The organism is Streptomyces sp. NPDC059875 (assembly GCF_042731085.1).
Taxonomy (GTDB): Bacteria; Actinomycetota; Actinomycetes; order Streptomycetales; family Streptomycetaceae; genus Streptomyces.
Map to the genome: position 1 here is coordinate 1 of NZ_JBHWJZ010000033.1, position 54,369 is coordinate 54,369.

The window sequence follows — 54,369 nt, forward strand, 5'->3', positions numbered from 1 at the left end:
TTTAATTGTTTGTGTTCGGCCTTGCCCGTGCCAGTCCACCCCCCCAACTGGGGGGGGGGGGGGGGGGGGGGTGTGTCCCCGTCGGCCCGCCGAAGTCGCCGTTGGATCAGGCGTCGACCTTCTCCATGACCTCGTCGCTGACGTCGAAGTTGGCGAAGACGTTCTGCACGTCGTCGCTGTCCTCCAGCGCGTCGATCAGCTTGAAGATCTTGCGCGCGCCCTCTTCGTCCAGCTCGACCTGCATGGTCGGAACGAAGTTGGAGTCGGCGGAGTCGTAGTCGATACCGGCCTCCTGGAGGGCGGTGCGGACCGCGACCATGTCGGTGGCCTCGCTGATGACCTCGAAGCTCTCACCGAGGTCGTTGACCTCCTCGGCGCCCGCGTCGAGCACCGCGCCGAGGACGTCGTCCTCGGTCAGCTCGCCCTTGGGCAGCACGATGACGCCCTTGCGGTTGAACAGGTACGAGACCGAGCCGGGGTCGGCCATCGAACCGCCGTTGCGGGTCATGGCGACGCGGACGTCGGAGGCGGCACGGTTGCGGTTGTCGGTGAGGCACTCGATGAGCACCGCGACACCGTTCGGGCCGTAGCCCTCGTACATGATCGTCTCGTAGTCGACGCCGCCGGCCTCGAGGCCGCCGCCGCGCTTGATCGCCGAGTCGATGTTCTTGTTCGGGACCGAGCTCTTCTTCGCCTTCTGCACGGCGTCGAACAGCGTCGGGTTACCGTCCAGGTCGGCACCGCCGGTCCGGGCGGCGACCTCGATGTTCTTGATCAGCTTCGCGAAGAGCTTGCCGCGCTTGGCATCGATCACGGCCTTCTTGTGCTTCGTCGTAGCCCATTTAGAGTGGCCGGACATCTGCCTGTCTCCTTCGCGTAACCAATTTCTGAACGAACCCCAGAGATCCTACCGGGACCTCGTCACCGAGCTGCGCGCACCATGTCGACGAACAGGGCGTGGATGCGGTGATCTCCGGTGAGCTCGGGATGGAACGAGGTCGCCAGGGCCTGGCCCTGCCGTACGGCCACGATGTGGCCCTCGTGCTCGGCGAGAACCTCGACCTGGGCACCGACGGACTCGACCCACGGGGCGCGGATGAAGACGCCCTCGACGGGGCCGTCCGCTATCCCGGTCACCGTGACGCCGGCCTCGAAGGACTCGTTCTGCCGGCCGAAGGCGTTGCGGCGGACGATCATGTCGATGCCGCCGAAGGTCTCCTGGCCCGAGCGCGGGTCGAGGATCTTGTCGGCGAGCATGATCAGGCCGGCGCAGGTGCCGTACACCGGCATGCCGCCGGCGATCCGCTCGCGCAGCGGCTCCATGAGGCCGAAGAGCTCGGCCAGCTTGGAGATGGTGGTGGACTCGCCGCCGGGTATGACGAGGCCGTCGACCTCGGCGAGCTCCTCGGGGCGCCGGACCGGCCTGGCCACGGCGTCAGCCGCGGCCAGGGCGATCAGGTGCTCCCGTACGTCGCCCTGGAGTGCCAGGACACCGATCACGGGTGTGGTCATGAGTGATTACCAGCCGCGGTTGGCGTAGCGCTCGGACTCGGGGAGGGTGTCGCAGTTGATGCCGACCATGGCCTCGCCCAGGTTGCGGGAGGCGTCCGCGATGATCTTCGGGTCGTCGTAGAAGGTGGTGGCCTTCACGATGGCGGCGGCGCGCTTGGCCGGGTCGCCCGACTTGAAGATGCCGGAGCCGACGAAGACGCCCTCGGCGCCGAGCTGGCGCATCAGTGCGGCGTCGGCGGGGGTGGCGACACCACCGGCGGAGAACAGCACGACCGGCAGCTTGCCGAGCTCGGCGACCTCCTTGACGAGCTCGTACGGGGCACGCAGGTCCTTGGCGGCGGCGAACAGCTCGTTGTTGTCGAAGCCGCGCAGCCTGGCGATCTCGTTCTTGATCTGGCGCAGGTGACGGACGGCCTCGACGACGTTGCCGGTGCCGGCCTCGCCCTTGGAGCGGATCATGGCCGCGCCCTCGGCGATACGGCGCAGGGCCTCGCCCAGGTTGGTGGCGCCACAGACGAAGGGGGTGGTGAAGGCCCACTTGTCGGAGTGGTTGACCTCGTCGGCCGGGGTGAGGACCTCGGACTCGTCGATGTAGTCGACGCCGAGGGACTGCAGGACCTGGGCCTCGACGAAGTGGCCGATGCGGGACTTGGCCATGACCGGGATGGAGACCGCGCCGATGATCTCTTCGATCATGTTCGGGTCGGACATCCGCGCGACGCCGCCGTCCTTGCGGATGTCGGCGGGGACCCGCTCCAGGGCCATGACGGCCACGGCGCCCGCGTCCTCGGCGATCTTCGCCTGCTCGGCGTTGACCACGTCCATGATCACGCCGCCCTTGAGCTGCTCGGCCATGCCGCGCTTGACGCGCGCGGTGCCGGTCTCGGGAGACTGGGTGCTGTTGGGAAGCGTGGTGGACACAGGGACCTCACTCGGGAAAGCGGTGTTGAGACAAGAGTGAGGAAACAGGCCACCACCAGTCCACATCAAGGGCCAATGTGGAGCCTGTGGATCGTTTTCGTTGTTTTCGCAGGTGACGAGGGTCAGGTCGGGCGATCGGCAAGGGCGACCGGCGGTTCGTCGTCCATTTCGAAGGCAAGCGGGAAGGGGGCGTGCCCGGCGAGCCGGAACCAGCGCACCGTGCGGTGGCGGCGCAGGGCGCGGGCGGCGCGTACGGCGTCGTTGTGGAACCTGCGGGCCATCGGTACGCGACGGACGGCGGCCGCGAGCTCTCCGGCGGCCTCCTCGCCGCCGGGCGCTTCCCGTACGGCCTCGACCTGCTCGGGCTCCCCGAACACGGCGCGCAGCGCCTGGCTCAGCTCGCTCTCGGCGACCTCGCGCTGGTCCTCCTCGGCCTGCCGGGCGGCATGCGCGGCCTCGTAGAGCACGATCGAGGCGGCCGGGTCGAGGATCCCGGAGGTGGCCAGTTCCTGGGCGACCGAGGCCCGGCGGAGCAACTGGGCGTCGAGGGCGGCGCGGGCCGCGTCGATCCGTGCGTGCAGACGGTCGAGCCGGCCGGCGGTCCAGCTGAGGTACAGGCCGATCGCGATCAGCGCGACGACGGTCCAGATCAGGGTTTCGGTCACGGGCGCACAGGCTACCGTCGCGCCGGCAGCGCACCCTCCCAGAGGTCACGGTCGTGGGGGACCGGACGCAGGCGGTCCGCCCGCCGGCGAGGACGGGCTCCACGCGGTCGTGGGGCCCGTCCCACTCGTGTGCGGGGCGCACGATGCGACCAAGGTCCGGCGACTGAACGGTGTTCATCTGAAACGGCGCCGCCTCCGCTCACCCCGCCCCAGGGCTAGTCCCGTGACGCCAGGCCGAACCTCGCCCGGAGGCCCGTGCGTTCGTCCGTCGCCACCGAGGCCGCGCCGTCCGTCACCGTCTCGTAGACCGCGAGGATGTCCGCCCCCACCGTCGACCAGTCGAAGCGCCGCACGTGCGCGCTGCCGCGCTTGCGCAGCTCCTTGCGCCGCACCTCGTCCCCGAGGAGCCGGATCGCCGCGGCCGCCAGGTCGTCCGCGTCCTCGTTGGTGAAGAGTTCGCCCGCCGCTCCCTGGTCCAGAACCTGAGCGAAGGCGTCCAGGTCCGAGGCGAGGACCGGCGCGCCCGCCGACAGCGCCTCGACCAGGATGATGCCGAAGCTCTCGCCGCCCGTGTTCGGCGCCACGTAGACATCGACGCTGCGCAGCAGCCGCGCCTTGTCCTCGTCGCTGACCATCCCGAGGAACTCCACGCGCGAGCGCATCTCGCGCGGCAGCGAGGCCACCGCCTCCTCCTCGTCACCGCGCCCGGCGACGAGGAGCCGGGTCTCCGGCCGCTCGGCGAGGATCTTCGGCAGCGCCTTCATCAGGACCGGGAGGCCCTTCCTCGGCTCGTCGATCCGCCCGATGAAGCCGAGGGCCTGCCCCTGCCACTCCTTCTTCGGCTCCGCCCGCGCGAAGAAGTCGACGTCGACTCCGTTGGGGATGACGACCGCGTCGCCGCCCAGGTGCTCCACCAAGGTCCGCCGCGCGTACTCGCTCACCGCGATCCGGGCGCTGATCTTCTCCAGGGCCGGCTGCAGGATCGGGTACGCGGCGATCATCGCCCGCGAGCGCGGGTTCGACGTGTGGAAGGTCGCGACGATCGGCCCCTGCGCCGCCCAGCAGCTCAGCAGACCGAGCGAAGGCGAGGCCGGCTCGTGGATGTGGATGACGTCGAAGGTGCCGTCGTGCAGCCAGCGACGCACCCGCGCCGCCGACAGGAAGCCGAAGTTGAGCCGTGCCACGGAGCCGTTGTACGGCACCGGCACGGCGCGCCCCGCCGAGACGACGTACGGCGGCAGCGGCGTCTCGTCGTCGGCCGGCGCGAGCACGGACACCTCGTGGCCGAGCCGGATCAGATGCTCCGCCAGGTCACGGATGTGGAACTGGACGCCGCCCGGCACGTCCCAGGAGTACGGGCAGACGATGCCGATCTTCACGTCCGCACTTCCTCCCCGCGCTCCTCCAGATCGGCGAGCCAGAGTCGTTGCAGCATGTGCCAGTCCTCCGGGTGGTCCGCGATACCGCCGGCGAAGGCATCGGCCAGCGCCTGTGTCATCACAGACGTCTTCTCGGCCCGCGTACCTGTCTCGGGCACGTCGATGGGCGCGTGCACCCGCCCCTTCATGACCGGGCTGTCGTCGTACCAGAGGGTCACGGGCAGCAGCAGCGCACCCGTCTGCTGGGCGAGCATCGCCGGACCGGCCGGCATCCGCGCCGTCTCGCCGAAGAACTTCACCTCGATGCCGGAGGCGGACAGGTCGCGGTCGGCGACCAGACAGATCAGGCCGCCGGCCCGCAGCCGCCGCGCCAGCGTGCCGAAGGCGGAGCCGCCGGTGTGCGGCAGGACCTCCATGCCCAGCGACTCGCGGTAGGCGACGAAGCGGTCGTACAGCGTCTCCGGCTTGAGCCGCTCCGCGACCGTGGTGAAGGGCACGCCGAGCGAGCGGGTCACCCACACGCCCGCGAGATCCCAGTTGGCCAGGTGCGGAAGGGCGAGTATGACGCCGCGCCCCGAGGCGAGGCCGTCCTTCAGGTAGTGGACGTCCTTGATGTCGAAACCGCTGTCGACGCGTTCCTTGCTCCAGGTGGGCAGCCGGAAGGACTCCATCCAGTACCGCATGTACGAGCGCATCCCGGCCTTCGAGAGCTCGGCGAGCCGCTCGGGGGTGGCGTCGGGGACCACGCGCGCGAGGTTGGACTCCAGGCGCAGCACGCTCTTGCCGCGCCGCTTCCAGGCGAAGTCGGCGATCCGCCGACCGAGCCCGGCCGCCACGGGCTCCGGCAGTTTCTTCACCGTCGCCCAGCCGAGCCCGTACAGCCCGTCGGTCAGCCGGTCCTTCATGTCGCTCGCGCCACTCATGACGTCGCCTCGCTCCCCCGTGCGGCGGCCGCGTCCGCGTCCGCCTCGGCCGACTCCCGTCGTACCGTCACCACTCGCTGCCCCAGCGTCACCGCGGAGCCCACGGCGACGATCCACAGCGCGATCGGCAGCAGGACGTCGATCCCGGGCACGCCGAACGCGTGCAGTCCGGCGAGCCCTGCCGCGACCAGCGAGATCACCAGCCGCTCGGCCCGTTCCACCAGGCCGTTGACCGCGACCGGGAGGCCAATCGATTCACCACGCGCCTTTGTGTACGAGACGACCTGACCGCTGGCCAGGCAGAAGATGGCGACGGCGCACAGCACGTTGTCGTTGCCCGTACCCGCGTACCAGAGCGCGAAGCCACCGAAGATGGCGCCGTCGGCGACCCGGTCGAGGGTCGAGTCGAGGAACGCGCCCCAGCGGCTGGAGATCCCGGCCTGCCGTGCCATGTTGCCGTCGACGAGGTCGGAGAAGACGAAGAGGGTGATGACGATCGTGCCCCAGAAGAACTCTCCCCTGGGGAAGAAGACCAGTGCACCCGCCATCACTCCGGCCGTGCCGATGAGCGTGACCGCGTCGGGGCTCACGCCCCGGCGAAGCAGAAACGCGGCGAACGGTGTGAGGACACGCGTAAAAAATGCACGCGCGTACTTGTTCAGCATGGCCTTCCCGACGTTCGGTGGGCCGCGCGGCCCCTATGGCCACCGGCCTGCCCATCGTAGCCAGGACCACCCCGCCGTACCGTCGGCCACCCGCCCCGTCGCGTCGTGTACGACGTATGGACGCGCCCTGACGTCGGTGCAAAGCTCGAAGAACCACCGCGGGCATCGCCGGAGCTGCACGCGATCCCCTCCCGCGCCGACTCCCCCGCGCCCGCGCCCCGCCGCACCGTGCAGCGAGCGGTGCAAGCGATCGGGAGGAAGACCATGGGCGACAAGGCGAACGCACACTCCGGAGCCGCCGGCAGGGCTCCAACGGCCGACCGGCCCTCGGCCGTACGGAACGTGGTGCTGGTCGGCCACAGCGGATCGGGAAAGACGACGCTCGTCGAGGCGCTCGCGCTGACCGCGGGGGCGGTCAACCGGGCCGGACGCGTCGAGGACGGCGGAACGGTCTCCGACTACGACGAGATCGAGCACCGCCAGCAACGTTCCGTACAGCTCTCCCTCGTCCCCCTCGAATGGGACGGGTGCAAGATCAATCTCCTCGACACACCGGGATACGCCGACTTCGTCGGGGAACTGAGGGCCGGTCTGCGCGCGGCGGACGCGGCCCTTTTCGTCGTCTCGGCCGCCCAGGAGGCGGACGCGATCGCCGGGTCGACCCGCATGGTCTGGGAGGAGTGCGCCGCGGTCGGCATGCCCCGCGCCATCGTCGTCACCCACCTGGACACCGCCCGCACCGGTTTCGACGAGCTGACCTCCGTCTGCGCCTCGATCTTCGGCGGCGACGACCCCGACGCCGTACTCCCGCTCTATCTGCCCGTCCACGGCGCCGAGGCGCCGGACGGCCACGCCCCGGCCACCGGCCTGGTGGGACTGCTCTCGGAGCGGATCTTCGACTACTCCACGGGCGCGCGGCAGGAGAATCCGCCCGACGACGGCCAGCAGGCCCTCATCGCGGAGGCCCGCAACCGGCTGATCGAAGGGATCATCGCCGAGAGCGAGGACGAGACCCTCATGGACCGCTATCTCGGCGGCGAGGAGATCGACATCAAGTCGCTGATCGACGACCTGGAGAAGGCCGTCGCCCGTGGCACCTTCCATCCGGTGCTGGCCGCGGCGCCCGCCTCGGACGGCGGGAAGCAGGGGCTCGGCACCGTGGAGCTGCTCGAGCTGATCACCGGCGGCTTCCCCACCCCGCTGGAGCGCGAGGCCCCCGCCGTCACCACGCCCGACGGCGTCCCGCGGCCGCCGATCACCTGCGACCCCGACGGCCCGCTCGTCGCTGAGGTCGTGAAGACCGCCTCCGACCCCTATGTCGGCCGGATCTCGCTGGTCCGGGTCTTCTCCGGCACCCTGCGCCCCGACGAGACGGTCCATGTCTCCGGCCACGGGCTGACCGACCGGGGCCACGAGGACCACGATGTCGACGAGCGGGTCGGCGCGCTGACCTCGCCGTTCGGCAAGCAGCAGCGCACGCTCAACCGGGCCATCGCGGGCGACCTCGCCTGTGTCGCCAAGCTCGGCCGCGCGGAGACCGGCGACACCCTCTCCGCCAAGGACGACCCGCTCCTGATGGAGCCCTGGACGATGCCCGATCCGCTGCTCCCGCTCGCGATCGAGGCCCACAGCAAGGCGGACGAGGACCGGCTCTCTCAGGGCCTGGCCCGGCTCGTCGCCGAGGACCCGACCATGCGGCTGGAGCAGAACCAGGACACCCACCAGGTCGTGCTGTGGTGTCTCGGCGAGGCCCACATGGACGTGGCCCTGGAGCGGCTGCGGAACCGGTACGGGGTACAAGTCGACGCGGTCCCGCACAAGGTGTCGCTCCGTGAGACCTTCGGCGGCCCGTCGGCCGGGCGGGGCCGGCACGTCAAACAGTCCGGTGGCCACGGCCAGTACGCGATCTGCGAGATCGACGTCGAGCCGTTGCCCGCGGGCAGCGGCATCGAGTTCGTCGACAAGGTGGTGGGTGGGGCGGTTCCGCGCCAATTCATCCCCTCCGTCGAGAAGGGCGTGCGCGCCCAGGCCGCGCGCGGGGTCGCCGCCGGATATCCGCTGGTCGACGTGCGGATCACGCTGCGCGATGGCAAGGCCCACTCGGTCGACTCCTCCGACGCGGCCTTCCAGACGGCGGGCGCCCTCGCCCTGCGCGAGGCGGCCGCCGAGGCGAGCATCCAGCTCCTGGAGCCGGTCGCCGAGGTGCAGGTCCTCGTCCCGGACGAGTACGTGGGGCCGGTGATGAGCGATCTGTCGGGGCGGCGCGGCCGGGTCGTCGGCACCGAACAGGCCGGTCCCGGGCGGACGTTGGTCCGCGCCGAGGTGCCCGAGATCGAGATCGGCCGGTACGCGGTCGACCTCCGCTCGGTCTCGCACGGGACCGGTCGCTTCGACCGTACGTACGCCCGCCATGAGGCCATGCCACCCCACCTCGCGGACAAGATCCGCGAACAGGCGGAAAAGGGATCCTAGCCACCTCCCTTCCCGGAGTGGCCCGAAGCCCCCCCCCCCAAACCCCCCCCCGGGTGGAGGGGGGGGTGCGCCCCCCCCGCGCGGGGGGCCAACCACCCCCCCCACCCGCCCTACCGCTCCTCCCCCCCCCCCCCCTCCCGGGTGCCCCCACCCCCCCCCCACCACCCCCCCGCCGGCGGGCCCCCCCCCCCCGACTCGTGACGCATCCACCGGTACCCGGTTACGCTGTGGTGCCCAGCTCAGCAGGTGTGCGGGGCGCGGTAGTTGGGAACAGGCCGCAGAGGGATACGCGGTGAACCACGCGGGCACGCGGCGATGGGGGCATCAGTGACGATCGGCAGTTTCGGACCCGGGGCGCAGATTCCCCTCCAGGACTCGGACGGACAGACGGCGGCGACGCATGCCCTCGCCTCCGCCGCGTACCGGGACGGCGACGTCAAAGCGATCCTGGATGCCAACAACGACTGGCACAAATCCAAGGTCACGGAGGGCAAGTGGAACAAGCTCTTCCGTCCGGACCTCGGCGAGGCCTTCTCCCGGGCGGTGCAGGTACGGATGCTCGGCGGCGCCCGCAAGGCGCTCATCCAGTCCTTCGGCACCGAACCGCAGCCCGTCGTCGAGCACTGCCTGGCGGCCACCCGCATCCGCAAGCAGCGTGACACCAAGCTGACGCTGATCACCCTGGTCTTCGGCATCCTCTTCCTGCCGGGCCTGCTGCTCTGGCTCGGCGTCATCCAGTTGCGCCGCTTCGTCGCCGGCACGGAGAACAAGCGCACCAGCGCCATCGGCACGGCGCTTCTGGTCGGTGCCGGCCTGCTCGCCGTGCTCGTCCTGATCAAGCTTCCGATCGACGGCGTGCTGTCGATCTATCTCCGGGCCATGATCGTGGCCCCGGTCGCCGGCTGGTTCCTCGCCAAGCGGGCCTGCGAGTCCACGGCCAAGGATCTGCGCGAACGCTGGTCGTCCCTGCTCAGCGGCGGCGGCATCGGCGCCAAGATCCCCGAGGCCGTTCCCCAGGACCCGACCGAGAAGGCGGCCGAGGCCCTCCGCCAGAACCTGGAGAAGCTCACCGCCGAGCAGCAGTCCAACATCGTCTTCTACGCGGGCCCCAAGGGAATACTGGGCATGGGCACGCGCTGGGGCAGCTGGACGCTGGCCGAGGAGCTGGTTCCCAAGGAGGGCCGGGAGATCCACGACTTCCGCGCCTGGGACGTCGTACGGAAGATCCACGACCAGCTCGCGCTCCTGGAGCGCGGCTCCCTCAAGACCGGCTTCCCCAAGCCGACCGTCAAGCACTGGATCGTCTCCCCCGTCGGAGAGGGCGCCGACGAGGTCGCCCGCCCGGACGGCGAGAACATCGTCCACTTCCAGGTGAAGCCGCACGAGATACAGCGCATCTGCAACGACCAGCAGTTCGGCAGCGGCAACCGCCACTACCTGGGGGTGCAGTTCACCCTCTGGGACGGCCAGCTGGTCCTGACCATGATGATCACGGTCACCTCGCTGTTGCACACGCTGCGGGTCGAGGTCACCGGCCACGCCCTGGGGCCCGTCCACTCCCTCTTCACCACCAAGCCCAAGGCGAAGACCAAGGAGGTCTCCAAGACCGTCCGGTTCTGGGAGACCAGGGAGATCCAGCTGCCGCTCATCGACACCGACGAGGTGGTCCGCCTCGCGGTCCGCGCCCCGCTGACCTGGTTCCCGCCGATCCTGGACTTCCTCGGCGGCAAGCTCGTCCTGCCCGAGCCCTTCGGCCTGCGGCACGCCTGGGCCGCGCAGCCCTGGCGGCACCGCTTCATGGCCGACGACGCGATCCGCACGGCGACGCCGGTGATGCGCGCGGTCCACTCCGCGACCATCGCGGTGCTCGACGATCACGGCGTGGACACGGAGCGCTTCACCAACCGCTCGCTGATCCTGAGCGGAGCCATCCAGGACCCGGGCCCGAAGAAGGCCGACGTCTACGACGCGTAGGGACCCGCGTGAGGGCTATGCCAGCTCGGACGACGCCGGCCAGGCGGCGGCGAGCATGGTGCGGGTGTCGGCGAGGAGCTGCGGCAGCACCTTGGTGTGCCCGACGACCGGCATGAAGTTGGTGTCGCCGCCCCAGCGGGGCACCACGTGCTGGTGCAGATGGGCGGCGATGCCGGCGCCCGCGACCGAGCCCTGGTTCATGCCGATGTTGAAGCCGTGTGCGCCGGACGCCGTCCGCAGCGAGATCATCGCCCGCTTGGTGAACTCGCCCAGCTCGGCGGTCTCCGCCGCGTCCAGATCCGTGTAGTCGGCGACATGGCGGTACGGGACCACCATCAGGTGTCCGCCGTTGTACGGGTAGAGGTTGAGCACGGCGTACACCTTCTCGCCGCGCGCGATCACGAGCCCGTCCTCGTCCGACTTCGACGGAATCGAGCAGAAGGGACAGCCGTCCTCGGCCCCCGGCCCGGTCGGCTTGTTCTCGCCCTGGATGTACGCCATCCGGTGAGGCGTCCACAGGCGCTGGAACGCGTCCTGCGTCCCGACTCCGATCTGCTGCTCCGGCTCAATCGTCATGCTGTGCAGCATATTGCTTCGCCCGTTCGGAACGTGTCGCCGGGGCATTGTCACCCGGTCCCGGAGATGCTGATCCGATGAACGAGTCGCCGGAGAAGCAGGAGCGCTGGGACCGCCGCATGGAGACCCCGCTCGCGGTGGCGTCCCTGCTCTACCTCGCCGGGTACGCGGTGCAGGTCCTGGCCCCCGGCCTCCCCCAGGTCTGGCGGGACCTGTGTCTGTCGGTGACGCTCAGCGCCTGGGCCGTCTTCATCGTCGACTACGCGGTACGGCTCCGTCTCAGCGGCCTCGGTCCGCTGCGCTTCCTCCGCACTCATCTCCTGGCCACGGTCGTGGTGGTGCTGCCGCTGCTGCGGCCCCTGCAGATGGTGAGGATCTACGAGAAGATCCAGCGCCGCCACGACAGGCCGCGCCTCACCCTCTACGCCCGGGTCATGGCGTATTCCAGCATCACCGTCTCCCTGCTCGGTTTCGCGGGCGCACTCGCCGTCTACCAGCACGAGCGCGGAGCCCCGGGTGCCACGATCCGTACCTTCGGCGACGCGGTCTGGTGGGCCTGCGAGACGGTGACGACGGTGGGGTACGGGGATGTGACCCCTGTGACCACGATCGGGCGGGTGATCGCGGTGGGCATGATGGCGTGCGGGGTCGCGCTCATCGGGGCGGTGACGGGTTCGTTCTCGTCCTGGCTGATCCAGACGTTCACGCGGGAGGACGAGAGGAGGCCCCCGGGGGATTCCCCGGGGGCCTCCTGAGCCCGTGTCCTCGGTGGATCAGACCTGGACGCGGTCCTCGACGATCTTGGCGATCTTGGCGATCGCCTCGTCGGCCGGGATGCCGTTCTCCTGCGAACCGTCGCGGTAACGGAAGGAGACGGCACCGGCGGCCATGTCCTCGTCACCCGCAATGATCATGAACGGGACCTTCTGCTTCTGCGCGTTGCGGATCTTCTTCTGCATCCGGTCCGAGGAGGCGTCGACCTCGACCCGCAGCCCCTGCTTCTTCGCCTTGGCGGCGAACTCCTGCAGGTACGGGATGTGCGCGTCGCCGATCGGGATGCCGGTCGCCTGGACAGGGGCCAGCCACGGCGGCATGGCACCCGCGTAGTGCTCGAGCAGCACGGCGAAGAAGCGCTCGATGGAGCCGAACAGCGCGCGGTGGATCATGACCGGGCGCTGCTTGGTGCCGTCGGGGCCGGTGTACTCCAGGTCGAAGCGCTCCGGCAGGTTGAAGTCCAGCTGCACGGTCGACATCTGCCAGGTGCGGCCGATGGCGTCGCGCGCCTGCACGGAGATCTTCGGGCCGTAGAAGGCGGCGCCACCCGGGTCGGGGGTCAGCGGGAGGCCCTGCTTCTCGGCCACCTGCTGGAGGACCGCGGTGGCCTCCTCCCAGATCTCGTCCGAGCCGACGAACTTCTCCGGGTCCTTGGTGGACAGCTCCAGGTAGAAGTCGGTCAGACCGTAGTCGCGCAGCAGGTTCAGGACGAAGGTGAGGGTCTTGTCGAGCTCCTCCGCCATCTGCTCCTTGGTGCAGTAGATGTGCGCGTCGTCCTGGGTGAAGCCGCGGGCCCGGGTCAGGCCGTGCACGACGCCGGACTTCTCGTACCGGTACACGGTGCCGAACTCGAAGAGGCGCAGCGGCAGTTCACGGTAGGACCGCCCGCGCGCGTCGAAGATCAGGTTGTGCATCGGGCAGTTCATGGGCTTGAGGTAGTAGTCCACGCCCTCGTCGAGCTGCATGGGGGGGTACATGCCCTCGGCGTACCAGTCGAGGTGGCCCGACTTCTCGAACAGCTTGCCCTTGGTGGCGTGCGGCGAGTAGACGAACTCGTAGCCCTCCTCCTCGTGGCGCTTGCGCGAGTAGTCCTCCATGACCCGGCGGATGATGCCGCCCTTGGGGTGGAAGACGGCGAGGCCGGAGCCGATCTCGTCCGGGATGGAGAAGAGGTCGAGCTCGTTGCCGAGCTTGCGGTGGTCGCGCTTCTCCGCCTCGGCGAGGAAGTCGAGGTGCGCCTTCAGCTCGTCCTTCGACGGCCAGGCGGTGCCGTAGATGCGCTGGAGCATCGGGTTCTTCTCGCTGCCGCGCCAGTAGGCGGCGGCGTTGCGCATCAGCTTGAACGCCGGGATGTTCCGGGTGGTGGGCAGGTGCGGACCGCGGCAGAGGTCCTTCCAGCACAGGTCGCCGGTCTTGGCGTCGAGGTTGTCGTAGATGGTCAGCTCGCCGCCGCCCACCTCGACGTTCGCGCCGTCATCGGTGGAGGCGGAGCCCTTGATGCCGATGAGCTCCAGCTTGTACGGCTCGTCCGCGAGCTCCTCGCGGGCGGCCTCGTCGGTCACCACACGACGGGAGAAGCGCTGGCCGCGCTTCTGGATCTCCTGCATCTTCTTCTCGATGGCCTTGAGATCCTCGGGGGTGAACGGCTTCTCGACGTCGAAGTCGTAGTAGAAACCGTCCCGGACCGGCGGGCCGATGCCCAGCTTGGCCTCGGGGAAGAGCTCCTGCACGGCCTGGGCCATGACGTGCGCGGTGGAGTGGCGCAGGATGTCGAGGCCGTCCGGGGACGAGATCTCGACGGGCTCGACGACATCGCCCTCGGCGACGACGTAGGTGAGGTCCTTCAGCTCACCGCCGACGCGGGCGGCGATCACGGACCGGTCGTCGGCGAACAGCGCGCCGGCGGTGGTGCCCGCGCTCACCGCCCGATCCTCGGCTCCTGAGGCGGACTGGACGGTCACACGGACATCAGACACGGAAGCTCTTTCCATAAGGGCGCAGGCAGACACGAGGTGCCGGCGCCGGCGGTACGCGGCAGAGACGAGGTGCCGCGTCGCCTAAATCCTAAGGGCTCGGTGCGCCTGACCTCCGCCGGACGGCCCGGGGGGCGCCGTCACTCCCCCGGGCCGCACGCCTCCTCGAAGAAGTCGAGGTTCTCCTGGAGGGACTTCATCAACCGGTCCCGTTCCGCCTCGTCGACCTGCACCGGTACGACGCCGGAGGCGTCGGTCAGCCGGCGGAAGCCGCCCCGGCTCTCCAGCCGCCCCACCACCCGGATCGGCAGCCCCACGAGGTGGGCGTGGCCCGCCGTGCGGTACGACTCCTCGTCGAGCGTCACCCGGACATGCGGCACCTCCGCGCCGCCCAGGACCCTCAGCCGGACCGTGCCCTCGCCGCGCGGGCCGGAGCGGCGCATCCGGACGACGGCGCCGGTGATCCGCACCGGTACGGACGGCTCGTCGGTCAGATAGCGGGCGCCGGCCTCGCGCAGCGCCGGCAGGTCGCCCGCCGAGAACTCCACGGGTTCGGGCCGCGCCGCGCAGCCCGCCGGAGTCCCGGCCCCGGGGGCCCACTCCAGCGCGATCCGGGCGCCCTCCGTCCCCCGTACCAGCGCGACCAGGGCCTCGGTGAGCTCGCGGCTCACCCCGGCCTCCACCGCGGCGTCGAAGGCCTCCATGCCGCCCGTTGCCCGCTGGTAGTCGGCGGCTTCCCGGGCCGCGTAGAGCGCGTGGTAGAGCCGTACGGCGATCGCCCGGCCGGGGTCGACGGGGACGAACGCGGTCAGTCCGCGGCCGCCCGGCGCCGCCCCGACGACCACGGCCTCCAGGGACGCCTGCGCCTGGCGGCGGTGCCGGGCGCCGTAGTACCCGGCGCGGCCGCGGACGGCGAGCGCGCCGGCGAGCAGGAGCTGGCGTGCGGCCGACCTGAGCTGTTCCTGGACGGTCCAGGGGACGGTGCCCGCGGGTCCGGGCGGCACGTCGCGCCACCAGCGGATCTCGTCGCTGGGCACGGTCAGCCCGACCAGTACCTCCCGGGCGGACGGCGCCGCACTGTGCTGGAGCGCGGTGAGCGCCTCGCCGAGCAGGTCCTCGCAGTCGGGGAAGGCGCGGCTCTCGGGCACGAGAAGGCTCGTGCCGCCGGTCGAGCCGCCCGGCCCGGGAGGGGTCCAGCGGCTGTAGCGACCCGCGGCCCCGCCGCGCCGCTGCCAGCCGTGGCGGGCGAGGAGCGCGCCGAGGACGAGCGGGTCGACCCGTCCGGGATCCGGTGCGCCGCCGGTCTCGGCCCAGGGGCCGCCGGGGAGGTCGCCGGGCGTGGGGTGCGGGCGGAACGGTGGCAGCGCGGGCCCGTAACCGGACCCGCCTCCTGGTTCCTCGATCGGCCGGTGCATCAAGGTCTCCCTCCCACGCCGACACGGGTCATGATCTCGCAGAGCGCCCGGTCGTCGAAGATCCGTGCCGTCGGTATGCGCACGGTCGTCCGGCGCCGTCCCGTGACCGGGTGGCCGGCCAGGTTGATCCAGTAGCAGCAGTGCCGCAGGTCGAGCCGGTCGTGGCCGGCCCGCAGCCAGTCCTCCTGGGAGCGGGGCACGATCATCACGACCAGGATCTTGTGCACCGAGACGGGGGTCCGCGCCAGCTTCACCAGATGGTCGTTGTCGAGGGTGAAGGAGAACGCGGGCCCGGGCGGCCGCGGCGGTAGCTGGTAGGTGCACTTGAGCTGCACCTTGATGGTCACTTCGTCGTCGACGGTGTGGCCCGGAGCGCTGTGGCTCACGTGCCAGTCGATGCCGTTGTCCGGAAACGGCTGCGACAGCGAGCAGCCCGCCGCCGCCGCGACCGCGTGGAGATATCCGACCTGGAGCGTCTCCATGCAGGCGGTGGTGGCGAGTGAGCCGCGCAGCGGTGCTGCCCGCTGGGGCGGCAGCCCTCCCGATTCGGGCTGGGCGAGCGCCATGTCAATTCCCTTCCCCGTCATCTGTGTTGTCACCGGCCCGCGTACGGCGCAAACAGCCCGGGTATCACCGATTCGGGCAGGGGGACAGCCATCTGCCGCACAAGTGCGAGGAGTTCGGGGATGACGACGCACTGGTACGACGGGCCCCTGGCCGCATTCGACACGGAGACCACGGGAGTTGACGTCGAGGAGGACCGGATCGTCTCGGCCGCCCTCGTCGTACAGGACACGGCCGGCGGGCGCCCGCGGGTGACGCGCTGGCTGGTCAATCCCGGGGTTCCGGTGCCCGCTGCGGCCACGGCGGTCCACGGCCTGACGGATGAACATCTGCAGCGGCACGGGCGCTGGCCCGCGCCCGTGATGGAGGAGTTGGGGCGGGCGCTCGCCGAGCAGTGTGCGTCGGGCCGGCCGCTGGTGGTGATGAACGCGCCGTTCGATCTGACGATCCTGGACCGCGAGTTGCGGCGCCACCGCGCCTCCTCGCTGGGCCGCTATCTGGAGAACGCGTCGCTGTGCGTGCTGGATCCGAGGGTGCTCGACAAGCATCTGGACCGGTATCGCAAGGGCCGTCGGACGCTGACGGATCTGTGCGCGCAGTACGAGGTGGAGCTGGACGGCGCGCACGACGCGGCGGCGGACGCGACGGCGGCGATGGATGTCGTACGGGCGGTGGCGCGGCGTTTCGCGGCGCGGCTCGAGCGGCTGTCGCCGGCGGAGCTGCACACCCTGCAGGCGGTGTGGCACGCGGCACAGGCGCGCGGGCTGCAGGCGTGGTTCGCGCGGAACGGGACGCCGGAGGCGGTGGATCCGGCGTGGCCGCTCCGTCCGGAGCTGCGGACGGCGGCGTGAGGCGGAGCGCCGGAAGGCCCGGGAATGCGGAAGGCCGGTCCGTCTTTCGACGAACCGGCCTCTCCCGGTGGGCGATACTGGGATCGAACCAGTGACCCCTTCGGTGTGAACGAAGTGCTCTCCCGCTGAGCTAATCGCCCGGGAACGGGTTGAACCATACAGGCCTAGCCGGGCTTCCTTCAAACCGAATGCAGATGGGCCGCCAAGCCGCGTCGTCCCGCACGCATCATCAAGGCGTGGTTGGCCCGGAAGACGGGCCGGCCGGGGATCGCGAGCCGGCGCATGAGGGGACTGGTCACCTCGACCTCCTGCTCGTAGACCGCCCGCGTGCCGGAGCCGGTGACCCCGGTCAGGGTCCAGCGCGCCCAGCCCTCCAGATCACCGCGCAGCTCGACCTCCAGGACGCGGGCGACGGGGTCGCGGCGGCGGGCCTCCGCGGTGACCACGAGGTCGTACGGGAGCAGGGAGCGGAAGCGAGCCGTGCCGGTGAGCTCGTCGACGGGGACGACCTCGCGGACCTGGGGCCACCACCGGGGGTAGTCCTCGGCGCGTTCGAGCACGGCGAAGACCGCGTCGGGCGGGGCGGCCAACTGCCAGACGCTGCGGAAGCGGTAGCGGCACCAGTCCATGTACCCAGTGTGTACGTACTCAGGCCGGGATATGAGTACCCCGGCGCATGACCGGGCGTGTGTCCGGCGCCACACTCCCGGTATGGACAACGCGCTGCCGCCCGCGGACGAGCTCAGACTCGTCGACCGCGAGCTGGCCCAACTCGACGCTCGCCGGTCCCAGTTGCTGACCCGGCGTGCCTGGCTCCTCCAGGTGCTGCACACTCCCGTGGCGGTGCCCGGCCCGTCGCGGGCCACGACCGGACCGGTTGCGGACTCGACCCCGCGCAGTGCGCAGAACGTGCTGCTCACCCTGGGCGGGGTGCTGCTGACGATCGCGGCGCTCGCCTTCACGCTGGTGAGCTGGGGCTCGATGGGGATCGGCGGCCGTGCGGCCGTCCTCGGCGTGGTGACGTCGGCGGCGCTGGCCGTGCCGGTGGTGCTGCTGCGCCGGGGCCTGGGCTCCACGGCGGAGTCGGTGGCGGCGCTCGGCCTGGTGCTGATGGTGCTCGACGCGTACGCGCTGCACCGGGTGGCACTGCCGGACACGGACGGTCTCGGGTACGCGGCGGTGGCCTCGGCGGTGCTCGCCGGAGCGTGGACGGCGTACGGCTCGGTGCTGGGACGGCTGCGGATTCCGCTGCCGGTGGCGGTGGTGACGGCTCAACTGCCGTTGCCGCTGGGTGTGCTGGCGGCGGACGGCGGCGCGCTCGCGCTGGGCTGGGCGGCGCTCGCGACGGCGGTGGCGGATGTGGCCGTGGTGCTGTGGGCGAAGCCGGTGGCGGTACGGACCACGGCGGGCATCGGCGCCGGGGTGCTGGGCGGCTGGGCCCTGGCGACGGGCGGCATCCTGTCGCTGTCGTCGGCGATCGAGGCGGGTGCGCTGCTGCTGGCCTGCGCGGGGGTGGCGCTGTTCCTGGCGTGGAGGGTGGCACGGGCGGCGGTGGCCGCTTCCGTGGTGGCGGGGCTCGCGGTGGTCGCGGCGGCGGGCGGTGCGCTGCGTGTGGTGGTGCCGGGCGACTGGGAGGTGCCCGGGTACGTGCTGTGCGCGGTCGCCCTGGCGGCGGTCCTGCGGTCGTCGGCGCCGCGTGCGGTGCGTACGGGCGTCGCGGCCGCGGGCGCCGGGGTGCTGGCGCTGGGTGTGGTCTGGGCGCTGCCGCCGGTGGCGGCGGCCCTGCTCGCTCCCCTGGCGCGGACGACCCCGGTGTGGTCGGGCACGCACGCGGAGAGCGTCCTCACCTCGTACCCGGCGACGACCCCGCTGGTCCTGCTCGTCGCGGCGACGGCCCTGGCGGCCGTGCCGCGCCTCTGGTCCCGCTGCGCGGCCCTCGTCCTCGCGTGGTCGCTCCTTACGGCCCTCCCGCTCTCCCTGGACCTCGCCTTCGCACCGACGCTGACGCTCCAGCTCCTGACGACGGCGGCGGCCCTCTTCCTCGCGACGCGTCCCGGGGTGCTGACGCGGGGCATCCAGGCCGCCGCGGGGGTCCCGTCCGGCCCGGCACCGGCCGCACCACGGGTGGACGCGGGTGGGAACACCCCGGCCACCGAGAGCGGCGGCGAAGACGGCCACTCCGGCGACGACGGCGGTTCCCGCGGCGCCGAGCCCGGCGGGGCCGAGACCGGCGCCACCAGCGCGGAAGCGGGCGGGCCGGTCCCGGATACCTCCGGGACCGCCGCGCCCGGCGACGGGGCGACCTGGCCCGGGTGGGGGCCCAAGGCCGCCGCGGCTCCCGTCCCGGCGCCCGTCCCGCCGCGGGAGGTTCTGGGGTGGAGTGCGCTCGGGTGCGCGCTCGCGACGGCGGCGAGTGCCGTCGCGGCGGCCCTGGACACGCGAGCGGCGACGTTCACCGTGCTGGGCGTGCTGCTCGGACTCTTCGTCGCGGTCGCGTTCCTCACGGAGGGCGCGCGGCGCTCCGTGGCGGCCTGCGTCGCGGTCGTCACGGCGGCCGGGCTCGTCTCCGCCGGGGCGGCGGCCGCGGAGCTTCAGGACCAGCACACGGCCCTGGCCCTGCTCCTGATCCCGGCGACCACCGCGGTGGTCGGTGCGCGGCTGCGGCACCATCCCGTCGCCCTGCCCGTGGAGATCACCGGCGCGGCCGTGGGGGTGCTCGCGATCAGCACCGCGGTGTCCCGGCCGGCCGTGCTCGCCCTCGTCCTCGCCCTGAGCGGGGTGATCGCGGCGGCGACCGCCGTCCGCCCCGAGCGGCGCCCGTTCGCCTCCTGGACGGCCGCGGCGCTGTTCCTCCTCGCGACCTGGGTGCGGCTCGCCGTGTGGGAGGTGCAGACCCCGGAGGCGTACACGCTGCCGGTCACCGTGCCCGCGCTGGTGGTCGGCGTGCTGCGCCGGCGCCGCGACCCGGAGGCCTCCTCCTGGGCGGCGTACGGCCCCGGTCTCGCGGCGACGCTCGTGCCGAGCCTCTTCGCCGCCTGGGCCGACCCCGACTGGGTGCGCCCGCTGCTCCTCGGCCTCGCCGCGCTCGTGGTGACGCTGCTGGGCGCACGGTTCCGGCTGCAGGCGCTGCTCGTGCTCGGCGGCTCGGTGCTCGCCCTCGACGGGCTGCACGAGCTGGCCCCGTACGTGGTCCAGGCCGTCGGCGCCCTCCCCCGCTGGCTGCCCCCGGCGCTGGCCGGGCTGCTGCTCCTCGCGGTGGGGGCGACGTACGAGCAGCGGCTGCGGGACGCCCGCCGGCTCCGGGAGCGGCTCGGCCGTATGCGGTGACGCGACGCGGGAACGCCGAAGGCCCGGAGACTGGATCCAGTCTCCGGGCCTTCGGTCCGGGTGGTGGGCGATACTGGGTTCGAACCAGTGACCTCTTCGGTGTGAACGAAGCGCTCTCCCACTGAGCTAATCGCCCGGGCGCACCGCAAACATTACCCCATGTCAGAGGGGCGCCCGACCGCCCTCAGGTCAGTCGTTGATCTTCCAGGGCATGACGAAGCCGTACTTCCACAGATAGAAACCGAGCAGTACGGCGATGATCACCAGACCGATCGTGGTGAGGATGATGTTGCGGCGCCGGACCTTCGGGTCGAGCGCCCGCTGGGCCGCCTCGGTGACTTTCCGCTTCGTCCAGCGGAGCACGAGCTGCGCCCACACGAACTCGGTGGCCCAGATCGCCATACCACCGAAGATCACCAGCCAGCCGGGACCGGGCAGCGGCAGCATCACGATGCCGGCCCCCACCACCGCGAGCCCCACGATGAAGACGCCGACCTGCCAGCTCAGGTGCAGGGTCCGGCGGGCCTTGATGAACTCGGGGGCCCGGGATCCCAGCTCGGATTCCCCGTCGGCCGCGGACTCCCCGGTGCGCTCGTCACTCTCCGCATTCATGGTCTCCAACTTACCGGATTCGGCGCCGTCACCGGAATGGCGGTATTACCCCAAGTCACACACGCCCGAACGAGCTACCTGAACGATCACAAAACAGACAGAGGGGTTTACAACGGCACCGTAGGTGGCATGTCGATTTCGCCGACGTGCGAATCCCCGAGCGCACACTGAGCGAAAGGCCCTGGCGCTTATGAACACCACGGTCAGCTGCGAGCTGCACCTGCGCCTCGTTGTGTCGAGCGAGTCCTCACTGCCTGTACCCGCGGGCCTGCGGTATGACACGGCCGATCCGTATGCCGTGCACGCCACCTTCCACACCGGAGCCGAGGAGACGGTCGAGTGGGTCTTCGCCCGCGACCTTCTCGCCGAGGGGCTGCACCGGCCCACCGGCACCGGCGACGTCAGAGTCTGGCCGTCCCGCAGTCACGGTCAGGGCGTCGTCTGCATCGCGTTGAGCTCCCCCGAGGGCGAAGCCCTGCTCGAGGCCCCTGCGAGGGCCCTGGAGTCGTTCCTGAAGCGGACCGACGCCGCCGTGCCTCCCGGCACCGAGCACCGTCACTTCGACCTCGATACGGAGCTCTCCCACATCCTGGCTGACAGCTGAGCCAGGCCGAGAGCCGCACGGCGCCGTCCGACTCGGGGCGACGGCGCCGCGCGGACAATCCCATACGGCAGACATCGGCGTCCTCACCGCGCAGCCGGCGCGGAGGAGGGCGCCGATGCCCGTTACCGGGTCCCGGACGGCCGGTCGAGGCCTGGTTTCGGCCCTGTTCCGGACCGCTTTCGGACCGCCCCGGGCCGTGCGCGACGAAGCCGCTAGAGTCAGCGCAATTCCGCGGGCGCCCGCCCGCAGCCGGCCATGGAGCGAATCGTGCTGATCCCTCACGACACCCGGATCGCCCTCGACACCGTCGTCGATCTGATGAACACCGCCCCGCAGGGCGACCGTGACGACGAGCTCGCGGACCTCCAGTCGCTGCACACCTTCGTGCGGGCCCACGACATCAGCGACGTCGGCGAGCTCGACGAGAACGACCTGCGGGGCGTGCGCGAGGTCCGCGCCAGGTTCGCGGCCGTCTTCGCGGCGCCGGACGCCCGGATCGCGGCGACGCTGATCAACCAGCTGGTGGCGGCCGCGGGCACCACCCCGCAGCTCACCGACCACGACAACTACGACTGGCACGTGCACTACTTCGCGCCGGGCGCGTCGATCGCCGACCACCTCGGCGCGGACTGCGGCATGGCACTGGCGTTCATCGTGGTGGCGGGCGAGCAGGAGCGGCTCCGGCGCTGCGAGGCCCCGGACTGCGGCCGGGCCTTCGTCGACCTCTCCCGCAACCGTTCCCGCCGCTACTGCGACAGCCGCACCTGCGGTAACCGGCTCCACGTGGCCGCGTACCGGGCGCGCCGCAAGGAAGCCGCCGGCTGATCCGGCCCGCTCCGGCCCCTCACAGCAGGAAGAGGTCGTGCACGGCGGCCATCAGGAGCAGACAGCCGATGACCGCGAGGAAGATCATCAGCGGCGGCTGGGAGAGCGCGAACAGACAGCCGCGCGGCTCTTCGGTGGGGGCGGGGGCGTGATCCCGCGAGGTATCCAGCATCTCGGGGGCGATCATGGCGCAGCGGCGCCCGGGACGGCCCGCAACACGCCCCTCGGGGACGGCAGTTCATTCCATCCCGTGGATGTGCCGCCCGTCAGATCCCGTGCTTCTTCAGGATCGCCTCGATGTCACTGAAGTCCTCCCCGGCCGCCGTGGCCTGCGGCTTCGGGGTCGCACCACGCTGTCCCTGGCCCAGCGCGGGCGCCGACGCGGCCGGGGCGGCGGCATCCGGCCGGGCACCCTTGGCCGCCTCCTTGCGGGCCGGGCCCCTGCGCCGCTCGACCGCACGCGCGGACATGAAGAGCAGCCAGGCCACGCCCAGCACACCGAAGCCGGCCCAGGCGGTCGGGCTGAAGGCCGTGTCGAAGGCCCACTCCACCGCCCCGGTCATGACCAGACCGACGGGCACGAGCGAGTAGGCGGCGATCCGCGTCGCGGCGAGGAAACGCTTGCGGTACGCCGTGATCGCGGCGATACCGAGGCCCGCTGCTGACACCGCGGAAAAGATGGTCTCGGCGAGCATGCGATCCTCCTGGCACGGGGCGATACGTCCCTTCCATCCTGCACCGCTCGGGCCCCTCGCGGCCATGTTCCGGGCCGACCTCAGGGAGATCTCCGGGTCGCCCCGTACGGATCTCCTCCCCAGGTCCCGGTTGGGCCCTCTCCGCGGCGGCTGGAAGACTGCCCCCATGAGTGACTCCACCACCCCGTCCACCTCCCCCGTCGTCGTGGAGGCCTGGTTCGACCTCGAGTGCCCCGACTGCTTCCGCGCGCTCGACGACGTACGCGCGCTGCGCGAGAAGTACGGCGACCGGATCGACGTACAGCTGCGGCACTTCCCGCTGGAGAAGCACAAGCACGCCTACGCCGCCGCCCAGGCCGCGGAGGAGGCGGCCGAGCAGGGCAAGGGATGGCCCTACGTGGAGGCGCTACTGGCCAGGACGACCGAGCTGAGCGACCGGGGCGAGCCGGTGCTCCTCGAGATCGCGGGCGAACTGGGCCTGGACGCCGAGGAGTTCGACACCGCCCTGATCGACGGCCGGCACCTGCTGACCGTCGACGCCGACCAGGCCGAGGGCAAGGCCATCAAGGTCACCGGCACGCCGACCTATGTCGTCGACGGCGAGCGCATGGACGGCGGCAAGAGCCAGGACGGCCTGCGCGAGCGCATCGAGGCGATCGCCGACCGTCTGCTGGCCGCCGGCTAGAACAGGGCCTTCCAGCTGTTGACGTGGGTCGTCCGGTAGCCGAGCGACTCGTAGAGGCGGATCGCCGGGGTGTTGCCCGCGAAGACATGGAGTCCGAGCAGGCGCTCCCCGGCGGCGAGCGCGGCCCGCTCGGCGAGCAGCATCAGGGCGCGGCCGTAGCCGCGGCCGCGCTGCGCCTCGGCGACCTCGATGTCGTAGACGTAGCTCCCGTGGACCCCCGGCTCCAGCTCGCGGCCGGCGGTCCACACATGACCGACGGTCTCGCCGCCCCGAACGGCCACGCTGATCGCCGCCCCCGGGGTGTCCAGGCCGTGCGGCAGCAGCTCACGGTGGCCGGCCTCGGCCTTGGCGCGGGCCTGGCCCTCGGGAACGCCCCGCTCGATCCAGCTGCGCGCGTAGCTCTCCTTGGCGTTCGCCTCCCACGGCCCGAACTCCGCCACAGTCATCGGGCGGACCTCGAGGCCGGGCGGCAGCGCCGGCGGCTCCGAGGGGAGTTCCTTGACCATGTTCCGGCCGCGTTCCGTGTAGCCGAGGGCGTCGGCCATCCGCAGCGCCGCCTCCGCCCGCGCCGGTACGGAGATCTGGACCTGGCCGCAGCCCCAGCCGCGCAGCACCTCCTCCGCGGCGAGCGCGGCGACCGTGCCCCGGCCACGACGACGGTCCTTCTCGTCGATGCCCAGGGCCTCGATCACCCCGGCTCCGGCGCCGAAGCCCGGCGCGGTGGCGAGGCGCACGGAACCCACGCGACGGCTGTTCACGCAGACGTCGTACGTACGGGAACGGTCGCCGTCGGCGGTCTGCTGAAGCGGCCCGGCCGGCCGCAGGGTGGTGGTCATCACCGGTGTTCTACCCTCCCACCCGTCTCCCACCACCACCCTTGCCGGAGGGCCCTACGGGCCCGCACCGCTGTCCCGGCCCTCGGTCATCCGAATTACGCGAGGCGCGGGTCCCTGTCCTCCGCCGCGCGCTCGTCGAAGATCCGCATCGCCTTGGCGGTCACGGGCCCGGGTGCGCCGGTCAGGGTGCGCCCGTCGACGCGGTGGACGGCCTGGACGTCGCGCAGGGTGGAGGTCAGGAAGATCTCCTCGGCGCTCTCCAGGACGTCGAACGGAAGGTCGGTCTCCTCGGCGCCGGTCCACTCCACCGCGAGGGCGCGGGTGATGCCCGCCAGGCAGCCGGAGGAGACGGGCGGGGTGTGGATCCGGCCGTCGATCACGACGAAGACGTTGGATCCCGTGCCCTCGCAGAGCCGGCCGACGGTGTTGGCGAACAGCGCCTCGGAGGCGCCCTGCTCGCGCGCCCTGGCCAGGGCGACGACGTTCTCGGCGTACGAGGTGGTCTTCAGGCCGGTGAGCGCGCCGCGCTCGTTGCGCGTCCAGGGGACCGTGATGACGGCGGTCGAGTCGGCGCGGCGGCCCGTCTCGCCGAGCGCCACGACGAGGCCGGCGCCCTCGTCTCCGCGCTCGGAGCCCAGCGGGGAGAGTCCGCCGGTGTACGTGATGCGGAGCCGGCCCAGCTCCATCGGGTTGGCCTCCAGGACCGCGGCGCAGGCGCGGCGGACCTCGTCGAGGTCGGGGTCGGGCAGGCCGAGACCGCGTGCGGAACGGGTGAGGCGCTCCAGGTGCAGGGTGAGGGCGAAGGTCTCGCCACGCTCGGCCTTGACCGTTTCGAAGATGCCGTCGCCGACGGTCAGGCCGTGGTCCAGTACGGACACCCGGGCTTCCGCCGCGTCGTACAGCCCGCCGTTGACCCAGAGTTTCATCGAGAAATGGCCTTTCCGCTCGCCTCGTACGTGCCCGACGCTACCGCCAGCAGGCGGGACGCCTTCAACTCGGTCTCCGCCCACTCGCGCTCGGGGTCGGAGCCCCAGGTGATGCCGGCGCCGGTGCCGAAGCGGAGCACGCCCTCGGCACGGTCGATCCAGAAGGTGCGTATGCCGACGGCGAGCTCGGCGGTGCGGCGGTCGGCGTCGACCCAGCCGATGCCTCCGCAGTACGGGCCGCGGGGCGCCGTCTCCAGGGCCTTGATGATCCGCAGGGCGCTGGACTTCGGGGCGCCGGTGACGGAGCCGGGCGGGAAGGTGGCGGCGAGCAGTTCCGGCCAGCCGGCGCTCTCGTCGATTTCGCCGCGGACGGTGGAGACGAGGTGGACGAGGCCGGGGTGGGCTTCGACGGCGCACAGCTCGGGGACGGTGACCGAGCCGCTCGCGCAGACCCGGCCGAGGTCGTTGCGCACGAGGTCCACGATCATCACGTTCTCGGCGTGGTCCTTCTCCAGGAGCCCGTCGGCGGTCCGGGCGGTGCCCTTGATGGGGCCGGACTCGACCGTGCGGCCCTCGCGGCGCAGATAGAGCTCGGGGGACGCGGTGGCGATCTCCACGCCGTGGGCGGGCAGCCGAATCGTTCCGGCGTACGGGGCGGGGTTGCCGCGGGCCAGGACGGCGGTGAGGGCGTCGACGTCGGCGGCCCCCGGGTCGGGCAGCGGCGCGGACATCACACGGCAGAGGTTCGCCTGGTAGACCTCGCCCCGCGCGATGTGCTCGCGGATCGTGCGGACGCCCGCGGTGTACGCGGCGCGGTCGAGGGAGGACGTCCAGTCACCGACGGCGGGCCCGCGCCAGGCGCCCGGGGCGGGCGCGGGGACGGGGTCCGGCCGTACGTCGCCGAAGCGGGCGCAGGTCAGGCGGCCCTCGAAGTCCGCGGAGACGGCCCAGAAGCCGGCGGAGTCCAGGGCCTCGGGGTCACTGGTGACATCCCGCAGGTCGGTCGCGACGAGGCCGCCGAAGCGGGCCAGAGGAGCAAGGTCGTACACGGGTGTGAGTCTATGGCGGGCAGAGGTGCGATGGCGGGGCGTGCCCCGGGGTGCTCGGGGTGGGGCGCTCGGCGCGGGGTGCTGACGTCGGAGCTCACGTCGGGTGGCTCACGCCGGGGCCGCTGCGAGCCACCTGGGGAACACGAGGAGTGAACGCCGTGCGAACGCTCCCGGGCGCCCGGCTCGGTACGCAGCTCAGCACGCTGCGGAAACGCGTTTTTGTGCTGGCCCAGGAATCCGCTAGAGTTCAACACGTCGCCGGGACGCGCAAGCGGAACGGAAACGACAAGCGGACGTGGCTCAGTTGGTAGAGCATCACCTTGCCAAGGTGAGGGTCGCGAGTTCGAATCTCGTCGTCCGCTCGATGTGGGGGATCTTCCCGAACCCCCGTATTCACTCCTGGTGGAGTGGCCGAGAGGCGAGGCAACGGCCTGCAAAGCCGTCTACACGGGTTCAAATCCCGTCTCCACCTCCAAGCGCGATTAGCTCAGCGGGAGAGCGCTTCCCTGACACGGAAGAGGTCACTGGTTCAATCCCAGTATCGCGCACGCAGCACAACCGAAGATCCGGTCCGCATGGACCGTCCCGCGCGATTAGCTCAGCGGGAGAGCGCTTCCCTGACACGGAAGAGGTCACTGGTTCAATCCCAGTATCGCGCACGCAGTAACAGCTGGTCCTGTATGGTTTGGGACCGTCCCGCGCGATTAGCTCAGCGGGAGAGCGCTTCCCTGACACGGAAGAGGTCACTGGTTCAATCCCAGTATCGCGCACACAGTACGAAGCCCCGGCCGCCGCTCGCGGCCGGGGCTTCGTCGTACCCGCTCCTGTCACCAGGAGCGGGGTCGTCACGAGGAGAAGAGCATCCGGCCGAAACCGCGCTGGCGGTAGTGACCGCCGTGGTGGCCGCCGTGGTGCGGGGCGCCCCAGGCGGGGGCGGCGGGGGCGGGCTGCGCCGGGTAGGCCGGCGGGGCGGGCGCGGGCGGGGCCTGACCCACCCACTGGGACTCGAGCCGGGTCAGGGCCTCCAGCTCGCCGTAGTCCAGGAATATCCCGCGGCAGCCGCTGCACTGCTCGATCTGGACACCGTTGCGGTTGTACGTGTGCATGGCCGCATGGCACTTGGGACACTGCATGTTCGGCTCAACTCCCTGCCGTTCGGATGGTGCTCTCAGCTTATGAGGACGCGGGCGGAGGCAACTCGGTTCGGAGCGACCCGATTCGGGCGCAGGTGTCGATCATCACTTCCTCGACCTCGTCGAGGGGGCGCTTCTCGTCGGTGGACTTGGCGAGGGCGAGCGCCGCGGTCTGGACGGTCAGGGCGCGGGCGGGGACGTCGAGTTGGGCCCAGGGGTCGTGGGCGGTGACGGCGGGGCCGCCGGCCGTCAGGTAGGCGTCGAGGAATCGGGACCAGACGTCCGAGGGCAGGATGCCGGCGGCGAACCAGGCGGCGGGGCGGGCGAGGTCCCAGGCGGGGTCGCCCAGGCCGAGGTCGTCCACGTCGATGAGGAGCCAGGGGCCGTCGGGCGTCCGCGGGTCGCGTACGAGCTGGCCGAGGTGGAAGTCGCCGTGGCAGAGGAGGCGACGGGCGGCCGGTTCTTCGGGGAGGGTGCGCCAGGCGCGGAGCACGGCCTCGACGGCGCTGCGGGGCGCGCCGGGGGCGGCCCGGCGCATCCGCCGGACGGCGAGGGCGGCTTTGACGGGGGCGCGCATGGGCGGGAGGTCGGGGGGCGGCGTCGTTCGGTGGAGCCGAGCAAGGAGCCGGGCCGCGTCCTCCCAGGGGGCGGCGTCGGGGTCGGCCGGGTCGACGGGGGTGCCGTAGGGCCAGGCGGTGAGCGGGCGGTCGGCACGATCGGGGTGCGCGAGGTGGGCGTGGGGTGGGAGCAGGATCCCGTCCAGCGCGTCGAGCGCGGCGACGGCGACCCGGGCCGCGTGCTCGTCGGGATCGATGCCGGGGGCGTGGGCCTTGACGACGACGGCGCCGTGGCGGACGACGGTGCCGTCGTCGCGGTCGGCGAGCACGATCCTGGTGTGCGAGGCGCACGGGCAGTCCGCGTCGGCCCGGTGCGCGGCGTCCCGCGCGAGGGTGCTGAGCTGTTCGAGTTCGGCGTGCTCCACGCGTGGAGCGTACGCGGCACCGTCGCCCGCCCGAAGGGGCAGCCTCCGACCCGGGCACCGCACGTGGCCCACCCGGCACCGGAAAGCGCGAGGGCCGGTCAGCTCCCCAGCTGACCGGCCGCACGCTGCCGTCCGCCGCACCCCCGTCCCCACGGGGTTGTTGGCCGGATGTCCCCGACCCGGGCCGCTCTCCCGGGTCCGGGGCGCCGCTCAGCGCCCCAGCATCACGCCCACGGACGACGCCTGTGTGACCACTGCGTCCCAGCCGCCGAAGACGACGACCAGCAGGGTCGCGAGAGGGAGGACCATGGCGGTCGCCACCAGGGGGTGGCGGCGGCCCGAAGGTCGGGTGTTGATCCGCGGTGCCGTGTACGCCATGGGTCCTCTCCTGTCGTGTCTGGCAGCGGCGGGTGTCTGACCTCGGGGGACGAGTGCTGCACCCGCCGCTTGACTTCAACACTAGGGATCGCAAGCCGCCCGGACGTCATGCCCGCGTACCGATCTCCGGGCCTCCCGGAGGATGACGAGCACCCTCACGGCGTACTCCCCTGGGTGGAGAGCCCGTCCTAGGAGTGAGGGTCTTCCCGGAGGGGTACCGGCTGCTCGACCAGTGCGAGGACCCGGCTCGCCATGAAGCGGGCGGTCCGGACGACCACCCCGGTCCGCGTGACTTCGCTCACTTCCACCACCCCTCGCCGTACCGCCGTCTCCACCCTCCGGCCCGCCCGGCTTGCCACCACTTCGTACGTCCGTGTCGTGTCCCCCGCGTCCACGACTATCTCCACGCGATCACCCTTCATCGACCGAATCCCCCTTCTGCGATTGGATGTTGGAGAATCCCGCGGTCCGGACGCGTATCGACGCCCTTGTCCTGACCACCCCTCAAGTGTCCCCCTCAGCACTGACAATCGATCCTTCGGCGAGGGCGCGGCCTATGAGCACACCGGGGCGCCAATACGTAAGCTGTGCCACGTCGAACGGACGAGGGGACGGACATGGCGATGATGCGGCTCCGGCGCGAGGATCCGCGGATCGTCGGGTCGTTCCGGCTTCACCGCCGGCTCGGGGCCGGCGGGATGGGGGTCGTGTACCTGGGCTCCGACCGGCGCGGGCAGCGCGTGGCGCTGAAGGTGATCCGGCCGGATCTGGCCGAGGACCAGGAGTTCCGGTCGCGCTTCGCCCGCGAGGTGTCCGCCGCCCGGCGGATCCGCGGCGGCTGCACGGCCCGGCTGGTCGCGGCCGATCTGGAGGCCGACCGCCCGTGGTTCGCCACCCAGTACGTGCCCGGCCCCTCGCTGCACGACCGGGTCGCCGAGGAGGGTCCGCTGCGGGCCGCCGACGTGGCCGCGATCGGGGCGGCGCTCTCGGAGGGCCTGGTCGCCGTCCACGAGGCCGGTGTCGTGCACCGGGACCTCAAGCCCTCGAACATCCTGCTGTCCCCCAAGGGCCCCCGGATCATCGACTTCGGCATCGCCTGGGCCACCGGCGCCAGCACCCTCACCCACGTGGGCACGGCCGTAGGCTCCCCCGGCTTCCTCGCGCCCGAGCAGGTGCGGGGCGCGGCCGTCACCCCGGCCACGGACGTGTTCTCGCTCGGTGCCACCCTCGCGTACGCGGCGATGGCGGACTCACCCTTCGGGCACGGCAGTTCGGAGGTCATGCTCTACCGGGTGGTGCACGAGGAGCCACAGCTGACCGGCGTACCGGACGCGCTGGCCCCGCTCGTCCGGGCGTGTCTGGCGAAGGACCCCGAGGAGCGTCCCAGCACCCTGCAACTCTCCATGCGGCTCAAGGAGATCGCGGCCCGCGAGGCGCAGGGACTCCCCGCCGCCCGCCCGCCGGTGCAGCGGGACCGTACGGAGCAGTCCACGGGCAGCCGGCCCACGGAGCGGTACACCGAGCGCACAACGCAGGGGAACGCCCAGGGTCCGGCCCCGCGGCCTTCGGCGTCCCGTACCAACGGGCGGCCGGCCCCGCAGTCCCGGCCCAACGGGCGGCCCGCACCGTCCCGACCCGGCGGCGCGCGCACCACGTCCACCGGCCGGCGGCCCGCCAATCCCCGACTGCTGCGTCAGCGGCTCTTCGTCTTCGTCGTGGTGACGCTCGTGGTGGCGTTGGGGATCGCGGCCGCGCAGGCCCTGCAGGGTTAGGGTCTGTCCGACCCTGATCGGCCGGACAGGCCCTAGTCCTGCGGGCGGCCGCTCGCCACCGCGTAGAAGGCCACCGCGGCCGCCGCGCCCACGTTGAGCGAGTCGACCCCGTGTGCCATCGGGATGCGGACCCATTCGTCCGCGGCGCGCAGCGCCTGTGTGGACAGGCCGTCGCCCTCCGCGCCGAGCATCAGCGCCGCCCGCTCCAGCTTGTGCGGGGCCGCCACGTCGATCGGGGACGCCTTCTCGTCGGGGGTGAGGGCGAGGAGCTTGAAGCCCGCCTCCCGTACCGCCTCCAGGCCGCGCGGCCAGGTGTCCAGACGGGCGTACGGGACGGAGAAGACCGCACCCATGGAGACCTTCACGGACCGGCGGTACAGCGGGTCCGCGCAGTCCGGGGACAGCAGCACCGCGTCCATGCCGAGGGCGGCGGCGCTGCGGAAGATGGCGCCGATGTTGGTGTGGTCGTTGACCGACTCCATCACGGCGACCCGGCGGGCGGTACGGAGGAGTTCCTCGGCGCTCGGCAGCGGCTTGCGCTGCATGGAGGCGAGGGCGCCGCGGTGCACGTGGTAGCCGGTGACGCGCTCGGCGAGCTCCGGCTGCACCGCGTACACGGGCGCCGGGACCTCGTCGATGACGTCGCGCATGACGTCGACCCACTTGGCGGACAGCAGCATCGACCGCATCTCGTACCCGGCCTGGCGGGCCCGGCGGATGACCTTCTCGCCCTCGGCGATGAACAGGCCCTCCGCGGGCTCGCGCCTGCGGCGCAGCTCGACGTCGGTCAGCCCGATGTAGTCGCGCAGGCGCGGGTCGTCGGGGTCGTCGATGGTGATGAGTTCGGCCACGTGGTGATACTGCCTTGTCCGGGGTGCGGTGCCAATGTGTGCGGCAGGGGGTTGGATGGCCCCTGGTTACTTCACGAGCTTCCCAGGGCCCTCGCCGACGACGTCGCCGATGACGATGACGGCCGGCGGACGGACCTCCTCCGCCTTGACCGTCTCCGCGACGGTGGCCAGCGTGGCGTCCACCCGGCGCTGGGTGGCCGTGGTGCCCTCCTGAACGAGGGCGAGCGGGGTCTCGGGGGCCTTGCCGTGGGCGATCAGCGCCTCGGCGATCTTCCCGATCTTGTCGACGCCCATGAGGATCACCAGCGTGCCGGTGAGCTTGGCGAGAGACGCCCAGTCGACCAGGGAGCGCGGGTCGTCGGGCGCCACATGCCCGCTGACGACGGTGAACTCGTGGGCCACTCCGCGGTGCGTGACCGGGATGCCGGCCGCGCCGGGGACGGAGATCGAGCTGGAGATGCCGGGGACGACGGTGCAGGCGATGCCCTCCGCCGCCAGCGCCTGGGCCTCCTCCATGCCGCGGCCGAAGACGAAGGGGTCGCCGCCCTTCAGCCGTACGACGGACTTGCCGGCCTTGGCGTGCTCGATCAGCGCGTTGTTGATGGCCTCCTGGGCCATGAAGCGGCCGTACGGGATCTTCGCCGCGTCGATGACCTCGACGTGCGGGGGCAGCTCGTCGAGGAGGTCACGGGGGCCCAGGCGGTCGGCGATGACCACGTCGGCCTCGGCGAGCAGCCGACGGCCGCGGACCGTGATGAGGTCGGGGTCGCCGGGGCCGCCGCCGACCAGCGCCACGAAGGAGGTACGGGTGCGGTGTTGCGGGGCCGCGAGCGAACCGTCCCGCAGGCCCTCGACGATCGCGTCGCGCACGGCGGCGGAGCGGCGGGGGTCGTGACCGGTGAGCACGGCGACGGTCACGCCCTCGCTGCGACCGGTGGCCGGGGTCCAGGCGGTGGCGGCGTCGGCGTCGTCGGAGCGCACGCACCAGGTCTTGGTCCGCTCGGCCTCGGCGGAGGCGGCGGCGTTGGCGACGGGGTCGCTGGTGGCGACGAGCGCGTACCAGGCGTCGGCGATGTCCCCGTCCTCGTACCGTCGCCTGACCCAGGTGATCTCGCCGGCCTCGGCCATCGCCTCGACGGACGGGGTGGCGGACGGGGAGACGAGCGTGACGTCGGCGCCGGCGGCGATGAGGGCGGGGAGCCGGCGCTGGGCGACCTGGCCGCCGCCGAAGACGACGACGCGGCGACCGGAGAGGCGGAGTCCTACGGGGTAGGCGGGGTGCGCGGCGTGCGGCGCGTTCTCGGCCATGGGTGTGCGGCTCCTCGGAGGGGCGGGGCGTGTGCGGGGCCGCGTCGGCGCTGAAGCGGCTGGTGGGGACGGGTTTCGGGTACCCGCACCCACGATATCGGTCACCGGGGGTGGGCGGCCTGTGACGGATGTCCCTCCGGGCCCCCGGGGCTCGGGCCACGGGCCCAAGGGCTGAACTGCCCTGATGGGGCGCCGCCCCCGTGGGTTGTGCCCACCCCCTCCCCCAGACTCCGTCCGGGGGGACCCCCAGCCCTGCGGGACGTATGCCCACAACGGGTCGGGGGGCAGCGCCCGCCATCCTCTACTTCTCCGTCACGCCCGCCGAGTCGAACGTCGCCACCTCGTGCATCGCGCGGGCTGCGCTCTGGACGATCGGGAGGGCGAGGAGGGCGCCGGTGCCCTCGCCGAGGCGGAGGTCGAGGTCGACCAGGGGGCGCAGGCCCAGCTTGTTGAGGGCCGCGACGTGGCCGGGCTCCGCGCTGCGGTGGCCCGCGATGCACGCCGCCAGGGACTCGGGCGCGATCGCCCGGGCCACCAGTGCGGCCGCACCTGTTGAGACGCCGTCGAGGACGACCGGGGTACGCAGCGAGGCCGCGCCGAGGATCAGGCCGACGAGCGCCGCGTGCTCCAGGCCGCCGATCGCCGAGAGGACGCCGATCGGGTCCGCCGGGTCCGGCTTGTGGAGGTCGAGGGCGCGGCGGACCACGTCGACCTTCCGCGCGTGCATCTCGTCGTTGATGCCGGTGCCACGGCCGGTGACCTCGACCGGGTCGACCCCCGTGTACACGGAGATCAGAGCCGCGGACGCGGTCGTGTTCGCGATACCCATCTCACCGGTCAGGAGCGCCTTGTTGCCCGCCGCCACCAGGTCCCGCGCGGTCTCGATGCCCACCTCGATCGCGGCGAGCGCCTCGTCGCGGGTCATCGCGAGGCCGGTCGTGAAGTCGCCCGTACCGGCGCGGACCTTGCGGGGCAGCAGCCCCGGCGTGGACGGCAGGTCGGAGGCGACACCGACGTCGATGACGCAGACCTCGGCGCCGACCTGGTTCGCGAAGGCGTTGCAGACCGCTCCGCCACCGAGGAAGTTCGCGACCATCTGGCCGGTCACCTCCTGGGGCCAGGCCGTGACGCCCTGGGCGTGCACTCCGTGGTCGCCGGCGAAGATCGCGACGGCCGCGGGCTCCGGGATCGGCGGCGGGCACATCCGGGAGAGCCCGGAGAGCTGCGCGGAGATGATCTCCAGCATGCCGAGCGCCCCGGCGGGCTTCGTCATGCGCTTCTGCCGCTCCCACGCCTCGCCGAGCGCCTTGGCGTCCAGTGGGCGGATGTTGGCGACGGTCTCCTGGAGCAGGTCGTGCGGCTCCTCGCCCGGCAGGGCGCGCCGGCCGTACGTCTCCTCGTGGACGACCCAGGACAGCGGGCGCCGCTTGGACCAGCCCGCCTGCATCAGCTCGGGCTCCGCGGGGAACTCGTCGACGTACCCGACGCACAGGTACGCGACGACCTCCAGGTGCTCGGGGAGGCCGAGCGCGCGGACCATCTCGCGCTCGTCGAAGAAGCTGACCCAGCCGACGCCGAGGCCTTCGGCGCGGGCGGCGAGCCACAGGTTCTCGACGGCGAGCGCGGAGGAGTACGGCGCCATCTGCGGCTGCGTGTAGCGGCCCAGGGTGTGCCGGCCGCCCCGCGTGGGGTCGGCGGTGACGACGATGTTGACCGGGGTGTCGAGGATGGCCTCGATCTTCAGTTCCTTGAACTGCTTCGCCCGGGCCTTGGGCAGCGACTGGGCGTAGGCCTCGCGCTGGCGCTGGGCGAGTTCGTGCATGCTCCGGCGGGTCTCGGCGGAGCGGATGACGACGAAGTCCCAGGGCTGGGAGTGGCCGACGCTGGGCGCCGTGTGGGCGGCCTCCAGGACGCGGAGCAGCACCTCGTGCGGGATCGGGTCGGATCGGAAGCCGTTGCGGATGTCGCGACGCTCGCGCATCACGCGCAGCACGGCCTCGCGCTCGGCCTCGTCGTACCCGGGCGCCGGGGCACCGACAGCCTCCGGCTCCTGGAGCTCCTCGGCGGAGTCGTCGTCGCCGGCGGTCTCGTCGGCCGTCGGCTCCTCCGGCGCAGGCTCCTGCGCCGCGGGCTCCTCGGCGACGGGCTCTTCGGCGGACTCTTCAACAGCTTCGGCCGGGGCCTGGACCTCGGCCGGCACCTCGGCCCCGACCTCGGTCGCCGGCTCCGGCTGCTCCTGCTCGAGGGCCTCGGCGGCCGGCTCGACGACGACCGGCTCCACGGCGACGGGCTCCACCGCGGCGGGCTCGTCCACAGCGGGCTGCTCGGCGGCGGGGGTCTCCGCGACCGGCTCGACCGGGGGCTCGACCTCGGGCTCGGGCTCGACCTCGGGCTCCGCGGCCTCCTCGGCGACGGGCTCGACGAGGGGCTCGACGACGGCCTCGGCCACCGGCTCCTGGACCGGCTCCGGCTGAACCTCTGTCACGGCCTGCGGCTCGGCCTCGGTCACGGCCTCCGCGGGCGGTACGGGTACGGGAACCGCAGTGGACGAGCCGCCGTCGCGCGGGGCGGGGACGGCCGCAGGGGCCTCCTCCACCGGCTCCTCGGACACGGCGGGAACCTCGACCGGAAGCTCGGCCGGGACCTCGACCGCGGGCTCCTCGGCGGCGGGCTCGGCGACCTGCATCGGCGCCGGAACCGGCGCCTGCTCGGGCGCGGGCTCGGCCACGTGCTCAGGAGCGGGAACCGTCTCCTCGACCGCCTCGACGACCTCGGCCACCGGCGTCGGCGCCAGGTGCGGGGTGGTCGGGACCGTGCCCTCGACCTGGACGAACTGGCCGACCGTTTCTGCGGGGACGGCCTGGTGCGCCGGCGCCGCCGCCGGCCCCTGGGGCTGCGGGTCCCACGGCACGGCGCCCTGCGGCGGGATCTCGCCGAGCTGGGGGGCGACCGGCGCGGCGGGCTGCTCCTGCGGGATGTCGAGGTACTCGGGGCCGGTCGTCGGCGGGCCCTGCACACGGGCCGCCATGGGGACGGGCGCCGTTGCGGCGACCTGGGCGGCGACGGGCGCGGGTGCCGGCGCGGGCACCGGAGCACCGGCGGGGCCGCGGTCGGCGAGCGAGCGCACGACGCCCCCGCCGGTCTCCGGGACGGGCGGGCCCATGTGCAGCGGACGGCGGGCGGGCGGCGGAGTGGAGGCGGCGGCCGGCGGCGGTACGCGTACCCCGCTGAGGTCGACCGAGCCGGAGTCGCGACCGGCTGCCTCGTGGGCGCCGGTGTCCAGGATCCCGGGCTCGTACCCGTGGTCGGTGAGGACCGGCTCCTGCGGGGCCGTCGGCACGCCGTGCGCGGGGGTGGAGACGGCCTCGTGCGCCACGGGGGCGGCCGCGGCGGCCGGCGGGACCGGTGCCATCGGCGCCTGCGCGGCGAGGGCGTCGGCGATCGGACCCGCAAGCGGGTCGGTGAGCGGGTCGCCCACCGGCGGCAGCTGACCCGGCATCATCCCGGGCGCCGGCACGGCGACGGGCGGCGCCTGCACGGCGCCCGGCTGGTGCTCGCTCCACGCGCCCTGCGCGCCCGGCATCAGAAGGAGGTCGTCGTCCTCGGCTGCGTTCTCGGAGGGGTCCAGGAAGGTGTACGCGCCCGGAGCGGGGATGCCCGGCTGCTCGACCATGCCTGCGTTCTCCGGCAGCCCCTCGCCCGGGACCTGGCCGGTGTCCGTCATGCGTACCCCTCGCCCATCGGTTGTGCTCCTTCAGACCTTCGCCCGTCAACAAGAACGAGCGTGCGCGCCGTGCGGCACGAATGACGCGCGGACACCCAAGCATTGTCGCGGCCTTCGGCCATCGTGGCAGGGAGATCTGCCACGGTGCGCTGTGGACTGCGCCACGTCGCGCGTCCCCCGGTTACGCCGTACCACATCAGCGACCCAATGGGGCCCCTACTTCCGGACATTGGCGGCCAAACCGCCGATGGTCCCGGTGCGGTACAACAATCGGCCAGCCTACCTCGCCCGGTGGTACGGCTCGGGCACGGGTGGGGTTCCCCCGGCGGAGCCGGACAGGCCCTAGGCGGAGGTCGGCCGGCGGCCGGAGAGCAGGAAGACGACGGAGCGTTCACGTTCCGACCAGTCGGCCGGGTCGAGGCCGACGCTCTGCAGCAGGGAGCATTCGACGGTGTAGCCGCCGTCGGCGAGCGCCGCGCCGATGGCCTCGGCCTCGTCGCGGGTGGTGGCGTGGGCGACGATCCGCTCGGGCCTGCGGTCGGTGCAGGCGGTGACGACGGGGACGCCGCCGCCGCCGATCCGTACGACGTCGGGTTCGGGGAGCCGTTCCAGTACGTGCGGGGCGCGGCCCGGTACGGCCTGCAGCTGGACGCCGTGGCGGCGGGCGGCGGCCTCGGTGCGGGCGCAGGCGGCCGGGTCGGCGTCCACGGCGATGACGGCCGCGCCGAAGCGGGCGGCCTCGACCGAGAGGGCGCCGCTCCCGCAGCCGATGTCCCAGACGAGGTCGCCGACGCGGGGGCCGAGGCGGGCGAGTTGGGCGGCGCGCAGGGTGGGGGTCTCCCCGCTGCCGGCGGCGCGGTCCTCGCCGGTCTCCTCGGAGGGCAGGGCCCAGCCGCGTACCTTCGGCGTCTCGTGCCCCATCAGCCAGCCCCCGCCGTGCCCGCCGGCGGAGCCGCCGATGACGATCACGACGTTCGGGTCGCGCCAGGCGTGGTCGGCGGCCTTGTCGGAGGTGAGGACGGTGACCTGTTCGCGGTCGGTACCGAGCTCCTCGCAGATGACGAAGGTGCGGTGCACGCCGTCGAGGAGGAGGGCGAGTTCGGCGGGGCCGGCGCCGGGCGACGTGAGGACGGCGACCTTGGGGTGGGCGCGGCAGACGTTCACGGCGCGGCGCAGGGTGCGCTGGTGGGCGACGACGATCCGGGCGTCGTCCCAGGGCATGCCGGCCCGGGCGAAGGCGGCGGCGACGGAGGAGACGGCCGGGACGACCTCGACCTCGAGGCCGTGCTCGGGGGCGCGCAGGGTGCGGACGACGCCGAAGAAGCCGGGGTCGCCGTCGGCGAGGACGACGGCGGTGCCGCGGTGGCCGGCGATCCTGCGGGCGGCGAGGTCGACGCTGCCGAGCCGGATGCGCTCGGCTCCCGGCGGCACCTCGGGCAGGGCGAGATGGTGCGCGGCCCCGGCCACGAGGGTGGCGGCGGAGAGCGCGGACCGGGCGGCTGCGGTGAGCGGCGAGCCGTCCCAGCCGATCACCGTGACCCGGTCGGCCATCGTCGTCTGTCTCCTGAGGTCTTTGTCGCAGGTCGGGGGCGTGTCGAGGGTACCCCGGGTCGGTGGCCCGCTCAGCTCCAGTCGGTGAACGACGAGTATCCGGCCTCGGCCATCTGATCGGCGACGCCCTCGAGGTCCTCGGGGAGCAGGCCCCACACGATGAAGTCGGTGCGCAGGTCGGCCCAGTCGCCGTCCTCGGTACGAGTGCGGGCTATGCAGGCACCGCGCAGGACGCCTTCGCTGATGCAGCCGATCTTCTGGGCGACCTGCTGGGAGGCGGTGTTGTCGGCGGCGGTGCGCAGCTCGATGCGCTCGAAGCCCTGGTCGCCGAAGAGCCACTGGGCGGTGGCCAGGGCGGCTTCGGAGGCGTATCCCTCGCCTCGGGCCCAGGGGGCGATGATGTAGGAGAGCTCGGTGGAGCGGACCCGCCAGTTGGTGTTGCTCAGCTGGATGATGCCCACGAGCCGCTGGGTGAGGAACTCGGTGACGGCGAGGTCGAGGCCCCGGCCGGCGGCGCGCTCGGTGGGGGCGTACTCGGTGATCCAGCGGCGCGCGGCGTCCTCGGTGTACGGCTGGGGGACGGCCGTCCAGGCCGCGACCATCTCGTCGTTCATCATCTCGGCCAGGGCCGGGGCGTCGGCCTCTTCGAGCGCGCGCAGCACCAACCGGTCCGTGTTGATGGAGATGTCCGGAAAGGTGGTAGTCATGCGCAGCTCCATGCCGAGGACCGTCCGAATCGACCGTGAACGCACAGCATGCAGTATGAAGCCGCAGGTGCGCATGGCCGGGTCCGATGTGGCGTCAGATGGGGGAAGGGTGCGACGAAGGCCCCGCGCACCGGACGGGATGCGGGGGCCTTCGTCACAAGAACTGTACTGCGGGCCTTACTTGGCGACGGCGCCGAAGGCCGGGATGACCGCACCGTTCTTGTAGGTGTCCTCGATGTACTTCTTCACCTCGGGCGAGTTGAGGAGCTTGGCGAGCTTCTGCACGCGGGCGTCCTTCTCGTTGCCCTCCTTGACGGCGAGGAAGTTGGCGTAGGGGTTGCCCTCCGCCTTCTCCACGGCGAGCGCGTCGGTGGCCGGGTTGAGCTTGGCCTCGATGGCGTAGTTGCCGTTGACGACCGCGGCGTCCACGTCGTTCAGGGCGCGGGGCACGGTGGCGGCCTCCAACTCCTTGAACTCCAGGCCCTTCTTGTCCGTGATGTCGGAGAGCTTGCCGTTGGAGCCGACGCCGTCCTTGAGGGTGATGAGCCCGTTGTCGGCGAGCAGCTTGAGCGCGCGGCCGCCGTTGGTGGTGTCGTTGGGGACGGCGACGGTCTGGCCGGCCTTGATGTCCTTAAGGTCCTTGACCTTGTGGGAGTAGAGGCCGAGCGGCTCCAGGTGGACGTTGACCACCGGGACGATGTGGGTCTTGTTCTTCAGGTTGAAGTCGTCGAGGTACGGCTTGTGCTGGAAGAAGTTGGCGTCGACCTGGCCGGTCTCGGTGGCGGTGTTCGGCAGGACGTAGTCCGTGAACTCCTTCACCTCCAGCTTCAGGCCGGCCTTCGCAGCAAGGTTGTCCTTGACGTAGTTCAGGATGTCGGCGTGCGGCGTCGGGGACGCGGCGACGACGAGCGGCTTGTCGGCGGAGCCGGCCGAGTCCTTGGCGGAGGACGGGTCCGACGAGGTGCCGCAGGCGGTGAGGCCCAGGGCGAGCGCGGCGGTGGCGGCGATACTGGCGGTGAGCTTGATGTTCTTACGCACGAAAAGTGCCTCTTTCTGGTGGTGCGGTGGACGCCTGGACAACAAGTCCGGGCTCTTCTTCGAAGGACGAAGTCTGTGGGTCCGCCGTGGTCAGGCGGTGCGTCCTCGGCGGGCGAGGAGGCGGACGGCGAGGTCGCCGATGAGCTGGACGACGGTGACGATCGCGATCAGGACGACGACCGTGACCAGCATGAACTGGGTGTCGAAGCGCTGGTATCCGTAGGTGATGGCCTTGGAGCCGAGGCCTTCGCCGCCGACCGCGCCCGCCATCGCGGAGTAGCCGACGAGCACGATCACGGTGGTGGTGACGCCGGAGACCAGCGAGGGCAGCGCCTGCGGCAGCAGCACCTTGCGGATGATCGTGGGCACGGAGCCGCCCATGGACTGGACCGCTTCGACGAGTCCGTGGTCGACCTCACGGACCGCCGTCTCGACGAGGCGCGCGAAGAACGGGATGGCGCCGATGGCGAGCGGCACGATCATCGCGGTGGGGCCGATGAAGGTGCCGACGACGAAGGTCGTGAAGGGGATCAGGGCGATCAGCAGGATGATGAACGGCAGCGAGCGGCCGATGTTCACGATCACGCCGACGACCTTGTTGACCACGGTGTTCTGCAGCAGTCCGCCCTTGTCCGTGAGGACGAGGAGGATGCCGAGCGGCAGTCCGCCGAGGACGGTGACGAGCGTGGCCCACAGGACCATGTAGAGCGTGTCGACCGTGCCCTGCTCCAGCAGGGGCTGCATCTCCGACCAGGTCACTTGGCACCTTCCTTGACCAGACCCTGGGTGGGCACGTGCGGCTCGGGGGCCGCGTCCTCGTCGACGACGTCGACCTGGAGGCCCTGCTCGCGCAGGAAGCCGACGGGCACGACGTTCTCCTCGTACCGACCGGGCAGTTCGATCCGCATCCGGCCGATCTGCTTGCCGGCGACGGTGTCCATCGCCGCGCCGAGGATCGAGATGTCGATGTTGTACGTACGGGAGAGCTGCGAGATCACCGGCTGGGTGGCGGCCTCGCCGTGGAAGGTGACGTCGACGACCGTACGGTCCGGGCCGGTGGCGGCGCCGCTGACGGGGAAGAGCTCGGCCGCCAGCTCGGAGCCGGGGGTGGCGAGCAGTTCGCTCACGGTGCCGGACTCGACGATCCGGCCCTTCTGCATCAGCGCGGCCGAGTCGCAGATCGTCTTGACGACGTCCATCTCGTGGGTGATGAGCAGGACGGTGAGACCGAGCTGCTGGTTGAGGTCGCGCAGCAGCTGGAGGATGGAGCGGGTGGTCTCCGGGTCGAGGGCGCTGGTGGCCTCGTCGGAGAGCAGCACCTTGGGGCTGCCGGCCAGGGCGCGGGCGATGCCGACGCGCTGCTTCTGGCCGCCGGAGAGCTGGCCGGGGTAGGACTTCGCCTTGTCGGCGAGGCCGACGAGGTCGAGGAGTTCCAGGGCGCGGCGGGTGCGCTCGGCGCCGGAGACTCCGAGGATCTCGAGCGGCAGCTCGATGTTGTCCTTGACGGTGCGCGAGGACAGCAGGTTGAAGTGCTGGAAGACCATGCCGATGTTGCTGCGGGCGCGGCGCAGGTCCTTGCCGGCGCGGCGGCCGTGCGCCGCCAGCGCGGTGAGGTCGACGCCGTCGACGGTCACGGTGCCGGAGGTGGGGCGCTCCAGGAGGTTGACGCAGCGGATGAGCGAGGACTTGCCGGCGCCGCTCTGGCCGATCACGCCGAACACCTCGCCCTCGCGGACATGGAGGTCGACACCGTCCAGAGCGGTGACCTGGCGGCCTCGCGACTCGTAGACCTTGGTCAGGCCCGAAGTGGTGATCACAGGGGTTTCCGTCACTGTCGAGTGCGCGGCGCGGGGTCCGCCGGGCACGGGGCATTCGTCGTTCGGACAGTCAGGCGCAGATGGGCCGGCTCGGTGGGTGACCGGAGGCAGCTCGTGCGCGGGGCGGGCACGGTCCGGCGCCGGCTGCGGCGTGCGGATCGGCTCGGCCGTCGGGTCTCGCTTCGGGGCGCAAGACTCAGGCGGGGGCCCTCAGAAGGCGCACATTCGACACATACAACGAGCACCGGGCGTGGTGATCGCCTCGGTCGCAAGGGTGCGGCTGCTCGTCGTGGTCATGGCTGCAAGTAAAGCACGCACCTGTCGGGCGAGATCGGGGCTGTCCGAATAGCGGACGCGAATAAGACGCCATCCGGACACTCCGCTCGTCCGTGACGCTCCGGCGGTGATCTCCACGCCCCCGCCGGTGGCCTGCGCGGATACCTCCGACAGGTCGGTCACGACGACATCGGCGTCGAACTCGGCACGGTCGTGGGTTGTGGCCAAGGCCACGGTCCGCATGCCCGCCGCGCGACCGGCTTGCCCAGCGGCCGGCCGGGAGCGAGGAGAGCAGCTCCTTGGTGCCGGGCAGCACCTTCGGCGCGCATCTTCATGGTCTCGCCCCTACGGGGCGGATGGGGGGCGAGCGCATCGGGTCTTTTGGCCCGTAATACCCTCGGGGCCATGCTTGACGCCCTGACGGTCGCGGTTTCGGTGGCCGCGCTCGCCCTCGCCGCCTGGTGCGGCTTCGCCTTCACCCGCGATCAGCCGACCAAGGACTGGCACTTCATCGGCATGGCCGTGGTGACCTTCCTCGCACTGGTCCAGCTGATCGTCGGCATCGTGCAGCTGTCGCGCGGCGAGAAGGCCGAGGAGGGCACGACGATCTTCGTCGCGTATCTGCTGGGCTCGCTCTGCGCGGTCCCGGCGGCCGGATTCATGTCGCTCGCGGAGCGGAGCCGCTGGGGCTCGGCGACGGTGGCGGCCGGCGCGGTCGTGCTCGCGGTGCTCGAAGTGCGTCTCTTCGACATCTGGACGGTGGGCTGAGATGACCGTGACGGAGGAGACCGGCGGAGGCGCGCGCCTGGTCAAGGGCCCGGGCATGCTGCTGGTCTGGCTGTACGGAGTGATGTCGGTCGGCGCGGTCTCGCGCTCGATCTACCAGATCGCGACCGAGTTCGACCGGGCGCCGCTCGCGTACGCGCTGTCGGCGGTGGCGGCCGTCGTGTACGCCTTCATCACGTACACGCTGGTGCGGGGCGGGGAGACGGCCCGCAGGGCGGCGCTGGTGTGCTGCGCCGCCGAGCTGGTGGGCGTGCTGACCGTCGGGACCTGGACGCTGGCGGATCCGTCCGCCTTCCCCGACGCCACGGTCTGGTCGGACTACGGATACGGCTACATCTTCATCCCGGTCCTGCTGCCGGTGACCGGGATCTGGTGGCTCCGCCGTTCCCGGGCGACCGCGTAGGGCCGGACAGGCTCTACGCGGCCTTCTCCAGGGTCACGAGCGTGAGCCGCGGACCGATCTCGCGCGTGGCGACCTGCTCGTAGCCCTTGCTGCGGTACAGCCGCAGGTTGCCCTCGCTGCGGTGTCCGGTGAAGAGCTGGAAGCGCTTGGCGCTGCCGGGGACCGGGTCACCGGCGAAGTGGCTCTCGATGGCGTCGAGGAGCCGGCCGCCGAGGCCGTGGCGCTGCATCCGCGGGTGGACGATGAGCTTGGCGATCCGTACGGTGCCGGTCTCGTCGACCCGCCCGCGTACGGAGGCGACGACCTCGTCCCCGAGGCGCGCCACGAGGCCGTGCCCCTGGGCGAGTTCGGTACGCAGGGCGTCCAGGGTCTGGGTGAGCGGTTCGATGGAGTAGTCGCCGTAGAGCTCGGCCTCGCTCTGGTAACAGAGGTACTGCAGCTTGAGTATGTGCTCCGCGTCCTGCGGTTCTGCCGCTGAGATGGTCACGCTCATGCCCATGTGCGCATGCCTCCCGCTCACCTGGTCCACCGGTCGGTCTACCGCACCCTTCCCCTCGAGGTCGATGCGGGAACCTCTGCAGCCAGCATTCTGCGCAGGCATCCCAGGCAACGGGAACGCATCGGCCCCAGACTGCCCTGTGAGATACCCAACTCCCCTGCGATTTCCCGGTAGGTGGGGTCGGCCGGGTCGAGCATCGCGGTGAGCAGGCGCGGGCAGTGGCCGGGGGTACGGCGGACGGCGGCGCGCAGGACACGGCGGCGTTCGGAGGTCAGGGCGGAGCTCTCGGGGGAGTCGTGCGGTTCGGCGGCTTCCTCGCCCCGGTAGGGGCGTTCCCGCAGGGCGGCGCGGCGGGCGCGACGCGCCTCGGCGCGGACGGCTCGGCGCAGCCAGTCGGCGGGGTGGGTGGGCGCCTCGTCGTCCTGGAGCCGTTCGAGGAGTTTGAGCCAGACGGCCTGTTCGAGGTCGCCCGCGTCGACGCCGGCGGCGGGGGCCTCGGCGTTCGATTCCGCGGCGAGGAGGGGCGCGAGGGTGCGGAGGAGGGCGGGGTCGGGGTGGGTCATGCTCCGCACGATGCGGGTCCGGTGCGGGGCGGTTGCGGTCTTGGGCGTAAACCACTCGGGTGGGTGCCGTTGCCCGTGGTCCGGGCCCTGGGTCGTGGGCCGAACGGACCACTGACGGCGCCGCGCACCGTCACCTGCCGGCTTCAGCTGTCGTGCCCGGCGGTTCGGCGCTGCTCGGCGCGGTGGGCGAGCGCGTCGACGATGCGTTGCCATGCCGGTGACGCCTCGGAGATCCGGGCGGAGACCAGCTTCAGGTACCCCGCCCGGTTGCTGTCTCCTTCGTGTGTGATCTCCCATGCGTCCAGGTCGTCGATGAGCCGGTCCAGGCGTGGATCGTGCGGATCCCAGTCGACTGATTGATCACAGGCGAGATACAGGCGCGTCGTCTCGGGGTCGTCGAAGCCGGCGTTCTTGGCCCGTATCCGCTCCGGCATGACGTGCGGGTCCAGTGCCTGCATCAGGATCCACGAGTCGCGCTCGAGGAGCACCCTCCGCTCGCTGACCCCGAGACCGCGCATCCGGTCCAGTATGGCGACCACCTCGGGGGGCAGGACGAGCCTTTCGCCGCTGTCCAGTTCGGCGATCCGGCGGCGGTATTCGGTGAGCTGGTCGATCTTGCGCTGCAGTTCCGCGTCGATGTCGGTGACGGCCGCGGCGAATTCGGTCGGCTGCGCGCGCAGCAGCGCGTCGATACGGGCCAGGGGCACCCCGGCATCGGCGAGCGTCCTGATCCGGATGAGATCGACCGCCGCTTGCGCGCTGTACCGGCGGTAGCCGGAGGCATCGCGCGCGGGCTCGGGCAACAGGCCGACCTGGTGGTAGTGGCGAACGGTGCGCACGGTCACGCCGGCGGTTGCCGCGAGCCGGCTGATCGTGAGCACCGTCCTCCTCGGGTCTTCGTGCAGCGTGCCGGTGCCGAGTCTAGGGCCCGATCCGCCGGACAGGCCCTAGGGGCGAGCCGCCCGGTCGATGACGTCGCGGACGGCCTGGACCACGGCATCGGGGCGGTCGAAGCAGAGTCGGTGGTGGGCGGTGTCGGAGAGGATGCGCTGTTCCCCCCGCGAGACCGCGCTCACCAGGGCCGCGTCCAGTCTCGTCCTGCCGTCGTGCATCTCTTGCAACGTCCGCTCCGACGTCAGCGCCTTCTGGCCGGGGTCGGTGCCCACCACGGTGAGAGCGACCACCGGGACGTCGGGAAGGTCCGGCCCGGCCCGCAGTTCGGTGGCCAGGTCGGCCAACATGGAGCGCTCGGCGATGCCGACGCGGGTCCATGCGTCACTCACCTTGGCATCGGCCAGGGCCTGCCGCAGGTGCTCCGGGTACTCCGCGAGCAGCTCGGCGAACATCTCGCGCAGGGCCGGGCGCATCTGCTCCAGCCGCTCCCGGTCAGGTGCCATCCGCTCGACCGCGGCCAGACTCGCCGCGGGAGGCATGAAGTCGTCCCAGTCGCGGTGGAAGGCGTCCAACCAGACAAGCCCGGCCACATCCTGCGGGTACAGCTGTGCGAACCGATGCGCGTAGAAGCCGCCGAGGGAGTGCGGCACCAGAACGTACGGGGCGGGGATGTCCTGGGCTCGCAGCAGCTCGCGCAGTTCCGTGGCGACCGCGGCGGCGGTGCGCGGCAGCGGAAGGGGATCGCTGTGACCCGTGCCGCCGCGGTCGTACACAACGGCGGTGGTGAACTGCGAAACCGCCTGCTGGACACCGAAGTAGTCCAGGCCGACCGCGCCGGCGCCCGGCAGGAACACCACGGCCGGCCCGCCGCCGCCCGTCCGATGCACGAAGAGGCGGCGGCCTTCGATCTCCTGGAACCCTCCGATCGGCGGGGCGAGCCGAGCCGGGGAAGTGCTGTTGTTCGTCATGCGACCAGGCTCCAACCCTGACGCAGGGGCAGGGTCAACCCCTTCCCCCGCTTCAGGGTGCGCACGGCCCTGTGCCCACGACGGGTCAGACGGTCCTGAAGTCCGCGGCTGCCAGGAGGGCCGTGTCCGGGTTGTCGGAGAAGATGCCGTCGATGCCCGTGGCCAGGTAGGTCTTCAGGGCGCCGAAGACGTCTCCGTACGCGTTCGGGTCCGTGCCGCGGCGGAAGTCGGCGGGGAGGAAGCCGTTCTCGTTGCGCTGGGTGTACGGGTGGAGGATCAGGCCCTCCGCGTGGGCGTCGCGGACCAGGGTGGTCGGGCTTCCGAGGCGGCCGCTCGCGTCGCGCGGGATGACCAGGTCCAGGGTGGGGCCGATGCCCTGTGCGTACGAGGCGATCCAGCGCAGGCCCGCGGGCGTGACGAGGTCCGCGACCGTGCGCGGGTCGCCCGCCTGGACGAAGTCCCAGGGGCGGCTGCTCGCGGCGGAGAGCAGCACCACCCGCGGGGAGTTCACCAGCTCGGCGAGGCGCTGGATGCTGCTCGGTTCGAAGGACTGCAGGAAGACCGCGGAGCCGGCGCGGTGACGCCCGTACCGGCGCAGCAGCTTGGCGAGGCGCTCCTCCAGGCCGAGGCCGAGGGAGCGGAAGTAGGTGGGGTGCTTGGTCTCGACGTGCAGCCAGACCTCGCGGCCCCGGCGGCGGCCCTCCTGCTCGGCCCAGCGCAGCACCTCCTCGAAGGTGGGGATCTGCCAGCGGCCGTCGTAGAGGGTGTTCTCCTGGCGGGTGCCGGGGATGCGCTCCTTGGCGCGGAGCGTCTTGAGCTCGGCGAGCGTGAAGTCCTCGGTGAACCAGCCGGTGTACGAGACGCCGTCGACGGACTTGGTGGTCTTGCGGGAGGCGAACTCGGGGTGGTCGGCGACGTCGGTCGTGCCGGTGATGTCGTTCTCGTGACGGCAGACCAGGTGGCCGTCCTTCGTGGGGACGAGGTCCTGCTCGATCACGTGCGCGCCGAGGTCGAGGGCGAGCTGGTAGGAGCCGAGGGTGTGCTCGGGGCGGTAGCCGCTCGCGCCGCGGTGGGCGATGACGGTGGGGACGGGGAGGGAGCGGAAGCCGTGGCCCTTGCTCGTGGCCTCGGTGGCCTGCGCCGCCTGCGCGGCGCCTGCGGGAAGGACCGTCGTGGCGCCCAGTACGGCCGCGCCCGCCGCCCCGAGGACCGTCCGCCGGGCCGGGCTCCGGTGCTCACCCTGTGTCATGAAGACTCCTTCTGTGATGTCCCGCACCTGTCAACTGCTGCCCCGACCGTAGGCAGTCACCCCCTACCTGCGGCAGATCCTGGTCGAACATGGCGGAAACACACGTCAACACTGCGTATCCACTCGGTGAACCCGATGTGCGTACGGTGGTGACCCGCGAGTATCGTCCTCACCTGCACACTCCCCCACACACCGACGCCGTCCGTCCCGATACCGGAGGAACCGTTGTCCCGTCTCGCACTCATCAAGGCAGTGCTCGGACCGATCCTGCGCCTGATGTTCCGCCCACGTGTGGAGGGCGCCGAGAACATCCCGGGGACGGGTCCGGTGATCCTCGCGGGCAACCACCTCACCTTCATCGACTCGATGATCATGCCGATCTGCACGGACCGTCCGGTCTTCTTCATCGGCAAGGACGAGTACGTGACCGGCAAGGGGTTCAAGGGCCGGCTGATGGCCTGGTTCTTCACCAGCGTCGGCATGATCCCGGTGGACCGCGACGGCGGCCGCGGCGGTGTCGCGGCGCTGATGACGGGCCGCCGAGTGCTGGAGGAGGGCAAGATCTTCTCCATCTACCCGGAGGGCACCCGCTCCCCCGACGGCCGGCTGTACCGGGGCCGTACCGGCATCGCGCGGCTGACGCTGATGACCGGCGCGCCGGTGGTGCCGTTCGCGATGATCGGCACCGACAAGATCCAGCCGGGCGGGGCGGGGCTGCCCCGGCCGGGCCGGGTGACGGTCCGCTTCGGCGAGCCGATGGAGTTCTCGCGGTACGAGGGTATGGACCGGGACCGCTATGTGCTGCGGGCCGTGACGGACTCGGTGATGTCCGAGGTGATGCGCCTGTCCGGCCAGGAGTACGTCGACATGTACGCCACGAAGGCGAAGGCGGCGTAGCCGTCACGGCATGACATACGGTGGGCCCCGCACGGCGACTGCCGTGCGGGGCCCACCCGTATGTGACGGCTGCGCGTCAGTGCTCGATGCCGTCCTCCAGCTTCTGGCCCTTCAGGAGGAACCAGGCCGCGACCGCCGTCGCGAGGAGGACCGCCGCGCCGACGCCCGCCGCGATTTTCAGGCCGTCGACGAAGGCGTCCTGGGCCGTGGAGACCAGGGCGGTCGCCGAGTCGGGCGCGAGGCCGGCGGAGGCCTCCACCGCGCCGCCGAGCGATTCGTGAGCCGCCGCGGCGGCGTCCGAGGAGACTCCCGCCGGGGTCGTGAAGCCCTGGTAGACGCCGGTCACGATCGAACCGAGCAGCGCGATGCCGAGCGCCGCGCCCAGTTCGTACGCGGTCTCGGAGACGGCGGAGGCCGAACCCGCCTGCTCCTTGGGCACGCTGGAGAGGATCACGTCGGCGGTGACGGTGAAGGAGAAGCCGGCGCCGAGGCCGACGACGAGCAGGGCCGCGCCGAGCAGCGGGTAGCCGGTCTCCTTGTGGACCAGCGTGATGACGGCGAGCGCGAGTCCGATCGCGCCGAGTCCGCCGGCCACGATGCCCCGTACCGAGAACCGTCGGGCGTACCGGCCCGCGATCAGACCGGTGACCACCGCGCCGATGGCGGCGGGCAGTTCGGCCAGGCCGGCCTCCAGCGGCTCGCGCCCCTGGACGAGTTGCAGGAACTGGGAGAGGAAGAAGACCAGTCCGGACAGTCCGAAGACGGTGAGCAGGTCGGCCAGGACCGCGCCGGAGAAGCCACGGTGCTTGAACAGCCGCATGTCGAGCAGCGGCGCGGTCAGCGTGTGCTGACGCCGGACGAACGCGTACAGGGCGGCGGTGCCGATGACGACGGCGGCCCCGACCTCCCAGGTCGGGCCGTGGGAGGCGACTTCCTTGACCGCGTAGACGACGCCGATGATGCCGACGAGGGAGAGCCCGACGCTGATCAGGTCCCAGGGACCCGCGACCGGGTTCTTGGACTCGGGCAGCAGCTTGATGCCGACCAGGACCAGGACGGCCATGACGGGCAGGTTGATGAGGAAGACCGAGCCCCACCAGAAGTGCTGGAGCAGCGCTCCGCCGACGACGGGACCGACGGCCGCGCCGGCCGAGGCGGTGGCGCCCCAGATGCCGATGGCGAGGCTGCGCTCCTTGGGGTCGTGGAAGATGTTCCGGATCAGCGCCAGGGTCGACGGCATCAGCGTCGCACCGGCGACACCGAGGAGCGCGCGGGCGACGATCATCATCTCGGGGCTGGTGGCGTACGCGTTGAGCACGGAGACGGCGCCGAAGGCGGTCGCACCGATCAGGAGCAGCTTCTTGCGGCCGATGCGGTCACCGAGCGAGCCCATGGAGACGAGCAGACCGGCGATGACGAAGGAGTAGATGTCGCCGATCCACAACAGCTGCGTACCGGACGGCTTGAGGTCCTCGCTGAGGGAAGGCGTCGCGAGACCGAGTACGGTGGCGTCCACCGCGACCAGCAGGACGGCCAGGACCAGCACCGCGAGCGCGAGCCAGCGGCCGGGGCTCTTCACCTCCGCGGCCTGTGTCGGGGTCAGTTGGCGGGTGCCGCTCATTTCTCCACGCTCCGTCGTGCGCCACCGAGCAGCAGCTCGGTGATCATGTACTGAAAGTCCTTGGCCGCGACCCGGCCGTCCATGACGGACCAGGCGCAGGACGAGATGAGGCCGTAGAGGGCCTCGGTGAGCCATGCGGGGCTCAGGTCGATCCGGAAGGTGCCTTCTTCCTGGCCGCGCCGGAAGAACGCGCTGACCCGGGCGTCGAGCCTGGCCCAGCCCTCGTTGACCTGGTCGCCCTCGAAGAGCTGGTTCTCGGTGACGAGGAAGGCCAGCAGCTGCGCGCAGGGCTCGGACGCGGCGACGAGTCGCCGCAGGGCGTCGTCGGCCGGACCGTCGTCGAGGCGCGCGAGGTCGAGCGCGGCCTCGAACTCCTCGATCCCCATCGCCTCCAGCGCCCTGACGAGCGCGTCCCGCCCGGCGAAGTGCCGGTGCAGGGTGGCGCGACCGATACCGGCGGCCCGGGCGACCTCGTCCATGGTGGCGGTCGATTTCCGGGCAAGGAGGGCGGCGGCGGCGCGGAGCACCTGGGTGCGGTCGACTGACATGAGACGACCATACACCGAATGAGACGTTGATGTCTCATTCGATAATTCGACGCCTCACGGAGGGGCGGGAAGGAATGCTGTGAACATGACGAAGCCGCTGCTGCTGATCGACGTCGACGGGCCGCTGAATCCTTATGCGGCGAAGCCCGAACGCCGTCCCGAGGGTTACGGCACGCACCGGATGAGCCCCACCGGGTGGACGGGGGCGAAGCCGCTGCGGGTCTGGCTCAACCCCGACCACGGAAGCGAGCTGCTCGCGCTCGCGGAGGCGTACGAGCTGGTGTGGGCGACGACCTGGAAGGGCGAGGCCAACGACTGGATCGGGCCGCAGCTCGGGCTGCCCGAGCTGCCGTTCATCGACTGGCCCCAGATGCACGGAAAGGCCCCTCGCGGGACCTTCTGGAAGACGCAGTACATCCTGGAGTACGCGGCCGGGCGGCCGTTCGCCTGGGTGGACGACGACATCACGTCGTACGACCGCGAGTATGTGGAGCAGAACCACCTCGCCGCCGCCCTGTTGCTGCACGTCGACGAGCGGATCGGGCTGACCCGGCCGGATTTCGACGCGCTCGCGGAGTGGGCGACGGCGCTGTGACGTACTGAGCGTTAGTGCTTGGCGGTGGCCCAGGCGTGCTGGATCACCAGGTCCGCCTTGACCTCGACCAGCTGGGCCGCGACCGCCGACGGAGCCGTGCCACCGCGGCCGTCACGGGAGGCGAGCGCTCCCGGGACGTTGAGGACCGTGCGGACCTCGGGGGTCAGGTGCTCGGAGATCTTGACGAACTGGTCGTCCGTGAGCTCGTCGAGCTCCTTGCCCTCCGCCTCGGCGACCTTCACGCACTCACCGGCCACCTCGTGCGCCACCCGGAACGGCACGCCCTGCTTGACCAGCCACTCGGCGATGTCCGTCGCGAGGGAGAAGCCGGCCGGGGCCAGCTCCTCCATGCGCTCGCGGTTCACCGTGAGCGTGGCCATCATGCCGGTGAAGGCGGGCAGCAGGACCTCCAGCTGGTCGCAGGAGTCGAAGACCGGCTCCTTGTCCTCCTGGAGGTCACGGTTGTAGGCGAGCGGCAGGGCCTTGAGCGTGGCCATCAGGCCGCTGAGGTTGCCGATCAGGCGGCCCGACTTGCCCCGCGCCAGCTCGGCGATGTCCGGGTTCTTCTTCTGCGGCATGATCGACGAGCCGGTGGAGAAGGCGTCGTGCAGGGTCACGAAGGAGAACTCCTTCGTGTTCCAGATGATGATCTCCTCCGCGATGCGGGAGAGGTTGACCCCGATCATCGCGGTGATGAACGCGAACTCGGCGACGAAGTCGCGCGAGGCCGTGCCGTCGATGGAGTTGCCCGCCGAGCCCCGCTCGAAGCCGAGGTCCTTGGCGACCGCCTCCGGGTCGAGCCCGAGGGAGGAGCCGGCCAGGGCGCCGGAGCCGTACGGGGAGACGGCGGTCCGGGTGTCCCACTGCCGCAACCGCTCCGCGTCCCGGGAGAGGGACTGGACGTGGGCGAGGACGTGGTGGGCGAAGAGCACCGGCTGGGCGTGCTGGAGGTGGGTCCGGCCCGGCATGGCGACGTCGGGGTGAGCCTCGGCGAGGCCGACGAGCGCGTCCTGGAGGTCGGCGATGAGCCCGCCGATGATCCGGGCGTGGTCGCGCAGGTACATCCGGAAGAGGGTGGCGACCTGGTCGTTGCGGGACCGGCCCGCGCGCAGCTTGCCGCCGAGGTCCGGGCCGAGGCGCTCCAGGAGGCCCCGCTCCAGGGCGGTGTGGACGTCCTCGTCGGCGATGGTGCCGACGAAGGAGCCGTCCGCGACGTCGGCTTCGAGCTGGTCGAGGCCGGCCAGCATGCGCGTCAGCTCGTCCTCCGTGAGCAGCCCCGCCTTGTGAAGCACGCGCGCGTGGGCGCGGGAACCGGCGATGTCGTACGGCGCGAGCCGCCAGTCGAAGTGGACCGACGCGGAAAGCTTCGCCAGGGCCTCGGCGGGGCCGTCGGCGAACCGGCCGCCCCAGAGCCGGACGTCACCGTTGTTGCTGCTCACAGCTACTGCTCCTCAGGACAAGGGTGGAGATGTACGACCGCCTTCCCCACGGCAGGTGGACGACCGGGGAGGCGGCTGTGGAACGACCAGGGGTTGCGCGAGGTCACGCCAGGCGACGGTCTTCGCGGAGAGCTCGACCTGCGATAGGCATAACTATGCAGTCCTCCGTATGTTCTGTCAATGCGGCCCCTGGCGGTGGGAAATTCAGGGGCGGGCGCCGGAGGCGACGCCTACGCTCCCCCCATGCTGAGCTGGGATATCGAACACGCCGTGCGTCTGGCACAAGGGGTAGCGGTCGCCGAGGCGATCGATGTCTCGGACGCGGCGGAGTGGACCGGGCTGGACCGCGCGGTGCGGGAGGTGGCCAGGTATCAGCCGTCGAAGCTCCCCTCCTTCGCGTGGGCGACCGATCGCCCGGTGCGCCGAGCGACCTGGGAGTGGGACGCGCCCCTGCCGTCGGTGAACCCGTCGCGGCGTCGTTCGCACCCTGAGCCCACCGAGGCCGAGGTCGCCCTCGCCCTGTGCCACCCCGACGGCCGGATACGGCAGGCCGCGCTGCGGCGGGCGGACGGGCTGCCCGCCCTGCTGCCGCTGATCGCGATCCGTTGCGCGGATTGGGCAGAGCCGGTCCGTACGGAGGCACGGAGCCTCCTGCGGGCCGCGCTGCCCGACGTCGCCCCGGACGGGATCGGGGTCCTGGCCGCCGTCGTCCTGAGGATCTCGGGCCGACAGCGCGGAGGGGTCGCCCTCGATCTGTTGGAGGCCGCCCTGAAAGCGGGCCCCGCACCCGTGCTCGACGCCGTCCTCGCGAGCGAGGAACGGGTCGTGCGAAGGCTCGGACACCGGCTCGCGGTCGAGCGCAAGCTCTTCTCCCCCGTCCGGCTGGCCGTGATCGCCGCCACGGACGGGGACGTGGTCATCCAGGACCTCTGCGCGAGCGGCGCGCTCGCGGCTGTCGACGTCACCACGCGCGACGACGTGCTGGAGCCGCTGCTGCGGTCCCCGTACCCGCGGGTGCGGTCGGCCGGCGTGACGGCGTTGCGCCGGGCGGAGCGGCACGCGGAGGCCGAGCCCTTCCTCACGGACCGGTCCGCGCTGGTACGGGCCTGCGCACGTTATGTACTGCGGCAGGCCGGGACCGACCCCGCCCCCCTCTACCGAGCGCTGTGCGCGGGCACGGACGTGCCGCCCGGCGCGCCAGTCGGGCTCGCCGAGTGCGGTTCGCGGGACGACGCGGACCTGCTGTGGCCGCTGACCCTCCACCCGCGCGACGGTGTGCGCACCCGTGCCGTGGCCGGGCTGCGGCTCCTGGAGACAGTGGACGTGGCACGGCTGACGGTGCTGCTCGACGACCCCGCGCCCGGCGTCGTACGGGAGACGGCGAGCGCTCTCGTACCGTGGGTGCACCGGCTGTCCCCGGCGGAGCTGACGGAGCGCCTGGCCCCGGACCGACCCCGGCACGTGCGAGTCGGAGCCTTCCGACTGCTGGCCGCGCGGGGTGGGGAGGCGTTCGGGGAGGCGGCGCGGCGCCTGAGCGGCGACCCGGACGCGAAACTGCGGGCCAACGCGCGTGCGGTGCTGGGGTATTGGGGCACCAGCAGGTGAGGCGGGCCGCCGTGTCGCAGGATGCCGAGGCCGACGTACACGGGCGCGGCGAGCCGGTGTTCCGGGACGACCCGCGGTGGGAGGGGCTCATGGCGCACTTCCCCTCGATCGCCACGAGCATCGACGGGCTTCCGGGGCTGCCGCTCCCGCTGCCGCCGCTCCCCCGCCCGGGCGCGTAGCCAGGCGACGGCCGGTCGGGTGTCCGTACCGGCCGTCGCCCTTGACCTAGCGGTCGTTCTGCGCGAGCCGCAGCAGGTGGTCGGCGAGTGCCTGGCCGCCCGCCGGGTCGCGGGAGATCAGCAGCAGCGTGTCGTCACCCGCGATCGTGCCGAGGATCGCGTGGAGTTCGGCCTGGTCGATGGCCGACGCGAGGAACTGGGCCGCCCCCGGCGGGGTCCGCAGGACCACGAGGTTGGCGGAGGCCTCGGCGGAGATCAGCAGTTCGCCGGAGAGGCGCCGCATCCGCTCCTCCTTGGCGGACTCGCCGAGCGGCGCCTGCGGGGTGCGGAAACCGCCCTCGCTGGGCACCGCGTAGATCAGCT

54 protein-coding genes, 7 tRNA genes and 1 pseudogene (1 of these 62 only partly in view) are annotated in these 54,369 nt (G+C 71.8%); 20 read left to right on the forward strand and 42 right to left on the reverse strand.

Translation table 11 applies throughout. The annotated features are described in order from the left end of the window. Positions 1–106: 106 nt before the first annotated feature. The 7 genes from ACFV9D_RS31025 to pgsA all read right to left on the reverse strand — a co-directional run bounded on the left by ACFV9D_RS31025 (position 107) and on the right by pgsA (position 6,065). On the reverse strand, positions 107–859 hold the full coding sequence (locus tag ACFV9D_RS31025) for a YebC/PmpR family DNA-binding transcriptional regulator (protein WP_158985482.1): 753 nt from the start codon (positions 857–859) through the stop codon (positions 107–109). A gap of 62 nt (positions 860–921) precedes the next feature. Beyond that, the gene (pdxT, locus tag ACFV9D_RS31030; RefSeq protein WP_385153544.1) at positions 922–1,512 is read right to left on the reverse strand and encodes a pyridoxal 5'-phosphate synthase glutaminase subunit PdxT; all 591 of its coding nucleotides are present in this window, start codon (positions 1,510–1,512) and stop codon (positions 922–924) included. Positions 1,513–1,518: 6 nt separating this feature from the next. Further along, entirely contained in the window at positions 1,519–2,367 is an 849-nt protein-coding gene (gene pdxS, locus ACFV9D_RS31035) for a pyridoxal 5'-phosphate synthase lyase subunit PdxS (protein ID WP_206706125.1), read from the reverse strand. 188 nt (positions 2,368–2,555) lie between these two features. Further along, entirely contained in the window at positions 2,556–3,098 is a 543-nt protein-coding gene (locus ACFV9D_RS31040; protein ID WP_385153547.1) for a hypothetical protein, read from the reverse strand. 215 nt (positions 3,099–3,313) lie between these two features. Beyond that, positions 3,314–4,477, reverse strand: coding sequence for a glycosyltransferase family 4 protein (locus ACFV9D_RS31045; RefSeq protein ID WP_385153550.1), 1,164 nt, complete (start codon positions 4,475–4,477; stop codon positions 3,314–3,316). Continuing rightward, complete coding sequence (locus ACFV9D_RS31050; protein ID WP_385153728.1) at positions 4,474–5,382, reverse strand: phosphatidylinositol mannoside acyltransferase; 909 nt, start codon at positions 5,380–5,382, stop codon at positions 4,474–4,476. Before ACFV9D_RS31050 ends, ACFV9D_RS31045 begins: the two co-directional genes overlap by 4 nt. Before the next feature lie 14 nt (positions 5,383–5,396). Then, entirely contained in the window at positions 5,397–6,065 is a 669-nt protein-coding gene (gene pgsA, locus ACFV9D_RS31055; RefSeq protein WP_385153553.1) for a phosphatidylinositol phosphate synthase, read from the reverse strand. A gap of 264 nt (positions 6,066–6,329) precedes the next feature. Between pgsA and ACFV9D_RS31060 the strand changes: the two genes are divergently transcribed. Together ACFV9D_RS31060 and ACFV9D_RS31065 are read left to right on the forward strand one after the other, a co-directional pair. Further along, entirely contained in the window at positions 6,330–8,537 is a 2,208-nt protein-coding gene (locus ACFV9D_RS31060) for an elongation factor G-like protein EF-G2 (RefSeq protein WP_385153556.1), read from the forward strand. Positions 8,538–8,852: 315 nt separating this feature from the next. After that, positions 8,853–10,511 (forward strand): hypothetical protein, encoded by a 1,659-nt coding sequence (locus tag ACFV9D_RS31065; protein ID WP_385153559.1) that lies wholly within the window; start codon positions 8,853–8,855, stop codon positions 10,509–10,511. A 15-nt stretch (positions 10,512–10,526) separates the two neighbouring features. On the opposite strand, the gene ACFV9D_RS31070 is transcribed toward ACFV9D_RS31065, so the two are convergent. Next, positions 10,527–11,099 (reverse strand): HIT family protein, encoded by a 573-nt coding sequence (locus ACFV9D_RS31070; RefSeq protein WP_385153562.1) that lies wholly within the window; start codon positions 11,097–11,099, stop codon positions 10,527–10,529. Positions 11,100–11,164: 65 nt separating this feature from the next. Here ACFV9D_RS31070 and ACFV9D_RS31075 point away from each other — a divergent pair, with 65 nt between their 5' ends. Continuing rightward, a complete protein-coding gene (locus ACFV9D_RS31075; RefSeq protein WP_385153565.1) occupies positions 11,165–11,842 on the forward strand; it encodes a potassium channel family protein in 678 nt (225 codons plus the stop codon). An 18-nt stretch (positions 11,843–11,860) separates the two neighbouring features. Here the strand turns inward: ACFV9D_RS31075 and thrS are convergent, their stop codons facing one another. The 3 genes from thrS to ACFV9D_RS31090 form a co-directional block, all read right to left on the reverse strand. Continuing rightward, positions 11,861–13,837, reverse strand: coding sequence for a threonine--tRNA ligase (thrS, locus tag ACFV9D_RS31080; protein WP_385153568.1), 1,977 nt, complete (start codon positions 13,835–13,837; stop codon positions 11,861–11,863). Between the two features lie 137 nt (positions 13,838–13,974). Continuing rightward, complete coding sequence (locus tag ACFV9D_RS31085) at positions 13,975–15,249, reverse strand: hypothetical protein (protein ID WP_385153571.1); 1,275 nt, start codon at positions 15,247–15,249, stop codon at positions 13,975–13,977. After that, complete coding sequence (locus ACFV9D_RS31090; RefSeq protein WP_385153574.1) at positions 15,249–15,815, reverse strand: DUF4365 domain-containing protein; 567 nt, start codon at positions 15,813–15,815, stop codon at positions 15,249–15,251. Before ACFV9D_RS31090 ends, ACFV9D_RS31085 begins: the two co-directional genes overlap by 1 nt. 120 nt (positions 15,816–15,935) lie before the next feature. Between ACFV9D_RS31090 and ACFV9D_RS31095 the strand changes: the two genes are divergently transcribed. Further along, positions 15,936–16,664 carry an exonuclease domain-containing protein gene (locus ACFV9D_RS31095; RefSeq protein ID WP_385153577.1) on the forward strand — a complete coding sequence of 243 codons (729 nt, stop codon included), beginning with the start codon at positions 15,936–15,938 and terminating at the stop codon, positions 16,662–16,664. A gap of 68 nt (positions 16,665–16,732) precedes the next feature. Here the strand turns inward: ACFV9D_RS31095 and ACFV9D_RS31100 are convergent. Together ACFV9D_RS31100 and ACFV9D_RS31105 are read right to left on the reverse strand one after the other, a co-directional pair. Next, a tRNA-Val gene (locus ACFV9D_RS31100) sits at positions 16,733–16,804 on the reverse strand. A gap of 39 nt (positions 16,805–16,843) precedes the next feature. Continuing rightward, complete coding sequence (locus ACFV9D_RS31105; RefSeq protein ID WP_385153580.1) at positions 16,844–17,293, reverse strand: SRPBCC family protein; 450 nt, start codon at positions 17,291–17,293, stop codon at positions 16,844–16,846. An 82-nt stretch (positions 17,294–17,375) separates the two neighbouring features. Here ACFV9D_RS31105 and ACFV9D_RS31110 point away from each other — a divergent pair, with 82 nt between their 5' ends. Beyond that, positions 17,376–19,991, forward strand: a complete 2,616-nt coding sequence (locus tag ACFV9D_RS31110; protein ID WP_385153583.1) for an SCO7613 C-terminal domain-containing membrane protein — start codon at positions 17,376–17,378, stop codon at positions 19,989–19,991. A 61-nt stretch (positions 19,992–20,052) separates the two neighbouring features. Here the strand turns inward: ACFV9D_RS31110 and ACFV9D_RS31115 are convergent. Together ACFV9D_RS31115 and ACFV9D_RS31120 are read right to left on the reverse strand one after the other, a co-directional pair. After that, positions 20,053–20,127 (reverse strand) — tRNA-Val (locus ACFV9D_RS31115). A 53-nt stretch (positions 20,128–20,180) separates the two neighbouring features. Next, positions 20,181–20,603, reverse strand: a complete 423-nt coding sequence (locus ACFV9D_RS31120) for a TIGR02611 family protein (protein ID WP_384529125.1) — start codon at positions 20,601–20,603, stop codon at positions 20,181–20,183. 190 nt (positions 20,604–20,793) lie between these two features. Between ACFV9D_RS31120 and ACFV9D_RS31125 the strand changes: the two genes are divergently transcribed. Further along, complete coding sequence (locus tag ACFV9D_RS31125) at positions 20,794–21,207, forward strand: SsgA family sporulation/cell division regulator (RefSeq protein ID WP_015032345.1); 414 nt, start codon at positions 20,794–20,796, stop codon at positions 21,205–21,207. A 267-nt stretch (positions 21,208–21,474) separates the two neighbouring features. Further along, positions 21,475–22,032, forward strand: a complete 558-nt coding sequence (locus ACFV9D_RS31130) for a CGNR zinc finger domain-containing protein (protein WP_385153587.1) — start codon at positions 21,475–21,477, stop codon at positions 22,030–22,032. A gap of 19 nt (positions 22,033–22,051) precedes the next feature. Here ACFV9D_RS31130 and ACFV9D_RS31135 read toward each other — a convergent pair whose 3' ends face one another. Next, complete coding sequence (locus tag ACFV9D_RS31135; protein ID WP_361601803.1) at positions 22,052–22,204, reverse strand: hypothetical protein; 153 nt, start codon at positions 22,202–22,204, stop codon at positions 22,052–22,054. Between the two features lie 94 nt (positions 22,205–22,298). Continuing rightward, positions 22,299–22,727 carry a hypothetical protein gene (locus tag ACFV9D_RS31140; protein WP_385153590.1) on the reverse strand — a complete coding sequence of 143 codons (429 nt, stop codon included), beginning with the start codon at positions 22,725–22,727 and terminating at the stop codon, positions 22,299–22,301. Between the two features lie 166 nt (positions 22,728–22,893). Here ACFV9D_RS31140 and ACFV9D_RS31145 point away from each other — a divergent pair, with 166 nt between their 5' ends. Further along, positions 22,894–23,412: a DsbA family protein gene (locus tag ACFV9D_RS31145; protein WP_385153593.1), complete on the forward strand. Its 519-nt coding sequence runs from the start codon at positions 22,894–22,896 to the stop codon at positions 23,410–23,412. On the opposite strand, the gene ACFV9D_RS31150 is transcribed toward ACFV9D_RS31145, so the two are convergent. From ACFV9D_RS31150 to ACFV9D_RS31160, 3 genes are all read right to left on the reverse strand, one after another. Next, positions 23,409–24,248, reverse strand: a complete 840-nt coding sequence (locus tag ACFV9D_RS31150; protein WP_385153596.1) for a GNAT family N-acetyltransferase — start codon at positions 24,246–24,248, stop codon at positions 23,409–23,411. The two genes, ACFV9D_RS31145 and ACFV9D_RS31150, sit on opposite strands and share 4 nt — an antisense overlap. 95 nt (positions 24,249–24,343) lie before the next feature. Then, positions 24,344–25,174, reverse strand: coding sequence for an aminotransferase class IV (locus ACFV9D_RS31155; protein WP_385153599.1), 831 nt, complete (start codon positions 25,172–25,174; stop codon positions 24,344–24,346). Continuing rightward, the gene (locus ACFV9D_RS31160) at positions 25,171–26,223 is read right to left on the reverse strand and encodes a chorismate-binding protein (RefSeq protein WP_385153602.1); all 1,053 of its coding nucleotides are present in this window, start codon (positions 26,221–26,223) and stop codon (positions 25,171–25,173) included. The genes ACFV9D_RS31155 and ACFV9D_RS31160 overlap by 4 nt, the downstream gene beginning before the upstream one ends. Before the next feature lie 289 nt (positions 26,224–26,512). On the opposite strand from ACFV9D_RS31160, the gene ACFV9D_RS31165 reads away from it, so the two are divergent. The 5 genes from ACFV9D_RS31165 to ACFV9D_RS31185 all read left to right on the forward strand — a co-directional run bounded on the left by ACFV9D_RS31165 (position 26,513) and on the right by ACFV9D_RS31185 (position 26,993). Then, a tRNA-Gly gene (locus tag ACFV9D_RS31165) sits at positions 26,513–26,585 on the forward strand. 39 nt (positions 26,586–26,624) lie between these two features. Next, positions 26,625–26,698 (forward strand) — tRNA-Cys (locus tag ACFV9D_RS31170). A gap of 1 nt (position 26,699) precedes the next feature. Beyond that, a tRNA-Val gene (locus ACFV9D_RS31175) sits at positions 26,700–26,771 on the forward strand. A gap of 39 nt (positions 26,772–26,810) precedes the next feature. Then, positions 26,811–26,882 (forward strand) — tRNA-Val (locus tag ACFV9D_RS31180). 39 nt (positions 26,883–26,921) lie between these two features. Then, positions 26,922–26,993 (forward strand) — tRNA-Val (locus ACFV9D_RS31185). Between the two features lie 75 nt (positions 26,994–27,068). Here ACFV9D_RS31185 and ACFV9D_RS31190 read toward each other — a convergent pair. The 4 genes from ACFV9D_RS31190 to ACFV9D_RS31205 all read right to left on the reverse strand — a co-directional run bounded on the left by ACFV9D_RS31190 (position 27,069) and on the right by ACFV9D_RS31205 (position 29,138). Further along, complete coding sequence (locus tag ACFV9D_RS31190) at positions 27,069–27,356, reverse strand: zf-TFIIB domain-containing protein (protein ID WP_385153605.1); 288 nt, start codon at positions 27,354–27,356, stop codon at positions 27,069–27,071. A 40-nt stretch (positions 27,357–27,396) separates the two neighbouring features. Next, positions 27,397–28,338 carry a phosphotransferase family protein gene (locus ACFV9D_RS31195; protein ID WP_385153608.1) on the reverse strand — a complete coding sequence of 314 codons (942 nt, stop codon included), beginning with the start codon at positions 28,336–28,338 and terminating at the stop codon, positions 27,397–27,399. Between the two features lie 210 nt (positions 28,339–28,548). Beyond that, positions 28,549–28,716: a hypothetical protein gene (locus ACFV9D_RS31200; protein ID WP_385153611.1), complete on the reverse strand. Its 168-nt coding sequence runs from the start codon at positions 28,714–28,716 to the stop codon at positions 28,549–28,551. A 188-nt stretch (positions 28,717–28,904) separates the two neighbouring features. Further along, positions 28,905–29,138 (reverse strand): hypothetical protein, encoded by a 234-nt coding sequence (locus ACFV9D_RS31205; protein ID WP_385153614.1) that lies wholly within the window; start codon positions 29,136–29,138, stop codon positions 28,905–28,907. 195 nt (positions 29,139–29,333) lie between these two features. Here ACFV9D_RS31205 and ACFV9D_RS31210 point away from each other — a divergent pair, with 195 nt between their 5' ends. Continuing rightward, complete coding sequence (locus ACFV9D_RS31210; protein ID WP_385153617.1) at positions 29,334–30,488, forward strand: protein kinase; 1,155 nt, start codon at positions 29,334–29,336, stop codon at positions 30,486–30,488. A gap of 32 nt (positions 30,489–30,520) precedes the next feature. Here the strand turns inward: ACFV9D_RS31210 and ACFV9D_RS31215 are convergent, their stop codons facing one another. The 9 genes and pseudogenes from ACFV9D_RS31215 to ACFV9D_RS31255 form a co-directional block, all read right to left on the reverse strand. After that, the gene (locus tag ACFV9D_RS31215) at positions 30,521–31,339 is read right to left on the reverse strand and encodes a TrmH family RNA methyltransferase (protein ID WP_385153620.1); all 819 of its coding nucleotides are present in this window, start codon (positions 31,337–31,339) and stop codon (positions 30,521–30,523) included. Positions 31,340–31,405: 66 nt separating this feature from the next. Further along, on the reverse strand, positions 31,406–32,647 hold the full coding sequence (gene cobA, locus ACFV9D_RS31220; RefSeq protein ID WP_385153623.1) for a uroporphyrinogen-III C-methyltransferase: 1,242 nt from the start codon (positions 32,645–32,647) through the stop codon (positions 31,406–31,408). A 301-nt stretch (positions 32,648–32,948) separates the two neighbouring features. Beyond that, complete coding sequence (gene cobT / locus ACFV9D_RS31225; RefSeq protein WP_385153625.1) at positions 32,949–36,371, reverse strand: nicotinate-nucleotide--dimethylbenzimidazole phosphoribosyltransferase; 3,423 nt, start codon at positions 36,369–36,371, stop codon at positions 32,949–32,951. Positions 36,372–36,713: 342 nt separating this feature from the next. Continuing rightward, on the reverse strand, positions 36,714–37,922 hold the full coding sequence (gene cbiE / locus ACFV9D_RS31230; protein WP_385153628.1) for a precorrin-6y C5,15-methyltransferase (decarboxylating) subunit CbiE: 1,209 nt from the start codon (positions 37,920–37,922) through the stop codon (positions 36,714–36,716). 71 nt (positions 37,923–37,993) lie between these two features. Beyond that, the gene (locus ACFV9D_RS31235) at positions 37,994–38,629 is read right to left on the reverse strand and encodes a GNAT family N-acetyltransferase (protein ID WP_385153631.1); all 636 of its coding nucleotides are present in this window, start codon (positions 38,627–38,629) and stop codon (positions 37,994–37,996) included. 177 nt (positions 38,630–38,806) lie between these two features. Beyond that, on the reverse strand, positions 38,807–39,667 hold the full coding sequence (locus ACFV9D_RS31240; protein WP_385153632.1) for a MetQ/NlpA family ABC transporter substrate-binding protein: 861 nt from the start codon (positions 39,665–39,667) through the stop codon (positions 38,807–38,809). Between the two features lie 90 nt (positions 39,668–39,757). After that, positions 39,758–40,426: a methionine ABC transporter permease gene (locus tag ACFV9D_RS31245; protein ID WP_361847428.1), complete on the reverse strand. Its 669-nt coding sequence runs from the start codon at positions 40,424–40,426 to the stop codon at positions 39,758–39,760. Further along, complete coding sequence (locus ACFV9D_RS31250) at positions 40,423–41,484, reverse strand: methionine ABC transporter ATP-binding protein (RefSeq protein ID WP_385153636.1); 1,062 nt, start codon at positions 41,482–41,484, stop codon at positions 40,423–40,425. Before ACFV9D_RS31250 ends, ACFV9D_RS31245 begins: the two co-directional genes overlap by 4 nt. 402 nt (positions 41,485–41,886) lie before the next feature. After that, a pseudogene (locus tag ACFV9D_RS31255) lies at positions 41,887–42,036 on the reverse strand (HAD family hydrolase); the annotation flags it as partial. Positions 42,037–42,165: 129 nt separating this feature from the next. On the opposite strand from ACFV9D_RS31255, the gene ACFV9D_RS31260 reads away from it, so the two are divergent. After that, complete coding sequence (locus ACFV9D_RS31260) at positions 42,166–42,528, forward strand: hypothetical protein (protein WP_329122724.1); 363 nt, start codon at positions 42,166–42,168, stop codon at positions 42,526–42,528. 1 nt (position 42,529) lies between these two features. Continuing rightward, positions 42,530–42,949 (forward strand): hypothetical protein, encoded by a 420-nt coding sequence (locus tag ACFV9D_RS31265; RefSeq protein WP_385153638.1) that lies wholly within the window; start codon positions 42,530–42,532, stop codon positions 42,947–42,949. Positions 42,950–42,962: 13 nt separating this feature from the next. Here the strand turns inward: ACFV9D_RS31265 and ACFV9D_RS31270 are convergent, their stop codons facing one another. The 5 genes from ACFV9D_RS31270 to ACFV9D_RS31290 all read right to left on the reverse strand — a co-directional run bounded on the left by ACFV9D_RS31270 (position 42,963) and on the right by ACFV9D_RS31290 (position 47,122). Further along, on the reverse strand, positions 42,963–43,448 hold the full coding sequence (locus ACFV9D_RS31270; RefSeq protein WP_385153641.1) for a GNAT family N-acetyltransferase: 486 nt from the start codon (positions 43,446–43,448) through the stop codon (positions 42,963–42,965). 38 nt (positions 43,449–43,486) lie between these two features. After that, a complete protein-coding gene (locus tag ACFV9D_RS31275) occupies positions 43,487–44,011 on the reverse strand; it encodes a sigma-70 family RNA polymerase sigma factor (protein WP_385153644.1) in 525 nt (174 codons plus the stop codon). 143 nt (positions 44,012–44,154) lie between these two features. Beyond that, a complete protein-coding gene (locus ACFV9D_RS31280; protein ID WP_385153647.1) occupies positions 44,155–44,892 on the reverse strand; it encodes a MerR family transcriptional regulator in 738 nt (245 codons plus the stop codon). Positions 44,893–44,958: 66 nt separating this feature from the next. Beyond that, a complete protein-coding gene (locus ACFV9D_RS31285) occupies positions 44,959–45,873 on the reverse strand; it encodes an alpha/beta fold hydrolase (protein WP_385153650.1) in 915 nt (304 codons plus the stop codon). Positions 45,874–45,958: 85 nt separating this feature from the next. After that, a complete protein-coding gene (locus ACFV9D_RS31290) occupies positions 45,959–47,122 on the reverse strand; it encodes a glycerophosphodiester phosphodiesterase (RefSeq protein ID WP_385153652.1) in 1,164 nt (387 codons plus the stop codon). A 225-nt stretch (positions 47,123–47,347) separates the two neighbouring features. Here ACFV9D_RS31290 and ACFV9D_RS31295 point away from each other — a divergent pair, with 225 nt between their 5' ends. Beyond that, positions 47,348–48,019: a lysophospholipid acyltransferase family protein gene (locus ACFV9D_RS31295; RefSeq protein WP_329122715.1), complete on the forward strand. Its 672-nt coding sequence runs from the start codon at positions 47,348–47,350 to the stop codon at positions 48,017–48,019. Between the two features lie 76 nt (positions 48,020–48,095). Here the strand turns inward: ACFV9D_RS31295 and ACFV9D_RS31300 are convergent, their stop codons facing one another. Together ACFV9D_RS31300 and ACFV9D_RS31305 are read right to left on the reverse strand one after the other, a co-directional pair. Continuing rightward, positions 48,096–49,640, reverse strand: coding sequence for an MFS transporter (locus ACFV9D_RS31300; RefSeq protein WP_385153655.1), 1,545 nt, complete (start codon positions 49,638–49,640; stop codon positions 48,096–48,098). After that, positions 49,637–50,188, reverse strand: a complete 552-nt coding sequence (locus ACFV9D_RS31305) for a TetR/AcrR family transcriptional regulator (RefSeq protein WP_385153658.1) — start codon at positions 50,186–50,188, stop codon at positions 49,637–49,639. The genes ACFV9D_RS31300 and ACFV9D_RS31305 overlap by 4 nt, the downstream gene beginning before the upstream one ends. A gap of 85 nt (positions 50,189–50,273) precedes the next feature. Between ACFV9D_RS31305 and ACFV9D_RS31310 the strand changes: the two genes are divergently transcribed. Continuing rightward, complete coding sequence (locus ACFV9D_RS31310) at positions 50,274–50,783, forward strand: HAD domain-containing protein (RefSeq protein ID WP_385153661.1); 510 nt, start codon at positions 50,274–50,276, stop codon at positions 50,781–50,783. Between the two features lie 11 nt (positions 50,784–50,794). Here the strand turns inward: ACFV9D_RS31310 and argH are convergent, their stop codons facing one another. After that, the gene (gene argH / locus ACFV9D_RS31315; protein WP_385153664.1) at positions 50,795–52,222 is read right to left on the reverse strand and encodes an argininosuccinate lyase; all 1,428 of its coding nucleotides are present in this window, start codon (positions 52,220–52,222) and stop codon (positions 50,795–50,797) included. 243 nt (positions 52,223–52,465) lie between these two features. Here argH and ACFV9D_RS31320 point away from each other — a divergent pair, with 243 nt between their 5' ends. Together ACFV9D_RS31320 and ACFV9D_RS31325 are read left to right on the forward strand one after the other, a co-directional pair. Then, entirely contained in the window at positions 52,466–53,827 is a 1,362-nt protein-coding gene (locus ACFV9D_RS31320; RefSeq protein WP_385153667.1) for a hypothetical protein, read from the forward strand. 11 nt (positions 53,828–53,838) lie between these two features. Next, on the forward strand, positions 53,839–54,006 hold the full coding sequence (locus tag ACFV9D_RS31325) for a hypothetical protein (RefSeq protein ID WP_385153670.1): 168 nt from the start codon (positions 53,839–53,841) through the stop codon (positions 54,004–54,006). Between the two features lie 46 nt (positions 54,007–54,052). On the opposite strand, the gene ACFV9D_RS31330 is transcribed toward ACFV9D_RS31325, so the two are convergent. Then, on the reverse strand, positions 54,053–54,369 hold the 3' portion of the coding sequence (locus ACFV9D_RS31330) for an arginine repressor (RefSeq protein ID WP_260230329.1). It continues 220 nt past the right edge of the window; only the last 317 of its 537 coding nucleotides appear in the window; the start codon falls outside the window, past its right edge — the gene reads right to left on this strand; the stop codon is at positions 54,053–54,055.

Excerpts from the sequence above, each read along its gene's own strand:
- ACFV9D_RS31200 (WP_385153611.1), bottom strand. The coding sequence starts at position 28,716 with ATGGCGTACACGGCACCGCGGATCAACACCCGACCTTCGGGCCGCCGC.
- cobT (WP_385153625.1), bottom strand. The coding sequence starts at position 36,371 with ATGACGGACACCGGCCAGGTCCCGGGCGAGGGGCTGCCGGAGAACGCA.
- ACFV9D_RS31125 (WP_015032345.1), top strand. The coding sequence starts at position 20,794 with ATGAACACCACGGTCAGCTGCGAGCTGCACCTGCGCCTCGTTGTGTCG.
- ACFV9D_RS31275 (WP_385153644.1), bottom strand. The coding sequence starts at position 44,011 with ATGACCCACCCCGACCCCGCCCTCCTCCGCACCCTCGCGCCCCTCCTC.
- ACFV9D_RS31260 (WP_329122724.1), top strand. The coding sequence starts at position 42,166 with ATGCTTGACGCCCTGACGGTCGCGGTTTCGGTGGCCGCGCTCGCCCTC.
- ACFV9D_RS31205 (WP_385153614.1), bottom strand. The coding sequence starts at position 29,138 with ATGAAGGGTGATCGCGTGGAGATAGTCGTGGACGCGGGGGACACGACA.
- ACFV9D_RS31270 (WP_385153641.1), bottom strand. The coding sequence starts at position 43,448 with ATGGGCATGAGCGTGACCATCTCAGCGGCAGAACCGCAGGACGCGGAG.
- ACFV9D_RS31265 (WP_385153638.1), top strand. The coding sequence starts at position 42,530 with ATGACCGTGACGGAGGAGACCGGCGGAGGCGCGCGCCTGGTCAAGGGC.
- ACFV9D_RS31105 (WP_385153580.1), bottom strand. The coding sequence starts at position 17,293 with ATGGACTGGTGCCGCTACCGCTTCCGCAGCGTCTGGCAGTTGGCCGCC.
- ACFV9D_RS31150 (WP_385153596.1), bottom strand. The coding sequence starts at position 24,248 with ATGACCACCACCCTGCGGCCGGCCGGGCCGCTTCAGCAGACCGCCGAC.
- ACFV9D_RS31285 (WP_385153650.1), bottom strand. The coding sequence starts at position 45,873 with ATGACGAACAACAGCACTTCCCCGGCTCGGCTCGCCCCGCCGATCGGA.
- ACFV9D_RS31145 (WP_385153593.1), top strand. The coding sequence starts at position 22,894 with ATGAGTGACTCCACCACCCCGTCCACCTCCCCCGTCGTCGTGGAGGCC.
- ACFV9D_RS31050 (WP_385153728.1), bottom strand. The coding sequence starts at position 5,382 with ATGAAGGACCGGCTGACCGACGGGCTGTACGGGCTCGGCTGGGCGACG.
- pdxT (WP_385153544.1), bottom strand. The coding sequence starts at position 1,512 with ATGACCACACCCGTGATCGGTGTCCTGGCACTCCAGGGCGACGTACGG.
- ACFV9D_RS31320 (WP_385153667.1), top strand. The coding sequence starts at position 52,466 with ATGCTGAGCTGGGATATCGAACACGCCGTGCGTCTGGCACAAGGGGTA.
- ACFV9D_RS31300 (WP_385153655.1), bottom strand. The coding sequence starts at position 49,640 with ATGAGCGGCACCCGCCAACTGACCCCGACACAGGCCGCGGAGGTGAAG.
- ACFV9D_RS31310 (WP_385153661.1), top strand. The coding sequence starts at position 50,274 with ATGACGAAGCCGCTGCTGCTGATCGACGTCGACGGGCCGCTGAATCCT.
- ACFV9D_RS31070 (WP_385153562.1), bottom strand. The coding sequence starts at position 11,099 with ATGCTGCACAGCATGACGATTGAGCCGGAGCAGCAGATCGGAGTCGGG.
- ACFV9D_RS31120 (WP_384529125.1), bottom strand. The coding sequence starts at position 20,603 with ATGAATGCGGAGAGTGACGAGCGCACCGGGGAGTCCGCGGCCGACGGG.
- ACFV9D_RS31025 (WP_158985482.1), bottom strand. The coding sequence starts at position 859 with ATGTCCGGCCACTCTAAATGGGCTACGACGAAGCACAAGAAGGCCGTG.
- ACFV9D_RS31085 (WP_385153571.1), bottom strand. The coding sequence starts at position 15,249 with ATGCACCGGCCGATCGAGGAACCAGGAGGCGGGTCCGGTTACGGGCCC.
- ACFV9D_RS31190 (WP_385153605.1), bottom strand. The coding sequence starts at position 27,356 with ATGCAGTGTCCCAAGTGCCATGCGGCCATGCACACGTACAACCGCAAC.
- ACFV9D_RS31290 (WP_385153652.1), bottom strand. The coding sequence starts at position 47,122 with ATGACACAGGGTGAGCACCGGAGCCCGGCCCGGCGGACGGTCCTCGGG.
- ACFV9D_RS31140 (WP_385153590.1), bottom strand. The coding sequence starts at position 22,727 with ATGCTCGCCGAGACCATCTTTTCCGCGGTGTCAGCAGCGGGCCTCGGT.
- ACFV9D_RS31095 (WP_385153577.1), top strand. The coding sequence starts at position 15,936 with ATGACGACGCACTGGTACGACGGGCCCCTGGCCGCATTCGACACGGAG.
- ACFV9D_RS31155 (WP_385153599.1), bottom strand. The coding sequence starts at position 25,174 with ATGAAACTCTGGGTCAACGGCGGGCTGTACGACGCGGCGGAAGCCCGG.
- ACFV9D_RS31075 (WP_385153565.1), top strand. The coding sequence starts at position 11,165 with ATGAACGAGTCGCCGGAGAAGCAGGAGCGCTGGGACCGCCGCATGGAG.
- ACFV9D_RS31135 (WP_361601803.1), bottom strand. The coding sequence starts at position 22,204 with ATGCTGGATACCTCGCGGGATCACGCCCCCGCCCCCACCGAAGAGCCG.
- ACFV9D_RS31210 (WP_385153617.1), top strand. The coding sequence starts at position 29,334 with ATGGCGATGATGCGGCTCCGGCGCGAGGATCCGCGGATCGTCGGGTCG.
- pgsA (WP_385153553.1), bottom strand. The coding sequence starts at position 6,065 with ATGCTGAACAAGTACGCGCGTGCATTTTTTACGCGTGTCCTCACACCG.
- ACFV9D_RS31305 (WP_385153658.1), bottom strand. The coding sequence starts at position 50,188 with ATGTCAGTCGACCGCACCCAGGTGCTCCGCGCCGCCGCCGCCCTCCTT.
- cobA (WP_385153623.1), bottom strand. The coding sequence starts at position 32,647 with ATGGCCGAGAACGCGCCGCACGCCGCGCACCCCGCCTACCCCGTAGGA.
- pdxS (WP_206706125.1), bottom strand. The coding sequence starts at position 2,367 with ATGGCCGAGCAGCTCAAGGGCGGCGTGATCATGGACGTGGTCAACGCC.
- ACFV9D_RS31060 (WP_385153556.1), top strand. The coding sequence starts at position 6,330 with ATGGGCGACAAGGCGAACGCACACTCCGGAGCCGCCGGCAGGGCTCCA.
- ACFV9D_RS31065 (WP_385153559.1), top strand. The coding sequence starts at position 8,853 with ATGGGGGCATCAGTGACGATCGGCAGTTTCGGACCCGGGGCGCAGATT.
- ACFV9D_RS31110 (WP_385153583.1), top strand. The coding sequence starts at position 17,376 with ATGGACAACGCGCTGCCGCCCGCGGACGAGCTCAGACTCGTCGACCGC.
- cbiE (WP_385153628.1), bottom strand. The coding sequence starts at position 37,922 with ATGGCCGACCGGGTCACGGTGATCGGCTGGGACGGCTCGCCGCTCACC.
- ACFV9D_RS31090 (WP_385153574.1), bottom strand. The coding sequence starts at position 15,815 with ATGGCGCTCGCCCAGCCCGAATCGGGAGGGCTGCCGCCCCAGCGGGCA.
- ACFV9D_RS31235 (WP_385153631.1), bottom strand. The coding sequence starts at position 38,629 with ATGACTACCACCTTTCCGGACATCTCCATCAACACGGACCGGTTGGTG.